At 71.6% G+C, this 53873-nt stretch carries 41 protein-coding genes; 18 read left to right on the forward strand and 23 right to left on the reverse strand.

Annotation, left to right across the window (positions count from 1 at the left end; translation table 11 throughout):
* Window positions 1-184 precede the first annotated feature (184 nt).
* Window positions 185-652, reverse strand: a complete 468-nt coding sequence (locus tag ACIBEA_RS32745; protein ID WP_399266831.1) for an RDD family protein — start codon at window positions 650-652, stop codon at window positions 185-187.
* A 185-nt stretch (window positions 653-837) separates the two neighbouring features.
* Here ACIBEA_RS32745 and glnA point away from each other — a divergent pair, with 185 nt between their 5' ends.
* Window positions 838-2247, forward strand: coding sequence for a type I glutamate--ammonia ligase (gene glnA, locus ACIBEA_RS32750; protein ID WP_399266832.1), 1410 nt, complete (start codon window positions 838-840; stop codon window positions 2245-2247).
* A gap of 106 nt (window positions 2248-2353) precedes the next feature.
* On the opposite strand, the gene ACIBEA_RS32755 is transcribed toward glnA, so the two are convergent.
* The 5 genes from ACIBEA_RS32755 to ACIBEA_RS32775 form a co-directional block, all read right to left on the reverse strand.
* Complete coding sequence (locus ACIBEA_RS32755; protein WP_399266833.1) at window positions 2354-3637, reverse strand: DNA sulfur modification protein DndB; 1284 nt, start codon at window positions 3635-3637, stop codon at window positions 2354-2356.
* 105 nt (window positions 3638-3742) lie between these two features.
* Window positions 3743-6481, reverse strand: a complete 2739-nt coding sequence (locus ACIBEA_RS32760; protein WP_399266834.1) for a pPIWI_RE module domain-containing protein — start codon at window positions 6479-6481, stop codon at window positions 3743-3745.
* A gap of 33 nt (window positions 6482-6514) precedes the next feature.
* The gene (locus ACIBEA_RS32765) at window positions 6515-9985 is read right to left on the reverse strand and encodes a hypothetical protein (RefSeq protein ID WP_399266835.1); all 3471 of its coding nucleotides are present in this window, start codon (window positions 9983-9985) and stop codon (window positions 6515-6517) included.
* Window positions 9978-11081, reverse strand: coding sequence for a hypothetical protein (locus ACIBEA_RS32770; protein WP_399266836.1), 1104 nt, complete (start codon window positions 11079-11081; stop codon window positions 9978-9980). The genes ACIBEA_RS32765 and ACIBEA_RS32770 overlap by 8 nt, the downstream gene beginning before the upstream one ends.
* Complete coding sequence (locus ACIBEA_RS32775) at window positions 11078-12679, reverse strand: PD-(D/E)XK nuclease family protein (protein ID WP_399266837.1); 1602 nt, start codon at window positions 12677-12679, stop codon at window positions 11078-11080. The genes ACIBEA_RS32770 and ACIBEA_RS32775 overlap by 4 nt, the downstream gene beginning before the upstream one ends.
* Between ACIBEA_RS32775 and ACIBEA_RS32780 the strand changes: the two genes are divergently transcribed.
* Window positions 12678-13613, forward strand: coding sequence for a serine/threonine protein kinase (locus tag ACIBEA_RS32780; RefSeq protein ID WP_399266838.1), 936 nt, complete (start codon window positions 12678-12680; stop codon window positions 13611-13613). The genes ACIBEA_RS32775 and ACIBEA_RS32780 overlap by 2 nt on opposite strands.
* Before the next feature lie 11 nt (window positions 13614-13624).
* Here the strand turns inward: ACIBEA_RS32780 and ACIBEA_RS32785 are convergent, their stop codons facing one another.
* Complete coding sequence (locus ACIBEA_RS32785) at window positions 13625-16369, reverse strand: tetratricopeptide repeat protein (protein ID WP_399266839.1); 2745 nt, start codon at window positions 16367-16369, stop codon at window positions 13625-13627.
* A gap of 213 nt (window positions 16370-16582) precedes the next feature.
* Here ACIBEA_RS32785 and ACIBEA_RS32790 point away from each other — a divergent pair, with 213 nt between their 5' ends.
* From ACIBEA_RS32790 to ACIBEA_RS32800, 3 genes are all read left to right on the forward strand, one after another.
* Window positions 16583-16744: a hypothetical protein gene (locus ACIBEA_RS32790; RefSeq protein WP_399266840.1), complete on the forward strand. Its 162-nt coding sequence runs from the start codon at window positions 16583-16585 to the stop codon at window positions 16742-16744.
* A 194-nt stretch (window positions 16745-16938) separates the two neighbouring features.
* Window positions 16939-17703, forward strand: coding sequence for a hypothetical protein (locus ACIBEA_RS32795; RefSeq protein WP_399266841.1), 765 nt, complete (start codon window positions 16939-16941; stop codon window positions 17701-17703).
* Complete coding sequence (locus ACIBEA_RS32800; protein ID WP_399266842.1) at window positions 17700-17948, forward strand: helix-turn-helix domain-containing protein; 249 nt, start codon at window positions 17700-17702, stop codon at window positions 17946-17948. Before ACIBEA_RS32795 ends, ACIBEA_RS32800 begins: the two co-directional genes overlap by 4 nt.
* An 11-nt stretch (window positions 17949-17959) precedes the next feature.
* On the opposite strand, the gene ACIBEA_RS32805 is transcribed toward ACIBEA_RS32800, so the two are convergent.
* Window positions 17960-18613, reverse strand: a complete 654-nt coding sequence (locus tag ACIBEA_RS32805; protein WP_399266843.1) for a TetR/AcrR family transcriptional regulator — start codon at window positions 18611-18613, stop codon at window positions 17960-17962.
* 86 nt (window positions 18614-18699) lie between these two features.
* Between ACIBEA_RS32805 and ACIBEA_RS32810 the strand changes: the two genes are divergently transcribed.
* Window positions 18700-19470 (forward strand): SDR family NAD(P)-dependent oxidoreductase, encoded by a 771-nt coding sequence (locus ACIBEA_RS32810; protein ID WP_399266844.1) that lies wholly within the window; start codon window positions 18700-18702, stop codon window positions 19468-19470.
* An 11-nt stretch (window positions 19471-19481) separates the two neighbouring features.
* On the opposite strand, the gene ACIBEA_RS32815 is transcribed toward ACIBEA_RS32810, so the two are convergent.
* The 6 genes from ACIBEA_RS32815 to ACIBEA_RS32840 form a co-directional block, all read right to left on the reverse strand.
* Window positions 19482-20000 (reverse strand): DUF4240 domain-containing protein, encoded by a 519-nt coding sequence (locus ACIBEA_RS32815; protein WP_399266845.1) that lies wholly within the window; start codon window positions 19998-20000, stop codon window positions 19482-19484.
* A gap of 123 nt (window positions 20001-20123) precedes the next feature.
* Complete coding sequence (aceE, locus tag ACIBEA_RS32820; protein WP_399266846.1) at window positions 20124-22808, reverse strand: pyruvate dehydrogenase (acetyl-transferring), homodimeric type; 2685 nt, start codon at window positions 22806-22808, stop codon at window positions 20124-20126.
* Between the two features lie 213 nt (window positions 22809-23021).
* The gene (locus ACIBEA_RS32825) at window positions 23022-23645 is read right to left on the reverse strand and encodes a GntR family transcriptional regulator (RefSeq protein WP_399266927.1); all 624 of its coding nucleotides are present in this window, start codon (window positions 23643-23645) and stop codon (window positions 23022-23024) included.
* Between the two features lie 164 nt (window positions 23646-23809).
* Complete coding sequence (gene sucB / locus ACIBEA_RS32830) at window positions 23810-25585, reverse strand: 2-oxoglutarate dehydrogenase, E2 component, dihydrolipoamide succinyltransferase (RefSeq protein ID WP_399266847.1); 1776 nt, start codon at window positions 25583-25585, stop codon at window positions 23810-23812.
* A 57-nt stretch (window positions 25586-25642) separates the two neighbouring features.
* Entirely contained in the window at window positions 25643-27031 is a 1389-nt protein-coding gene (gene lpdA / locus ACIBEA_RS32835; protein WP_330330062.1) for a dihydrolipoyl dehydrogenase, read from the reverse strand.
* A 338-nt stretch (window positions 27032-27369) separates the two neighbouring features.
* Window positions 27370-28899 (reverse strand): leucyl aminopeptidase, encoded by a 1530-nt coding sequence (locus ACIBEA_RS32840; RefSeq protein WP_399266848.1) that lies wholly within the window; start codon window positions 28897-28899, stop codon window positions 27370-27372.
* Between the two features lie 396 nt (window positions 28900-29295).
* Between ACIBEA_RS32840 and ACIBEA_RS32845 the strand changes: the two genes are divergently transcribed.
* From ACIBEA_RS32845 to ACIBEA_RS32865, 5 genes are all read left to right on the forward strand, one after another.
* Window positions 29296-31284, forward strand: coding sequence for a hypothetical protein (locus ACIBEA_RS32845; RefSeq protein WP_399266849.1), 1989 nt, complete (start codon window positions 29296-29298; stop codon window positions 31282-31284).
* Window positions 31285-31522: 238 nt separating this feature from the next.
* Window positions 31523-33049: a GT4 family glycosyltransferase PelF gene (gene pelF, locus ACIBEA_RS32850; protein ID WP_399266850.1), complete on the forward strand. Its 1527-nt coding sequence runs from the start codon at window positions 31523-31525 to the stop codon at window positions 33047-33049.
* The gene (locus ACIBEA_RS32855; protein WP_399266851.1) at window positions 33046-34578 is read left to right on the forward strand and encodes a hypothetical protein; all 1533 of its coding nucleotides are present in this window, start codon (window positions 33046-33048) and stop codon (window positions 34576-34578) included. Before pelF ends, ACIBEA_RS32855 begins: the two co-directional genes overlap by 4 nt.
* A 27-nt stretch (window positions 34579-34605) precedes the next feature.
* Window positions 34606-35256: a spherulation-specific family 4 protein gene (locus ACIBEA_RS32860; protein ID WP_399266852.1), complete on the forward strand. Its 651-nt coding sequence runs from the start codon at window positions 34606-34608 to the stop codon at window positions 35254-35256.
* Complete coding sequence (locus ACIBEA_RS32865; RefSeq protein ID WP_399266853.1) at window positions 35253-36107, forward strand: endo alpha-1,4 polygalactosaminidase; 855 nt, start codon at window positions 35253-35255, stop codon at window positions 36105-36107. Before ACIBEA_RS32860 ends, ACIBEA_RS32865 begins: the two co-directional genes overlap by 4 nt.
* A gap of 18 nt (window positions 36108-36125) precedes the next feature.
* Here ACIBEA_RS32865 and ACIBEA_RS32870 read toward each other — a convergent pair whose 3' ends face one another.
* From ACIBEA_RS32870 to cobU, 5 genes are all read right to left on the reverse strand, one after another.
* A complete protein-coding gene (locus ACIBEA_RS32870; protein WP_399266928.1) occupies window positions 36126-37307 on the reverse strand; it encodes a sensor histidine kinase in 1182 nt (393 codons plus the stop codon).
* Between the two features lie 51 nt (window positions 37308-37358).
* The gene (locus ACIBEA_RS32875) at window positions 37359-38096 is read right to left on the reverse strand and encodes a hypothetical protein (RefSeq protein ID WP_399266929.1); all 738 of its coding nucleotides are present in this window, start codon (window positions 38094-38096) and stop codon (window positions 37359-37361) included.
* A gap of 2 nt (window positions 38097-38098) precedes the next feature.
* Window positions 38099-39967, reverse strand: a complete 1869-nt coding sequence (locus ACIBEA_RS32880; protein ID WP_399266854.1) for a phosphatidylglycerol lysyltransferase domain-containing protein — start codon at window positions 39965-39967, stop codon at window positions 38099-38101.
* 83 nt (window positions 39968-40050) lie between these two features.
* The gene (gene cobT, locus ACIBEA_RS32885) at window positions 40051-41142 is read right to left on the reverse strand and encodes a nicotinate-nucleotide--dimethylbenzimidazole phosphoribosyltransferase (RefSeq protein WP_399266855.1); all 1092 of its coding nucleotides are present in this window, start codon (window positions 41140-41142) and stop codon (window positions 40051-40053) included.
* Between the two features lie 164 nt (window positions 41143-41306).
* Window positions 41307-42518: a bifunctional adenosylcobinamide kinase/adenosylcobinamide-phosphate guanylyltransferase gene (gene cobU, locus ACIBEA_RS32890; RefSeq protein ID WP_399266856.1), complete on the reverse strand. Its 1212-nt coding sequence runs from the start codon at window positions 42516-42518 to the stop codon at window positions 41307-41309.
* A gap of 117 nt (window positions 42519-42635) precedes the next feature.
* On the opposite strand from cobU, the gene ACIBEA_RS32895 reads away from it, so the two are divergent.
* The gene (locus ACIBEA_RS32895; protein ID WP_399266857.1) at window positions 42636-42848 is read left to right on the forward strand and encodes a hypothetical protein; all 213 of its coding nucleotides are present in this window, start codon (window positions 42636-42638) and stop codon (window positions 42846-42848) included.
* 72 nt (window positions 42849-42920) lie between these two features.
* Here the strand turns inward: ACIBEA_RS32895 and ACIBEA_RS32900 are convergent, their stop codons facing one another.
* Window positions 42921-43628, reverse strand: a complete 708-nt coding sequence (locus tag ACIBEA_RS32900) for a class I SAM-dependent methyltransferase (RefSeq protein WP_399266858.1) — start codon at window positions 43626-43628, stop codon at window positions 42921-42923.
* Between the two features lie 101 nt (window positions 43629-43729).
* Window positions 43730-44329 carry a DUF3043 domain-containing protein gene (locus ACIBEA_RS32905; RefSeq protein ID WP_354383710.1) on the reverse strand — a complete coding sequence of 200 codons (600 nt, stop codon included), beginning with the start codon at window positions 44327-44329 and terminating at the stop codon, window positions 43730-43732.
* Between the two features lie 272 nt (window positions 44330-44601).
* Here ACIBEA_RS32905 and ACIBEA_RS32910 point away from each other — a divergent pair, with 272 nt between their 5' ends.
* Window positions 44602-45396 carry a PspA/IM30 family protein gene (locus ACIBEA_RS32910; protein ID WP_354383709.1) on the forward strand — a complete coding sequence of 265 codons (795 nt, stop codon included), beginning with the start codon at window positions 44602-44604 and terminating at the stop codon, window positions 45394-45396.
* Window positions 45397-45409: 13 nt separating this feature from the next.
* A complete protein-coding gene (locus ACIBEA_RS32915) occupies window positions 45410-45688 on the forward strand; it encodes a hypothetical protein (RefSeq protein ID WP_399266859.1) in 279 nt (92 codons plus the stop codon).
* A gap of 167 nt (window positions 45689-45855) precedes the next feature.
* Here the strand turns inward: ACIBEA_RS32915 and ACIBEA_RS32920 are convergent, their stop codons facing one another.
* Complete coding sequence (locus ACIBEA_RS32920) at window positions 45856-46674, reverse strand: hypothetical protein (protein ID WP_399266860.1); 819 nt, start codon at window positions 46672-46674, stop codon at window positions 45856-45858.
* 69 nt (window positions 46675-46743) lie between these two features.
* Here ACIBEA_RS32920 and ACIBEA_RS32925 point away from each other — a divergent pair, with 69 nt between their 5' ends.
* From ACIBEA_RS32925 to ACIBEA_RS32935, 3 genes are all read left to right on the forward strand, one after another.
* The gene (locus ACIBEA_RS32925) at window positions 46744-47601 is read left to right on the forward strand and encodes an adenosylcobinamide-GDP ribazoletransferase (protein ID WP_399266861.1); all 858 of its coding nucleotides are present in this window, start codon (window positions 46744-46746) and stop codon (window positions 47599-47601) included.
* A 187-nt stretch (window positions 47602-47788) separates the two neighbouring features.
* Window positions 47789-48475, forward strand: coding sequence for a response regulator (locus tag ACIBEA_RS32930; protein WP_399266930.1), 687 nt, complete (start codon window positions 47789-47791; stop codon window positions 48473-48475).
* 152 nt (window positions 48476-48627) lie between these two features.
* Window positions 48628-51804: an efflux RND transporter permease subunit gene (locus tag ACIBEA_RS32935; RefSeq protein WP_399266862.1), complete on the forward strand. Its 3177-nt coding sequence runs from the start codon at window positions 48628-48630 to the stop codon at window positions 51802-51804.
* Window positions 51805-51881: 77 nt separating this feature from the next.
* On the opposite strand, the gene nadA is transcribed toward ACIBEA_RS32935, so the two are convergent.
* Window positions 51882-53069 (reverse strand): quinolinate synthase NadA, encoded by a 1188-nt coding sequence (gene nadA, locus ACIBEA_RS32940; RefSeq protein WP_399266863.1) that lies wholly within the window; start codon window positions 53067-53069, stop codon window positions 51882-51884.
* Between the two features lie 291 nt (window positions 53070-53360).
* Here nadA and erpA point away from each other — a divergent pair, with 291 nt between their 5' ends.
* Window positions 53361-53717 carry an iron-sulfur cluster insertion protein ErpA gene (erpA, locus tag ACIBEA_RS32945; RefSeq protein WP_214949940.1) on the forward strand — a complete coding sequence of 119 codons (357 nt, stop codon included), beginning with the start codon at window positions 53361-53363 and terminating at the stop codon, window positions 53715-53717.
* Window positions 53718-53873: the final 156 nt, after the last annotated feature.

Below are 53873 nucleotides of genomic sequence, written 5' to 3' on the forward strand. Positions count from 1 at the left end.
CCCGGGGCCCCCCGGGGGCCCGGGGCGGCGGGGGGGGCCCGGCGCCCCCCGGGGGGGCCCCCCTTCGCCCAAAAAAACCAACCCGGGGGGCCCCCCCCGCCCCGCGCGGGGGGCCCCCCCACTTCGCGTGCCGGGTGCTCGGGTGCTTCTTCGCGTGCCGGGCCCTTCGGGCTCCCGCTCCGCCTCAGATGCGGACCTGGACGGCGCGCGCGAGGCGGTCGTGCAGGCCGCGGGCGTCGCGGTCCCAGATGACCGCCGGGATGACCAGGGCCAGCAGCAGGGTGCGCAGCACCACACGGCCGAAGCCGAGGCGCCCGCCGTTCTCCGAGATCACCCGGAGGCCAAGGATCCGCTTGCCGGGGGTGAAGCCCACGGTGCCCACGGTCAGGACCGCCAGGGCCACGAAGAGCCCCAGGGTCCAGTTGCCCGTCGCGGTCGACTCGCCGTGCGTGATCAGCCCGTACGTGATGACCAGGCAGCCGGTCCAGTCGATGGCCACGGCGGCCAGCCGACGGCCGAAGCGGGCCACGGAGCCCGGGCCCTCCTTGGGAAGGCCCAGCTGCTGGCCCGGGTAGCCGAAGTCGGCGCCCATGTCCTCGGCGGCCGCGCGGGGGCCGGAGAGCCACGATCCGATTGCTTGCCTGTTGTCCACCCGACCACGGTACCCGTGGTGCTCCCACGGCCTCCGCCGGGACCCTGGTTAACTTGTGCGAAACAAATGGGTCATGCTTGAGAAATCCCGTCTGCTTATGGTCGGGTCAGCGTGCGGCACCGCACTGACGCACCACGAGCTATACAACCCGTCCCTCCCCCGGGGCCGGGAGTAGGAGGAGTTGGATGTTCCAGAACGCCGACGAAGTGAAGAAGTACATCGCAGACAACGACGTCAAGATGGTCGACGTCCGTTTCTGTGACCTGCCCGGCGTGATGCAGCACTTCACGATCCCCGCAGGCGTCTTCAACCCGGACGATGAACTGGCCTTCGACGGCTCCTCGATCCGCGGCTTCCAGGCGATCCACGAGTCCGACATGGCGCTGCGCGCGGACCTGTCGACGGCTCGACTGGACCCGTTCCGTCGTGACAAGACGCTGAACATCAACTTCTTCATCCACGACCCGATCACGGGCGAGGCCTACAGCCGCGACCCGCGCAACATCGCGAAGAAGGCCGAGGCGTACCTCGCCTCCACCGGCATCGCCGACACCGCGTACTTCGGCCCCGAGGCCGAGTTCTACGTGTTCGACAACGTGCGCTTCGCGACCTCCGCGAACGAGAGCTTCTACCACATCGACTCCGAGGCCGGCGCCTGGAACACGGGCTCGACCGAGAACAACCGCGGCTACAAGGTCCGCTACAAGGGCGGTTACTTCCCCGTCGCCCCGGTCGACCACTTCGCCGACCTGCGCGCCGAGATCTCCCTCGAACTGGACGCCCAGGGCCTCCAGGTCGAGCGCCAGCACCACGAGGTCGGCACCGGTGGCCAGGCCGAGATCAACTACAAGTTCAACACGCTGCTCGCCGCGGCCGACGACCTGATGCTCTTCAAGTACATCGTGAAGAACGTCGCCTGGCGCAACGGCAAGACCGCGACCTTCATGCCGAAGCCGATCTTCGGCGACAACGGCTCGGGCATGCACGTGCACCAGTCGCTGTGGGCGAACGGCGACCCGCTGTTCTACGACGAGGCCGGCTACGCGGGCCTGTCGGACACCGCCCGCTACTACATCGGCGGCATCCTCAAGCACGCGCCGTCGCTGCTGGCGTTCACCAACCCGACGGTGAACTCCTACCACCGCCTGGTGCCCGGCTTCGAGGCCCCGGTCAACATGGTCTACTCGCAGCGCAACCGCTCCGCCGCGATGCGCATCCCGATCACGGGCTCGAACCCGAAGGCCAAGCGCGTCGAGTTCCGCGCCCCGGACCCGTCGTCCAACCCGTACCTCGCCTTCTCGGCGCTGCTCCTCGCGGGCCTCGACGGCGTGAAGAACAAGATCGAGCCGATGGAGCCGATCGACAAGGACCTCTACGAGCTCTCGCCCGACGAGCACGCGAGCGTCCCGCAGGTCCCGACCTCCCTCGACGCCGTGCTGCGCGCGCTGGAGGAGGACAACGAGTACCTCCAGGCCGGTGGCGTCTTCACGTCCGACCTGATCGAGACCTGGATCGACTACAAGCGCACCCACGAGATCGCCCCGATCGCCCTGCGCCCGCACCCGCACGAGTTCGAGCTGTACTTCGACCTCTAAGCCGCGCCGCACCACCAGCAAGGGCCGCCGCCCCGGACACCGGGTCGGCGGCCCTTCGCCGTGCTGGAGGGCGGCCCTCGGGCGGGCGACCCGGACGCGCGTCGGGTCAGAGGGCGTCGGGCGCCCTCTTGTACCACTCGGTGATCACCTTGGTCAGGTGGACGATGTTCTGCTGGCGCATGATCGGGGCGGAAGCGCTCCGCTCGAAGTCGTCGGTGGCCGCAGTGGTGCGCCAGATGCTCTGGTCGGTGATCGGCGCGGTCATGTGCCGGTCGAGGCGCTTGAAGAACTCCAGCACGTCCCCGTCCTCGACGCCGTCCTCCCGCAGGTTGCGGTACACGCCGCCCAGGACCCGGAGCATGCCCACGGAGCCGAGGAGCGAGGAGCCGCGCAGCTGCATGGCCTTCGTGGGGGCAGCAGGAGGTTCGTTGCTGCGCTTCTCGGCGAGCGAGGGATGGTAGTTGTCCACGTCCTCCTCGGTGATCTCGGCCAGTGAGATGAAGGCCGTGGAGATCACGTCGAGGAAGCTGCGGACGCTCTCGATGACCTCGCTGTCGGTCATCGACTCCATCTTCTTGCCCGAGCGGCCGCCCGGGCCGGCGATGACGGCGCGCGTCATGTCCGCGACGTGCTTGGCGCCCATCAGGTTCCGGTTGGTCAGCGTCATGCGGTCGCGCTCGATGTCGATCTTCCCCGCGAAGAGCGGGTGGGCGACGATGTCGGTGAGCGTGCGATTGGCGATGCGCGACGTGTCGAAACGGGCCCGGACGGCGCCGGAGATGCCCTTTGCGTTGTCGGCCACGTCCACGAACATCTGCTGGCCGCGGATGCCGTCCGACTCCACGTAGATGTCGACGCCCACGAACTCCCGCTTGAGGCGGTCCAACCGGACGAGCAACGCCTGGCGTTCGTCGTCCAGTTTCAGCTTCTTCGCTTCCCCGGCGCGGACCATCTCGCGGTCGACGCGTGCGACCTCGTCCGTGATCTGCTTCTTCTCCAGGTACACGCCCAGAACGCGGTGCTGGCCGTCGATCGTTATCAGGCGGCCGATGCCGCCGATGGCCCACGGGACCGTGAGGTAGCCGATCGTGCCGTCCGGGCTGATCTGCTCGAAGCGGCATCCGCCGGTGTCCCGGATCAGCAGGGCGGGTGCCACCCAGCCGGGGTTCGCGGCGAGGTACTCGCCGAACTTCTTCGCGTGGAGGGGATCCACCTTCCGGTTGTCCGGGTCGGGCTTGCTCGGATCGGGGATCGGCAGGATCACCGGCAGCTCGGACAGCGGTATGCGGGTCGTGTAGACGGTACGACCTCCCTGGGTGGTGCATATGGCCAGGTAGGTGGATTCCTCGCGCGTCAGCGACAGGCGCGAGGGGTCGACGGTAATGCTCACCGGCAACGGCCTTTCTGGAAAGCGTTGTTGTGACCCATGTGTGACAAGAGGTGACTCTATGGAGCTGTCTGACGGAGCGTCAAGGTGATCTCTGTATTTCGTGGATCAGCTCGTGGGGACCTCCGTACGGCCGGCAGGATCATGTTCGGGGGCGAGCGGCAGGACGTACTCGGCGGCCAGTTTGGCGAGGTGCAGGGGGAGCGGCCGGGCCAGCGGGACGTAGTCGTCGTGGAAGCGGAGCTGGTGGACGAGGGTCGCCCACTCGGCGGGCCGGTCGGGCGCGACGTCCTCGCGTCCCGCGTCCTTCAATGCCTGCTCGGACAGGCAGCCGAGGACGGTCAGCTCCAGGTACAGCGGGTTCCAGGCCGTCTTGCCCGGAGCGGTACGGCCCTGCGCCGTGGGGGCCAGCTTCATCAGTCCCTTCGGGAGCGTGGCCGTGTGGGGCACGTCCGCGGTGCTGGCGAAGACGCGCTGGTCGGGATCCAGTAGCCCCCACACGCCCTTGGCGAAGCCCACCTTGTCCTTGCCGTCGTGGGCGTACCACTCGGGGACCTCCTCCCGTCCGTTCTTGTCCCGGGTGAGGACGACCCGCAGGTCGGGGCCGTGCACGGCGAGCCGCTGGCCGGGACCGGAGCCGAAGCCCAGGCCGTCCCGCACCAGGGCCCCGTTGTACAGGCCCGGCCAGCACTGGCGGAGGTTGCCCGAGTTCACCACGAGGAGTGTCGGCCGGTCCCGGAGCTGGTAGAGCAACGTCCTGATCTGCCGTTCCGCTTCGGCCTGCCACTGTTGCTCCGAACCGCGGATGGTGCCCACGGTGGCCGCCGTGTCCGGTACCGCCGCCAGGGAGAGCATCAGTTCCGGATACGGGACCCACGCGGCCCGGGCCGGATCCCAGCCGTCGATGGCGCCCCGAGCTCCGTCCGGACGGACCCGGACCGCGACCAGCCGCCGCACGGCGCAGCGGGTAGGGCCCTTGCGGGTGTACCGGACGAGCCACAGGCCGACGTACTGGAGGTCCCCGGGGATACCCGCTCCCACCCGGTGCGCGGGGGGCGCCGTCGCGCCGAGCTGGCGGAAGGCGTCGAGCCACGTCCACCGGGCCCGGTGGTTCAAGAGCTCGTCCGCGTCCTCGCGCAGGTTGATGAACTGGCTGAGCCGGCCCGTGCGGGCGCAGGCGATGCGCAGCGCGTGCTTGGGATCGGTGTCCGTCGGATGGAACCGTTCCTTGTCGGCCAGCTCGATGATTGCCAGCCCGCGTGCACCGTCCAACGGCGGGACGCGGTCCGCGACCATGGCGCAGCGCAGGCCCGCGGATTCGGCGAAGCGGACCGACCGAGGACCCTTGCCCGGGATGTCGAGCCCCTCGGCCACGGAACCCGCCGGTTGGGCACGGACCGTGACGTCGATGCCCGGGGCCTGCCACCGCCAGCTCTCCGCGGTGGTCTCCTTCCCCTTGATGCCCGGTGGCAGCCCGATCAGCTCCGGCAGCGCGGTCAGCAGCGCGTTCACGGTGCGCGGGGACTGCCAGAAGACGTCGATCTCCAGCGGACCGCCCCCCAGGGTGGCCGCCAGCGCCTCCCGGCGGCCGAGCGCGAGCTGGGCCTCCCGGGTCTCCCGCGCGTCGGGCGTCGTGGGCCGGGGCAACAGGGACGGCGTGTTGCTGCGGGTGACCCGGGTCAGGTCGGGGATGCGGCGCATCATCGGCCGGAGCCCCTCCTCGACCCAGGCATCCAGTTGCGAACGCTCCTTGGGCATGAGCCCGGAGCCGACTTCGTGGGTGCCGAGCACCGGGCTGTAGACGATCCCGGCAGCGATGTCCCCGCTGCCCCTGAGCCACTTCCCGGGATCCTGGAACAGCTCGTCGGGCTCCGGGTAGCGGCGGACGATGTCCAACTCGGGAAGGAGCAGGGAGGGGCTGCGGCGGCGCCAGGCGAGCTGCCGGCGGCCGCGGTCGAAGTACAGCCCGTTGCCGATCAGCCGGTGGCCCTTGTCGGGACCGTCCGGCCACGGCAGCGGAGCGTCCAACAGCACCGTGGCACCGCGGAATTCGCGGGGCCGGATCGACAGGGAGGTGGCCCAGCGCCGGATGCTGGTGGAGACGTGCACGCGGAAGCGCTCGGTGAACGGGACCGTGTGCACGGTGATGCCGACCAAGGCGGAGTAGTACCAGCTCCGCTTCCGGTGCTCGTACTGCTGTGGCGGCCAGGACACCAGGTCGACGCCCGTGTCGGTGCTCACGACCCGGAAGTTCAGTTCGCTGCCCTGGGCGCGGTAGGGGCGTTCTGCGAGACGGAAGGCGATCCACTCCGGCAGCAGGCCGTACAGCTGCCGAGCGGGTTCGGCCGTGCCGCCGGGCGACAGGGACGACTCGGTCAGGTCGAGCGGCTCGGTCCGCCACGGCTGGAGCCCGTCCGTGACCGACTCCAGCACCTGGAACAGTTCCTCCTCCGCCCCCGCATCGTCCGCCGCGTCCGCGTCCGCATCCTCGGTGTCTGCGGAGCCGCGGGTGAAACCGGCGGCCCACGAGCCGACCAGCGCGGCGATGACTTCACGGGGCACCGGCTCGCGGGCGTAGAGCCAGGGGACCCGGCCGTCTGCTCCGACGCCCTTGGCCGTGGCGATCACGCCCGGCGCCAGAGCGGAGAGCAGGGTGTTGAGCCGACGCACGGGGAGCTGGAGGGGGTGGTCGCGGGAGGTGTGTGCGCGGGAGGTGTGTCCGCGGGCGTACAGGCCGGTGAGCCGGGTGTGGAGTTCCGGCCCGAAGGCCAGCACGCTGGGCTGCACGAGCCAGGGCCCGTGGGCGGGATCGGCTTCATAGGCGGTCGTCCGAATGGTTTGGTACATGCGGGTGCTCCCGACGTCGTGGGATAGCGGGGACTACGCGGACTCGGCCGGGTGCAGGCACCGGCCGAGCATCTGCCACAGCGGCGCGTAGAGGGCGTGGACGATGAACCGGTCGTCCGGCGGGACGTCCGTGCCGTCCGTGAAGTACGGCCGCAGTACGGCCAGGACGCTGTGCAGGAGACTGGACTCGTGGTCATCGGCGGACGGCGGGTCGGCGGCCCGACGGGGAGCGAACGCGGCGTCCACGAAGACCACCCTGGCCGGTACGCCACCGCGCACCAGTCGGCCGATGACCTGCCACATCAACACCAGCAGGTCCCAGGTGACCGGTACGCGCTCGTCGCCGAGGCGGCTCCAGGCCATGCTGCGCTGGAGGACCTGGTACCAGCGGGCCCGGGCCTGGCGCCGGACCTCGTCGGCACCCTCGTCGACGGTGCTGCCACTGCGGACCCAGCGCTCGAAGTCGCCGCCGTCCACCGCCCGTACGATCCAGTCGTTGATCGCGTAGACGGCGAGCATCAGGTCGTGGGGGTGCGGGTTGGGGCGGGCGAGGAAGTACACCGTGCCGATGGCGGCCACGTCGTCCTCGTTGAGGATGTTGTGACCGCGTTCCACGGCCAGCAGCGGGGCGACCAGAACGTCCGCGCAGCTGTCCCGGAGCCGTTCGACGTCGCCCCGCCGCAGCGTCCTGGCGTACTGGCCGCCCTCGTGGGGTTCGTCCTCGAACTCCTCGTCGTCCGAGACCAGGCGCAGGACGCGGTCCTTCCACCGGGAGTTGAGGTTGTGCAAGGTGTCGGCCACCACCCGCGCCTCCTCGTAACTGCCCACGAGGAGCAGGATCTGGTCCCGCCTGCTCGACACTTCCCGGAGTTCCCGCTCCAGCGGTCCTCCGTGCTCCTTGCCCTGTTCGATGCCGGCTCCCAGCCACCGGGCGATGCGGCGCAGCTTCTCCGGTCGGTCCTCGGGGTCCGTGCCGGAAACCCGTAGGTACTCGCCGTCCTCCTCGATGAACTCGAACCGCATCGTGCTCTCCCGGGCGAGCCGCTCGGTCATGGCGGCCGGAGGCTGGATGACCACGCCCACCTCGACCGGGACGTGGTAGCGACTGGACCGGCCGGCCCAGCTGCTGGCGGACATCAGCAGGACGTGCGCGCCCGGCCGCCCGTCGGCCGCTGCCATTTTCGGCATGGCGCGGAGCAGTTCCCGGCCGACGCCGCTGCACCGGAAGAACTTCAGCTCCCCGCTGCGGATCCCGCCCTCGTCCTGACCCTCGACCTGGAACTGGAAACCCAGCACGTTGCCCATCGGTGCTTCGGGCACCACGGGCGCGTAGTCGACGGGGCGGCGGTACATCGAGTTGAAGCCCAGGTTGAGGGCGGCCTCGACGCGCGGCCACATGGCGTTGATGAGGGCGAGCTTCGGTTCGAGGGCGGCCAGGAGGAGGGTGAATTCGAAGCGCTTGCCCATTTCCGCGTGCCACTCGTCGGGGGACTGCGGCAGCGGGAGGTCCTTCTTGTAGCGGCGGCTTCCCGCGCGTCGCTCGGCCGACTTCCTCTCCCGTGCGGCGAGCTGCTCCGCGTACCGGGCCCGTTTGGCCGCGAGGAAGTTCTTGTCGATCGCGAAGACGCGGTCCATAACCTTCATGAGCTGCCGGCGGGTGTGCTCCGGAGTGTTGGTGTGCATGATCGCGTTGAGCAGTTCCGTCAGGTCCGCGAACCGTTCCGTGGTGGACCGTCGCCGGTCGCCGAACGGGTTGTCCCGGAAGGCGTCCAGCTTCTTGCCGAGTGCCTCTCTCGCGGACGTCTGAGCCTCCGTGCTCGCGTTCGACGCGTCCGCCGGCGGGTAGCGTTCGTCGAGCAGTCCCAGCTGGAGCGTCCACGCGCTGAAGTAGCCGGTCCGCACCCAGGACCGCAGCCCGTGGTCCGCGACGAGCATGGCGAAGAGCCGGTCCGTGGCCTGGGTCGCGGTGTTCAACGAGGCGATGAAGTTCTCCACGTCGCGGTCCGAGAGCTGGATCCGCCCGCCCACGGACAGTTCTCGGATCTTGTGGCCGCTCAGCTTGTCGATGAAGCCCTCTTCGTCCGTTCCCGCGAGCAGTACCGCGGGCGCGAACATCTGGTCGAGCTGCATCTGGACCCGGTCGGCCTCGTCGACGATGACCAGATCGCTCCGGCGGCAGGCCAGTTCCAGATAGCGGATCCGTTCGCCGTTCTGCGGGCGGGGCGGCTCCGCATCGACCAGACCGGCGGGCGTGGTCACCCAGATGTCGGCGGACACCAGCTCCCGGGCGGCGTGGTGCCGTGGGCACGACGACCAGAGCGGACAGCTGACCGACTCCTTCTGCCAATCCGGGTCCCGCCGGTCCCGCCGTCCCGGCGCCGCCCGGCGGGACGGCGCGTGCAGGTTGTTGCAGGGGGCCTCGCCGAAGCCGAGCACGTCGCCGCCGGTGTCGCCCCGGCGCAGCGCGTTCAGGGTGCAGGCGCTGCTCAGGTACGCGAAGGAGGAATCGGTGTGGGCGAGCAGCCGGTGTTCGCCCTGTCCCGCCAGTCGGCGGTGCAGTCGCTGGGCATGGCGCTCCCGCCCTGCCGCACCGAGGATCGGGGCGGCGCCGTTGCCGGTGTAGACGTTGTAGAGCTTGGTCAATTTGAGGACGTCGGCCACGTCGCTGACGACCACGGTGGTCCGCTTCGCACACCGGGTGGCCAGATGTACGGCGATGACGTCCCTCAGGGTGCTCTTGCCCGACCCGACGATGCCGAGCAGGTGCTGGACGCCGTCCACCGTGAAGGAATCCGACGGTTCGAACCCGGCCGCGGTGCGGACCGAGAGGACGAGCGGGGCGAGCCGGGCGGCCCACTGCCTGTCCTCGACGGTGTCCATCCAGGCCGCGGTACGGATCAGCTCGCCGAGGGTGAAGGTCAGCGGCTCGCCACCACCAGGAGGCGGTCGGTCCACGTCGTGGGCGATCAGCGGCGCCTGTGGAAGCTGCGGCAGGTCCACCACGGCCATGCTGCGGCTGAGGGGGAAGGCGTACGTGCCTTCCCCGGCCTGCGCCGGACGGACACCCGCGAGGGGCGGGGCCACCCGCAGCACCTCGTCGTAGTCCTGCCAGCGGCGTCCCGCCACCGAGACCTCGCGGCGCACCGCCGGCCGGTCGGGGTCCGTCACGTCGAAGCCGCGCAGGGCGGGAGCGAGCTTCTGGTAGCGCTCCAGCGCGTCGCGCCACGCCCTGCGGCGCCCCAGGGTCCACAGCGAGTGGCGGGCGACGCGCTGCTGCTGTTCGACGGCCTGCGGGTGTCCCACGCCCCACGCCGAGGCGAACGGGTAGCCGCTGAAGAGCACCCAGGCGTGGGTGGCGGGGCTGCCCGGCATCAGCCGCTGCTGGAAGTGCAGGCCGATCTCGACCTGGCACATGTCCCTCAGTTCGGGGCCGCTCGCAGAGAGGCCGGAGAACCGGGCGAGGCCCGACAGGGATTCGTACAGGGGGCCGTTGACGTCACGCATCCGGCGACTCCGTTCCGTTCGGCTTCTTGGGCGAGTCGGTCAGCCGACCCGGCAGGTCCTCGGGAGTGCTCAGCACCACGTCCTGCGCGACGTCGTCACCGATCGCCGCGGCGAAGGCGGTGCGGTACCCGGGCGCGTCCCAGGCCCACCGGGGTACGACGGCCAGCAGCGGCCCGCCGTGGGCAGCACGGTCTTCCCGTACCCGGGCGGCGAGCAGGGCGGGCTGGCGGCGGTCGTAGGCGCGCACGAGCCAGGTCCTGCCGACCCGGCCCCGCACGACATGGCCGCCCAGCCCGGCCCCCGCGAACTCGTACGGCACTTCGGCGCGGGTCAGCTCGCTCAGCGCGGCCTGCTCGGTGTGCCACGGGAGCGAGAGGAAGGCGCGCAGGCTCGGCCGGAGGATCTTGGCCAGCCCCGCTTGGCGGACCGTTTCGGGCGGCACGTCCGCCGGGCAGGCCTCGCCTTCGCACCACACGCCGGTGCTGCCGTCCCGGCGCCCCTCCGAGCGGTACGGGAGACCGCAGGTGCCACACAGCTCCAGGTCACCGTCGGTGAGGAGAGAAGCCGGCACCCGCTCGTAGAGGTCGCTGATGCTCGTCCAGACGGCCGTGTTCCACGAGGGCTGTATGCGGTGGCGCCGCGTGATCACGGGGTGCTGCGCGAGGAAGAGACGGCGGCGGCGATGGCGTTCGACCGGTCCGCGCCGTACCGCGGGCTCCGCGAGCAGCTGCACCGCTTCCTGCTCGACCTCTCCCTGCGGACCGTGGGAAGCGAGTTCCAGACATGATCGACTGGGCATCGCGCCGACGGCATCGACGAGCGTCGTCCCCGGGTCCACGAGGGTGTCCGGGACCTGGAACAACGGATCGCCCGCAGGGACGTCCCGGCACCACTCGATCAGCTCCGGCACGCCCTTCGGCGGTGGCAGACCGCGGCGGATGCAGTACAAGCCGGTGCGGTCCAGCACCAGCTGGACGCGGCGGGGGTAGGGCAGCGAGAAGGAACGCAGGCGGTCCTGGTCCGCCAGTTCGACCACGATCCTCGCGAGTGCGGTGTAGAGCGCTGTGCCGGAGGGGTCCGGTTCGGGGGGCGTCAAGCGAGGACCTCCTGAGCGGCGCGCTGCGTCGGCGCGCCCGCTCCGGCGGCGTTCGCCGGGCACCAGCGCGCGACCTCGCACCGGGAGCACTCGGTGCCCGGGGCGGCCCGGAAGGCGTCGTCGCGGTACCAGTCGGTCACCAGGGAGGCCACGATCTGCTCCGCCGAGCTCCGCACCGCCGGCACGAACGGGTCGATGATCTCCAGATCCGCTCCGTCGGGGCGCAGCACCTCCAGTTCGACGCGGGCGCGCGCGCGTGTTCCGCCGAGATCGCCGCGAGCGAGCAGCAGGACTCCCAGGGCCAGTTGGGGATGGCGGACGAGCAGGTCGTCGGCGGCGCGGTAGTTGCTCGCGGAGGTCTTGGTCTCGCGCCACACCCAGGAGCCGCCGTCCCGGTAGAGGAGGTCCGGTGCCGCGATCACCACCACGTCGGCCGCGGTGTCGTGGCGCACGACACGGGCCTCGGCGCGCACGTCGGTCCGGTCCCCGGCGAAACGCATGGGGCACACGACCGCGTGCCGCTGGAGCAGGAGCCGTCCGAGCGTGCGCTCTTGGGGGCCGAGCGCGTAGGTGTCGGGCACCCAGTCCTCGGGCACGTCGTCGGTGCAGGTCCGCAGCGGACCGCTGCCATGCTGCTGGGCGAGGTACGCGTGCACCGCCCGGCCCCGTTCGGCCGCCGAGCTGCGTTCCACGGCGTCGGCGGTGGGCAGCCGCAGCCGACGGAAGTGGTCACGGGCCGGACAGGCCCGGTAGTTGCGGCCGTTGGTCACCGACCAGCTCCGCCGGGGGCGGCCCGTACCGCTGATGCCGAGGAGGCCGGGGGCCTTGCGCAGGGCGGGGCAGACGGACTGGAAGGGGCATTCCGCGCAGCCCGATCCGGGCCGGTAGTCCTGCGTGTCGAGCAGGGCCGAGAGGGCCTTGGCCCCGTGCGTGCGGTAGAGGGCGAGGGCCTGTGGGCGAGTGCCCTCGAACAGGACGCGCACGCTCCCGTCGAACAGGGCGAACTCGACGATGCGCAGACGGTCCGGCAACGGCCCCGGGCCGCCTTCCGCGAGCACCAGGGCCGCTGCGGCCACGTGGCCCGGATCGGGATCGGTGCTGCTCAGTCGGTTGACGGGGAGCCGGAGTTCGCGTTGGGTACCGTCCTCGGACCGGAGGCAGCGGCCCCATACGGAGATGCGGTACTCGCGCGCGCCGCGGTGGTCGGGCGAGGCCGGCTGGTGGCGGTACACCCAGGGGGAGGGCTGCTCGACCAGCGGCCGGTCCGGGTCCGGCGCAAATGCGTCCCGGTACATCGCGACGGCGTGTACGGTCCACTGCCGCAGGCCGTCGTGCACCGCGGTCGGACGCCGTCGCGGACCCTCGCCTTCGGCCCGGTCGGGCACCTCGTGGTCCAGGGCGGCCATGAAGGGCCCGAGGGCGAAGTGCTCCAGTTCCTCCTTCGTGCCGTAGGCGGGGCGCCGCACCCGGTAGCCCCGGGCCTTGAGGGCATCCGCGGCGGGGCAGCGGAAGTCGCTCCGCTTGAACGTGCCCAGGGGGACGGTGATGACGTTGGACCGCTGGTGCAGACCGTCGGGGGGTGCCCCGAAACCCGTCATGAAGAATTCCTTTCTGCTGGAAGAGCGGACGGTGGCGATGATCGAAAAGGGGACGCTGCTCAATGGGCGTTACAAGGTGGGTGAAGAAATCAGTGTCGGCGGTCAGGCCCACCTCTATGCGGCGCATGATCTCGAAACGGGCGAAGTGGTGGCGGTGAAGGCGCAACTGCCCCTCGTTCTGCAGAGCGTCAGCCAGTACAGGGAGGAGTCGAGGGAAATGCAGCGGGAAGCATGTCGGAGCGGTCGCCTTTCTGCTCTGACGCGCATCCCCAAGGTTGTGGACCGGGGTTGGTACAAGGGTGATCGCTACTACGTCGTGATGAGCTTCATCGATGGCGTCATGCTCTACGATTCCGTGATCTCCGCAAGGCCTTTCAAGGATCTGGCCACGACGGCATCGGTGATCGGCCAGTTCTGCGAGATCCTCCATGTGGTGCACGAGAACGGATTCGTCCACCGGGACGTGAAGCCGGAGAATGCGATCCTCGACTGGGATGGAACCCTCTGGGTGCTGGATCTCGGTTTTGCGGTGAAGGAGGGAAGGGCCACTCTCGGGGGGTACGCGACGCGTGGATACGCTGCGCCTGAACAATTCGAGGACCGGGAGGAGGGGGTCACGCCGCGTGCGGACGTATTCGCTCTCGGCTGCATTCTGCTGGAACTGACCACCATGTACCTTCCCTATCGCGGTATGTACGGTCGACCCTCGCTCGACGTTCCTGCCATTCCGCCCGAGGTGGACCGGCTGGTGCCACCGGAATTCCATTCCCTGATCCTCCGCATGGTGGCGATGGATCCGGGTGATCGGCCGGACCTGCTCGAAGTGTTCGAATCCTTGCGGCTTTTGATCCCCGTACGGGGGGCGGCGCCCCCCGTGAGCCGGATCAAGCCCGATCCCACCGAGCACTTCCGCCGCCACGGTCATGCGCTGTGACCGGGCGACCGCTACCGCAGGCTCGCCAGCTCGGCCAGTACCTCATCCACCCCCTCGCCGCCCAGTGCTTCCAGCAGCTGGGCGGCCCGCTCCAGCGCCGCCACCGCACGGGTGGTGTGCCCGCCGCTCAGCAGCGCCGCGGCGTAGGGGCGCAGGAACTTGGCCTCGTTGGGGCGGTAGTCCAGCTCGCGGTATATCTCCAGGGCCTGTTCGTAGAGGCTCAGGGCCAGGGGCCCCTCCGCACGGGAGAGATGGATCTTGGCCAGGGTGGTCAGCGCGTTCGCGGTGGCGTTGCGGTCCGCGCCGTGCCGGAAGATCCGGAGTGCCGCGTTGCACAGGCCCAGCGCCAGGTCGTGCTCGCCGCGGTCGTGGGCCAGGGTGCCGAGGCCGTTGAGTACGGCGGCCTCACCTTCGGCCTGCTGCGCCGCGCGGAAGATGGCCAAGGCGCGCTCGGAGTGCTCCCTGGCGCCGGCGGGATCTCCTTGCCGGCGGCAGAGCGTCGCCAGCGCGTGCAGGGACCAGGCGAGGCTCATGCTCCCGGTCCCGTCGTCGTGCTGGACGCTCAGCTCGACGGCCTTGCGCAGGTGGGCGGCGGCCCGTTCGTAGCCGGACGGGCCCGGCAGGCTGCTGGCCAGCATCCGGTGCACCATGGCGAGATCGGCGGGCGAAGCGATGTCCGAGGCCGCGGAACAGGCGTGTTCGAGATTGCGGTGGGCCTCGAAGTGGAAACCGCGGCGCCATTGGTACGTGATCAGGGCCATGGGCAGGAGCCACATGTGGCGCTTGGACCCGGCGCTCACCGCCAGGTCCACCATCGACAGCAGCGTTTGGTACTCGGTGTCCAGCAAGCGCATGGCCGCGTCCTCCCCGGACGGGAGCATGACCGTCGTGTCCCCCGGCCCGCCGACCGGCAGCCACCGGGTCGGGTCGAGGATCCGGTCGCAGGTGCTGACCTGCTGGAGCGCATATTCGAGAGAGCGCTGAAGGGTGCGCTCCGCGAGGTCCTGGCTGGTCCCCGGGATGTGCTGCGCCGCGTAGTGGCGCCCGTAGACGCGGACCAGGTCGTGCATCCGGTAGTGCTCCGAGGCATCGCACACCCGTTCCAGCAGGTGGAGGTCGACGAGTTCGTCGATGGCGCGGGCCGCGTCGGCCAGGGGCCCCGCCTGAGCCAGGTCCATCAGCGCGCACCAGCTGATCACCGGTCCGGGATGGATGGCCGTCTGCCACAGCAGCAGGGCGGCCTCGGGAGAGAGCCCGGCGACCGACGACTGCAGAGCCGCTCGGACCGACCGGGCGGGGTCGTGGGGTTCCATGGCCTCCAACCGGGTCCGTTCAGTGGTGAGTTGAGCGATGAGGAATGCGATGGCGTGGGGCGGCCGTTTGCCCAGGAGCGCCGCCACGAGGGTCAGGGCGAGCGGAAGGTGGTCGCAGAGATCGGCGATCTCGGGCAGCTGGTGCGCGATCCGTTCGTGGGCGGCCGGGGAGAGGCCGCGCCGGAGGAGTTCCTGAGAGGCTGCCGGGGCCAACGGGCCCAAGCTCAGCCGGTGCGCGCCCGGAGCGGCGGAGGTGCAGATGCCGGCACGACGGGTCGTGACGATCACCGCGCAGGTTCCGTCACCGGGTAACAGCGGCGCCACCTGATGGGCCGTGGCCGCGTTGTCCAGGACGAGGAGGACGGAGCGACCGGACAATGCCGTCCGGAACGCGGCGGTCTTCTCCTCCGGTGTGGTGGCGCGGGTCCGGATCTTCAGCTGGGCCAGGAAGCGGTCGAGCAGCTGCTCCGGCGGCAGCGGGTCCGTGTCCTCGGCGAAGCCGAGGAGGTCGGCGTGCAGCGCACCGTCCGGATACGCGCCCGCGATGCGTGCGGCGAGATGGAGGGCGACGGCGCTCTTGCCCGCCCCGGCCATTCCGCTGATCTCGACCACGGACAGGCACCGGCGCCGTCGGTCCTCCAGGACGGCCGCCGCGATCGGGCCGAGCACGCTGTCCCGGCCGTAGAGGGGGCCGCCCGCCGCGGGCAGTTGCTGCAGGACGGGCCGCGCTCCGCGGACGGCCGGTCCGGCCGGACGGCGCTTCTTGAGCTCGGCGAGCATCTCGCGCTCGTGCGGGGCGGTCGGCTGGCCGTGCCGGGCCGTCCAGTGAGCGATGCGGTCGAGGCGTTCGGACAGTTTGGGCTGCGCGGTGTCCAGCTGGATGAGGAAGACCTCGTGCCATCCCGGATAGCGCCGCAACAGGTCGTCGCAGTCGCGCTGGACCTCTGCGAGCTCGCCCATGTCCCGGGCGGCCTTCAGGCGTGCCAGGCTGGTCTGCTTCTGGAGGCCCCGCAGTTCGCTCTTTCGTACTTCGAACGCGGTTCCGCCCAGCCCGTGGAGAGGTCCGTCCGGGTGGAACTCGGCCAGGGCCAGGGCCAGCAACTTGAGGCGGTCGGCTCCCGCCTCGCTCATCCCCTGCGCGTGGTAGTCCTGGAAGCGGAGCAAGTCCAGCTCGCCGGTGTCCAGGAGAATCGAATACGCGTGCTTGCGGGGGCTGATCACGCGGCCGTCGAGCTTGAGGCGGAGCGCTCGGACCGCCTGACGGATGGTGGAGTCCTGTGCCGCCCGCCCGGGCCAGACCGCATGGCGGATCTCGCCGTAATCGGCCGTGAGGCCGGGTGACGTGGCCAGCAGTGCGAACAGCGCGGCCATCTGCGAGGTACCGGAAATGATGCGCTGACCAGCCTTCATCACGCTGATCGGGCCCAGTACGAACGCCTCCAAGAACTCCTCCTCGAATGATCGGGTGCCACTGACGGCTCTGCTGCATCAGTGCGCACTCCCCACGCTTCCTACACCCGGGCCGATCTCCCCACGTCCCGTTCCGGCATCACGGAGACCTCACACCCACCTCACAGCTGTCTTCTCGGAGCCCGCCGGCAGCCGGGCACCATGACATCACTCGCTCAGAAGAGATCCAGCAGGAAGGTGCGGAGCATGAACCGAAGCGGTGGAGGTCGGGACCTCTCCCGTCTCAGGAGGTCCTCGTCGAACCGGGGCAACTACCGGGCGTCGAAGGCGTCCAAGGCGAAGGCGCAGGGGCCCGAGGTCCCGCCGACGGCCACCCCCGCGGACCCGGAGCCCGAGCAGACCCCCTGACCGACCGTTGCCCGGTGAGGTCGTGGGCGCCGCTGTTCCGGGCGCCCACCCCTCATGGCCTCCGGTTCCAACGGGCCGTCAGCGATCGACCGTTCTCGCACAAGCGCATAAAAGTGAGGCACATGAGGCTGGAGTCCGACTTGTCCAGAATCATGCGCCCGCTCGGACAACTCGCCGTGTCAAGGAGCCGTTTCATGACGTTGCTACATCCCAGTGGAGTGTTCGCCGCCGTCAGGAAGTCCATAGCCGATCCGCGCACCGCCGATGAGGTGCGTCTGCCGGTCCGCGTGGACGGGGAGGTGACCCTGCTGTCCCCGGACGGCGCGTTCGCCGCCCTGTACGGGCCGAGTGCCGATGAGGCAGTCGGCGTCGAGGTCTGGCGGTCGGCCATCCGTGCCGCACAAACGGAGGGCGGGCCGTACGGTCCGTGGCGGCTGCTGTTGATCTGGTTGGCACTGCCCAGGTTGAGCGGCGCGGTCTACCGGGTCTGCACCCGGATGCGGGCGGTCCGCGCCGATGTCGAGGCCGAGGTGGTGACCGCGTTCCTGGAGGTGCTGCCGTCCTTGGACCCGGACCTTCCGGAGGCGGCGACCGTCCTCCTGCGGACCGCGCGGAGCAGGGCGTGGCGGTACGCCCGGTCGTTGAAGGGTCTGGTGCCCGTCGGATACATCGAGGACCTGGTGCACGACGGCCGGCATCCGGGGGCGGACGCGGAGGAGGGGGCCGACGGGGCCGACGGGGCGCAGGGACGGACGGTCGAGGTGGTCCGCCCCGACGGCCTCGCCGGGCTCCGGGCGCCGCTCCGCTTCACCGTCTCGGCGGAGCGGCTCGAAGGTGCCCGGTCGGGGGCCTCGGTCGCCCGTCCGGAGCTGGGTGCCCCGCTCCGCAGGTCCAAGCGGCCCGGGCGCGGGCGCTGGACCGGCGCGGTGCCGCCGCGCCTCGACGGGCGGCGACCGTGACCGTGCAGCCGCGTGCGCCGCTGACCTTCGGCGAGGCCTTCGAGTTGCCGGTCGCGGTCGATCTGCGAACGGCGGCCCGGGCGTTGGGGATCGGTCGGGCAACGGCGTACAAACTGGTGCGGCAGGGAGTCTTCCCCTGCCCGGTGCTTCGCGTGGGCGGCCGCTACCGGATCCCGACCACGCCCTTGATGCGGCTGCTCGGGATCGAGGAACAGCCCGTCTACACCATTGATCTGGAGGGGTGACGGGCCCCGCCTCAGCGCAGCGCCGGCATGCCGTTCGTCAGGGCGTGGAGGGCGTGGACCGCGAGGGCGGCGGGGGAGCCCGGGCCCGTGGTGGGGCCGTCGCCCGTGGACCAGACCTCCAGGGCGACGCGGATGGCGTCGGTGGCCGCCGCCGCGAGGAGGCGTACCGCCAGGGCGTCCGCGTCCGGGCCGGCCAGCCGCGCTATCAGGGGGACCAGCTGTTCCTCGGACTCCTGGTTGACCCGGTACCAGACGGCCCGCAGGGCGGGGTCGCCGGCCGCCGCGCGCAGCAGGCCGCGGGTCACCTCCAGGCCCTCGCCGATGACGAGCGGGTCCGTGAGGGAGCGGGTGACGGCGCGCTCCAGGGCTTCGGCCAGGGGGGTGCCGGGGTGCTCCTCGGCGAGCAGGGCTCGCCACTCGTCGCCGCCGCCCGCGAGCAGCGGTGCCACGGCTTCCTGTTTGTTGCGGAAGTAGCGGTAGAACGTGCGCAGTGCGACGCCCGCGCGGTGCGCGATGTCCTCGGCGGTGGTGCCGTCGGGGCCGTGTTCGGCGAAGAGTTCGCAGGCGGCGCGGGCGATGTCCAGCTGGGTGGCGGCCTTGCGCCGTTCGGTCAGGGACTGCGCTGCGGGGCCGGGCTGGGGAGCGTACGGACGGGGAGATCTCACCCCCGAAGCCTACCTCTGCCCATCGCATTGGACGGCATTCATTGTCATGCTGGCAAAACGTGCCATCGAGTCGTACGCTCGGTCCCATGAACCGTTACGAAGGACGTCGCGTCCTCATCACCGGCGGTGGCTCCGGCATCGGGCAGGCCACCGTCCACCGCATCCTGTCCGAGGGCGGCCGGGTCCACACCGTGGACGTCAGCGAAGCCGGCCTGAAGGCCACCGCCGAGCGGGCAGCGGCCGACGGGCACGCCGCAGCGCTCACCACCGCGGTCCTCGACATATCCGACGAGGCCGCCGTACGGGCGGGAGTGGCCGAGGCCGTCGCGGGCCTCGGGGGCCTCGACGTACTCGTCAACGCCGCCGGGATCCTGCGCTCCGCGCACACCCACCAGACGACGCTCGACTTCTGGAACAAGGTCATCACGGTCAACCTGACCGGCACCTTCCTGATGATCCGCGAGGCGATCCCGGCGCTGATCGAGGGCGACCAGCCGGTCGTCGTCAACTTCAGCTCCACCTCGGCGTCCTTCGCGCACCCCTACATGGCCGCCTACGCGGCGAGCAAGGGCGGCATCCAGTCGATGACCCACGCCCTCGCCGCCGAGTACAGCAAGCAGGGCGTGCGCTTCGTCGCCGTCGCCCCGGGCTCCATCGAGAGCGGGATGACCACGGGCAACGGCCCCGGCCTGCCCGAGGACACCGACTGGAGCCTGTTCACCAAGCTGGCCCCGGCCCTCGGCCAGGGCTTCGCCGGCCCGCAGACCGTCGCGGGCGTCGTGGCGATGCTCGGCTCGGAGGACGGCGCCTTCATCACCGGTACGGAGATCCGCATCGACGGCGGCACGCACTACTGACGAGCGGGCCCTCAGCCGCCGAAGCGGTCCCAGAGCCGGGGGAAGTGCTCCGCCAGCCCGGCCTCGTCCTCGAGGTCGAGCACGGCGCCCTCCGGCTCTGCGGCCTGCTCGGGGATGCCCAGGTCCGGCGGCTGTGCGCCGGTCAGCTGCTCGTACGCCTCGTCGGCGGCGTACCCCAGCTCCTCGCCGTCCCCGTCGATCTCCTCGTCGAAGTCGTCCAGCAGCTCCGCGAGGTGCTCCGGGTCGTGCACCGCGCCCTCGAAGACCTCCCGGCCCTGGCCGATCAGCCAGCAGCGGAAGAAGTCGAAGGCGTCGTCGCTCGCCCCGTTCAGCAGGACGGCGGCCGCCCCCCACAGCTCCCAGGTGTACGCGCGGTTGTACCGGGACTCGAAGTGTCGGGCGAAGTCCAGGACGGAGTCCGGGTCGAGCCGTACCAACCGTTCCACGAGCAGGTCGGCATGGTCCTCGGGGTCGCCTCCGGCGGCCGCGCGGGTGCTGTCGACGATCTCCCAGAACTCCGTCTCGTCCATCACCGCTCCAGCATCACGGTTGCGACCCCCACCCGCCACCGCGCGTACGGCGAAAGGCCGGTGTCCGCCCCCGGAAGGGGTGGACACCGGCCTTTCGGCTCAGTGCGCGCGGCGCGCCGCGGCTCAGATGCCGTAGCGCTCGCGGGCTTCCTTCACGGACGAGGCCGGGACCTCGCCGCGGCGGGCCAGCTGGGCCAGCGCGGCGACCACGATCGACTGGGCGTCGACGCCGAAGTGGCGGCGCGCACCCTCACGGGTGTCGGAGAGGCCGAAGCCGTCCGTGCCCAGCGAGGTGTAGTCCTGCTCGACCCACTGGCTGATCTGGTCCGGGACCTGACGCATCCAGTCGGAGACGGCCAGGACCGGGCCCTGGGTGCCTTCCAGCGCGCGGGTGACGTACGGCGTGCGCACCTCGCCGCGCAGCAGGGCCTCGTCGCACTCCAGCGCTTCGCGGCGCAGCTCGCCCCACGAGGTGGCGGACCAGACGTCGGCGGAGACGTTCCACTCGGCGGCGAGGAGCTTCTGCGCCTCCAGGATCCAGTGGATCGCCGTGCCGGAGGCCATGAGCTGGATCTTCGGGGCGTCGGCGGCCGGGGCCGCCTCCGCCAGGTCGGCCGCGGTGTTGAAGCGGTACAGACCCTTGATGATGCCTTCCTCGACGCCCTCGGGCATCGCGGGCTGCACCTTCGGCTCGTTGTAGACCGTCAGGTAGTAGAAGACGTCTTCCGGCTTCTCGCCGTACATCCGGCGCAGACCGTCCTTGACGATCACCGCGATCTCGAACGCGAAGGCCGGGTCGTAGTTGAGCGACGCCGGGTTCGTGGACGCGATCAGGTGCGAGTGGCCGTCCGCGTGCTGGAGGCCCTCGCCGGTCAGCGTGGTGCGACCGGCGGTGGCGCCGACGATGAAGCCCTTGCCGAGTTGGTCGGCGAGCTGCCACATCTGGTCGGCGGTGCGCTGCCAGCCGAACATCGAGTAGAAGATGTAGAAGGGGATCATCGGCTCGCCGTGCGTCGCGTACGACGTGCAGGCGGCGATGAAGTCGGCCATGGCGCCGGCCTCGGTGATCCCCTCGTTGAGGATCTGGCCGTCCTTGGCTTCCTTGTAGTACATGAGCTGGTCGCGGTCGACCGGCTCGTACGTCTGGCCGAGCGGCGAGTAGATGCCGGCCGAGGGGAAGAGGGACTCCATGCCGAAGGTGCGGGCCTCGTCGGGGACGATCGGCACCCAGCGCTTGCCGGTCTCCTTGTCCCGCATCAGGTCCTTGACGAGCCGGACGAAGGCCATGGTGGTGGCCATCTCCTGCTTGCCGGAGCCCTTGAGCAGCGGGGCGAAGGAACGGTCCGCCGGCGCGGGCAGGGCCACGTGCTTGACCTTGCGGGCCGGGGCCGGGCCGCCGAGCGCCGCGCGGCGCTCGTTCAGGTACTGCACCTCGGGGCTGTTGGCGCCCGGGTGGCCGTAGGGCACCTGGCCGTCGACGAAGGCGCTGTCCGGGATCGGCAGACCGAGGAGGTCGCGCATGTCCTTGAACTCGTCGACCGTCAGCTTCTTCATCTGGTGGTTCGCGTTCTTCGACTCGAACCCGGCGCCCAGCGTGTAGCCCTTGACGGTCTGCGCGAGGATGACCGTCGGAGCACCCTTGTGCTCCAGCGCGGCCTTGTACGCGGCGTAGACCTTGCGGGGCTCGTGGCCGCCGCGGGAGGTGTGGAAGCACTCGGCGATCTTCGCGTCGGACAGTACGCCGGCCAGCTGCACGAGGTCGGCGTTGGCGCCGAAGAAGTGCTGGCGGATGTAGGCCACGTCGCGGGTCGCGTACGTCTGGAACTGCGCGTCCGGTACCTCGCGCAGGCGGCGTACCAGGGCGCCCGTGGTGTCGAGCTGGAAGAGCTCGTCCCAGGCGGAGCCCCACAGGGACTTGATGACGTTCCAGCCGGCGCCGCGGAACTGGGCTTCCAGCTCCTGCACCACGCGGAAGTTCGCGCGGACCGGACCGTCGAGGCGCTGCAGGTTGCAGTTGATGACGAAGGTCAGGTTGTCGAGCTGCTCGCGCGAGGCCAGGGCCAGGGCGGCGGTCGACTCCGGCTCGTCCATCTCGCCGTCGCCGAGGAAGGCCCAGACGTGCGAGTTGGCGGTGTCCTTGATGCTCCGGTTGTGCAGGTAGCGGTTGAACCGCGCCTGGTAGATCGCGGAGAGCGGGCCGAGGCCCATGGAGACCGTCGGGAACTCCCACAGCCAGGGCAGCCGCCGCGGGTGCGGGTAGGACGGGAGGCCGTTGCCGCCCGACTCCTGCCGGAAGAGGTCGAGCTGCTGCTCGGAGATCCGGCCGTCGAGGAAGGCGCGGGCGTAGATGCCGGGGGAGGCGTGGCCCTGGATGTAGAGCTGGTCGCCCGATCCGTCGGACTCCTTGCCCCGGAAGAAGTGCTGGAAGCCGGTCTCGTAGAGCCAGGCCGCCGAGGCGAAGGTGGCGATGTGGCCGCCGACGCCGTACTTGGAGCCGCGGGTCACCATGGCGGCCGCGTTCCAGCGGTTCCAGGCGGTGATCCGGGCTTCCATCGCCTCGTCACCGGGGAACTCCGGCTCCGCGGCGGTGGGGATGGTGTTGACGTAGTCCGTCTCCAACAGCTTCGGCAGCGCGAGGCCGGCGGCCTCGGCGTGCTGGAGCGTGCGGCGGAGCAGGTATTCGGCGCGGCGCGTACCGGCGGCCTGTGCGACGGCGTCGAGGGAGGCCGCCCATTCGGCGGTCTCCTCGGTGTCGCGGTCCGGGAGCTGGTCGAGCTCGCTCGGAAGCTTTCCTACGGGGTCGGACATCGGTGTGCGCCGCCTTCCGGACAAAGGAGAGGTGGTGGAGAAAATCCCTGACGGGCAGGACAGGGTCGTTGGACCCGGGTGGGGTCCGCGGACGACTGTAAATCGCTGATCGATGATCGATCAAATGAAAGTGGCGAAAAAATGGCCATGTGACAAAAGTCGGCACCCGGTGCCATGAATCAAGGCACCCGGTGCCGGGCAAATCAGGTCAACTCAGGCGCGCGGAGCGCACCCGAGGACGTGCCGCTTCACCAGCAGACCGATCTCGGGGTCGCGGTTGCGGAAGGCTTCGACGAGCGAGGCGTGCTCCTCGGCGTACGACTTCTGCACGGTTCCCAGCCAACGGATCGACAGGGCCGTGAACACCTCGATGCCCAGGCTCTCCCAGGTGTGCAGCAGCACGCTGTTCCCGGCGGCCCGCACCAGCTCCCGGTGGAAGCCCACGGTGTGCCGCACCTGCGCCGTGCCGTCCTCGCTGCGGTCGGCCTCCCACAAGGCCGCCACATGCGGCTCCAGGGCCGCACAGTCGGCCGCCAGGCGGGGCGCCGCCAGCTCGGCGGCGATCTGCTCCAGGCCGGCGCGGACCGGGTAGATCTCCTCCAGGTCGGCCGCGGAGAGGTTGCGCACCCGCACGCCCTTGTTCGGCGCCGACTCGATCAGCCGCAGGGTCTCCAGCTCGCGCAGGGCCTCGCGCACCGGCGTCTGGCTGACCTCCAGTTCGACGGCGATCCGACGCTCCACGATCCGCTCGCCGGGCTTCCAGCGCCCGCTGACGATCCCCTCCACGATGTGCTCGCGGATCTGCTCGCGCAGCGAGTGCACCACGGGTGGCGTGATCATCGGGTCTTCATCTCCTGATCGGTGTACAGGGCCGTGCGGACCGGACTCGGGCCGCCCGAGGGGGGAGCCGCCCGATGTCCTAGAGAATACGGCGGCGCCCCCGCCCGGAAGTATTCCGGACGGGGGCGCCGACGGTGAGGCTCGTTACAACAGCGGTGCTGCTAGAGGCCGAGCTCGACCTCGAACTCGCCGGCCTCGAGGATCGCCTTCACGGCCGAGAGGTACCGGGCCGCGTCCGCGCCGTCCACCAGGCGGTGGTCGTAGGACAGGGTCAGGTACGTCATGTCGCGGATGCCGATGTTCGTGCCCTCGGCGGTCTCGATGACCACCGGGCGCTTGACCGTGGCACCGATGCCCAGGATGGCGACCTGGTTCGGCGGCACGATGACGGTGTCGAACAGCGCACCGCGCGAGCCGGTGTTGCTGATGGTGAAGGTCGCGCCCGACAGCTCGTCCGGCGTGATCTTGTTGCCGCGGACCTTGGCGGCCAGCGAGGCGGTCGCCTTGGAGATGCCCGCCAGGTTGAGGTCACCGGCACCCTTGATGACCGGGGTCATCAGGCCCTTCTCGGAGTCCACGGCGATGCCGATGTTCTCCGAGTCGAAGTAGGTGATCGTGCCCTCGTCCTCGTTGATCCGGGCGTTGACGACCGCGTGGGCCTTCAGCGCCTGGGCCGCGGCCTTGACGAAGAACGGCATCGGCGAGAGCTTGACGCCCTCACGGGCCAGGAACGAGTCCTTGGCCTGGCCGCGCAGCTTCATGATCTTGGTGATGTCCACCTCGACCACGGAGCTGAGCTGCGCCTGCGAGTGCAGCGCCTTCATCATGTTGTCGCCGATGACCTTGCGCATGCGGGTCATCTTGACGGTCTGCCCGCGCAGCTCCGAGACGGCGGCCGGGGCGGCGGCCTTCGGAGCGGCGGCAGCGGCGGCCGGAGCCGGTGCGGCGGCGGCCTTGGCGGCCTCGGCGGCGGCCAGGACGTCCTGCTTGCGGATGCGGCCACCGACACCGGTGCCCGTCACCGCGGAGAGGTCGACGCCGGACTCCGAGGCGAGCTTGCGCACCAGCGGGGTCACGTACGCGCCCTCGTCACCGGCGGAGACATGGCCCCCGGCAGTCACAGCGGGGGCCGGAGCGGCGACCGGGGCGGGAGCCGCGACCGGAGCCGGAGCGGCGACCGGAGCGGCCACGGGGGCCGGCGCGGCCGGAGCCGGGGCGACCGGGGCCGGAGCGGCGACCGGGGCCGGAGCGGCGACCGGAGCCGGGGCCGCGACCGGAGCCGGGGCGGCGGCGGCCGGAGCGGCCGCGGGAGCCGCGCCCGCCACGCCGATGACGGCCAGGCGAGCGCCGACCTCGGCGTTCTCGTCCTCGGCGACCAGGATCTCCAGCAGGGTGCCCGAGACGGGCGCCGGGATCTCGGTGTCGACCTTGTCGGTGGAGACCTCCAGCAGCGGCTCGTCGGCCTCGACCGACTCGCCGACCTGCTTCAGCCAACGGGTGACGGTGCCCTCGGTGACGGACTCGCCCAGGGCGGGGAGCACGACGTCCGTGCCGGACGCGGGGGCCGCGGCGGCGGGGGCGGGGGTCTCGGCCACGGGGGCCGGAGCCGCCGGGGCCTCGGCGACCGGAGCCGGGGCAGCGGGGGCCTCGGCGACGGCCGGCTCGGCGGCGGGGGCCGCGGCCGGAGCCGGGGCGCCGCTGCCGTCGTCGATGACGGCCAGCTCGGCGCCGACCTCGACGGTCTCGTCCTCGGCCACCTTGATGGAGGCCAGGATGCCGGAGACGGGGGAGGGGATCTCGGTGTCGACCTTGTCGGTCGAGACCTCGAGCAACGGCTCGTCGGCCTCGACGCGCTCGCCCTCGGCCTTCAGCCAGCGGGTGACGGTGCCCTCGGTGACGCTCTCACCGAGCGCCGGAAGGGTTACGGAAACCGACATGGTTTCAGTTGCTCCTAACGAAAGTGCGGATGTGGTCGTCGCGCCCGTGACTGTGGATTAGTCGTGGGAGTGAAGCGGCTTGCCGGCCAGGGCCAGGTGGGCCTCGCCGAGCGCTTCATTCTGGGTCGGGTGCGCGTGGATGAGCTGCGCGACCTCGGCCGGCAGAGCCTCCCAGTTGTAAATCAGCTGGGCCTCGCCGACCTGCTCGCCCATCCGGTCGCCGACCATGTGGACGCCGACCACGGCACCGTCCTTGACCTGGACGAGCTTGATCTCGCCCGCGGTCTTCAGGATCTTGCTCTTGCCGTTGCCCGCCAGGTTGTACTTGAGGGCGACGACCTTGTCCGCGCCGTAGATCTCCTTGGCCTTGGCCTCGGTGATGCCGACGGAAGCGACCTCGGGGTGGCAGTACGTGACGCGCGGGACGCCGTCGTAGTCGATCGGGACGGTCTTGAGACCGGCCAGACGCTCCGCCACCAGGATGCCCTCGGCGAAGCCGACGTGCGCGAGCTGGAGGGTCGGGACGAGGTCACCGACGGCCGAGATGGTCGGCACGTTGGTCTGCATGTACTCGTCGACCAGGACGTAGCCGCGGTCCATCGCGACGCCCTGCTCCTCGTAGCCCAGACCCTGCGAGACCGGGCCGCGGCCGATGGCGACCAGCAGCACCTCGGCGTCGAAGGTCTTGCCGTCGGCCAGCGTGACGCGCACGCCGGTCTCGGTGTACTCGGCCTTCTGGAAGAAGGTGCCGAGGTTGAACTTGATGCCGCGCTTGCGGAACGCGCGCTCCAGGATCTTCGAGCTGTTCTCGTCCTCGACCGGGACGAGGTGCTTGAGGCCCTCGACGACGGTGACGTCGGTGCCGAAGGACTTCCACGCCGAGGCGAACTCGACGCCGATGACGCCGCCGCCCAGGATGATCGCGGACTCGGGCACGCGGTCCAGGACCAGCGCGTGGTCCGAGGAGATGATGCGGTTGCCGTCGATCTCCAGGCCCGGCAGCGACTTCGGCACGGAGCCGGTCGCCAGCAGGACGTGGCGGCCCTGGACGCGCTGGCCGTTCACGTCGACGGAAGTCGGGGAGGAGAGGCGGCCCTCTCCCTCGATGTAGGTCACCTTGCGCGAGGCGACCAGGCCCTGCAGACCCTTGTACAGGCCCGAGATGACCTCGTCCTTGTACTTGTGGACACCGGCGATGTCGATGCCCTCGAAGGTGGCCTTGACACCGAACTGGCCCGCTTCGCGAGCCTGGTCAGCGACCTCGCCCGCGTGCAGCAGAGCCTTCGTGGGGATACATCCGTTGTGCAGGCAGGTGCCACCGAGCTTGTTCTTCTCGATCAGGGCAACGTCGAGACCCAGCTGGGAGGCCCGCAGCGCCGCGGCGTAACCGCCACTGCCACCGCCGAGGATCACTAGGTCGAAAACGGTGCTGGCGTCGTTCGCCACGTCACGTCCTCCATGCATGTGCGCCGGGCGCCGGTCCTCTGGGACCGGGCGGCGGCTGGTAATCGGCCGCTTTTCTTCGGCCCTGTGGTGGGGGCCCTGTCCTGCCGAGAACCCATCTTCGCATTTGTCGGGGGCACACGGGACGCCGGGCCCGGGGTGGGACGGGGCGTTCTGCCCGAACCGACGGTTACCGAGGCGTAGAAACCTACGGAGCGCAGCGGATTTTCGTCGAGAGTGAACAGGGCGGAAGTGAACGCCGGGCGAAGAGCGCCCCCGGGACCTCGATCAGGTCCCGGGGGCGCGTCCTCACCATCCGTTCACCAGGGGTGAGCGGTGCGTCAGCCCAGGTCGCCCGTGGCCGTGCGCTCGGCCAGCCGCACCAGGGTGCGCACGGCGGAGCCGGTGCCGCCCTTGGGGGTGTAGCCGTACGGGGCGCCCTCGTGGAAGGCGGGACCCGCGATGTCCAGGTGCGCCCAGGTGATGCCCTCGCCCACGAACTCCTGGAGGAAGAGGCCGGCCACCAGGCCGCCGCCCATGCGCTCGCCCATGTTGGCGATGTCGGCGGTGGGGGAGTCCATGCCCTTGCGCAGGTCGGCGGGGAGCGGCATCGGCCAGGAGGCCTCGCCGACCTCCTCGGCGATCTCGTGGATCGAGGTGCGGAAGGCGTCGTCGTTGGCCATGATGCCGAAGGTCCGGTTGCCCAGGGCCAGCACCATCGCGCCGGTCAGGGTCGCGACGTCGACGATCGCGTCCGGGTTGTCCTCGGAGGCCTTGGTCAGCGCGTCACCCAGGACCAGGCGGCCCTCGGCGTCCGTGTTGAGGACCTCGACGGTCTTGCCGCTGTACATGCGCAGCACGTCACCGGGGCGGGTGGCGGTGCCGGAGGGCATGTTCTCGGCGAGCGCGAGCCAACCGGTGACGTTGACCTGGAGGCCCAGCTTGGCGGCCGCGACGACGGCGGCGAACACGGCGGCGGCGCCGGACATGTCGCACTTCATCGTCTCGTTGTGGCCGGCCGGCTTCAGCGAGATGCCGCCCGAGTCGTAGGTGATGCCCTTGCCGACGAAGGCGAGGGTCTTCTCCGCCTTGGCGTGGGTGTAGGAGAGCTTCACCAGGCGCGGCGGGTTCGCGGAGCCCTGACCGACGCCCATGATGCCGCCGTAGCCGCCCTTGAGGAGCGCCTTCTCGTCCAGCACCTGGACCTTGATGCCGTTCTCCTTCGCGGCCGCGGAGGCGACCGCGGCGAAGGCCTCGGGGGTCAGGTCGTTCGGCGGGGTGTTGATCAGGTCACGGGCGACGTTGACCTCGGCGGCCACGACCGCGGCGCGCTCGGCCGCGGCCTTGTGCTCCTTGTCGCGGGGCTTGGCGCCGAGCAGCGCGATCTCGGCGAGGGGCTGCTTCGGACCGGAGTTCTTCGCGCCCTTCTTGTCGCCGCCCTGGTACGCGGTGAAGGCGTACGCGCCCAGCAGCGCGCCCTCGGCGACCGCGGTCACGGCGGAGGCGTCGTCCAGGGGCAGCGCGAAGGCGGCCTTCTTGGTGCCGTGCAGCGCGCGTGCGGCGGCGCCGGAAGCGCGGCGCAGCGCCTCCTCGTCGTAGGACTCGTCCGTGTCCGGGACCGAGCCGAGCCCGACCGCCAGCACGACCGGGACCTTCAGGCCGGCCGGGGCGGGCAGCTTGGTGATCTCGCCTTCGGCGCCGGAGGCACCGAGGGCTTCGAGCACGGTGCCCAGCTTTCCGTCGAACGCCTTGTCCACGGCCTCGGCGCCGGCGGCGACTACGGGGCCCTTGGGGCCCTTCGCCACGCCGACCACGAGGGCGTCGGCGCGCAGCGTCGCAGCGCCGGCAGTGCTGAGAGTCAGAGCAGTCACGGTGGTGAAGTCTCGCTTCCGTCTATGTGGTGTGGGGCTGCGGTCGGGTCGGGGTCGCCGGCCGTTCCGACAGCGATCGTATTCCGGCTCGGCGGCCGCCAGAAATGAGCCTACGCGCACGCACTCGTCCGTACGTCACTCGAAGGTTTGGCAAGTTGTTCGATCAAGGCGCTGGACGGTTCACCCATCTGTGGCCTGTGTTACAGGTTTGCCGATTAGACCTGACGAGGTCCGAGAGACTCGAGCCACTCTCGCAAGGGGACGCGGGGTCCCTTTGCATGATTTCCACAGAGCCTCCTCGATTCGGCCGTCCGCCATGGCCGAGGTCGTGGGGAGCCTGCGGGGGGAAAGGCCGAAATGGTCAACAAGAACCGGATGAACAGGGTTGCCGCCGCCATGGCTGCGACCGCCCTGATGTCCGTCGCAGTACCCGCCGCGACCGCCCAGGCGGCCACGGCGCCACGGGTCGACCTGAAGGTGCTGGTCGTCGACGACGGCGGCAGTTCCGTCCAGGCGATCACCGCGGAACTCACCAGCACCGGGGTTCCGTTCACCCGCGTCGACCTGGGCAGCAGCAGCCGCCCGGTGATCAATGCGGCGTACCTGGCCGATACGGTCGACGGCCGCCCGCGCGCCAAGTTCCAGGGGGTGGTGCTGCCGAACGAGAACCCGTTCGGAGCGGGCTCGGCCGAAATGACCGCGCTCAGCGCCTACGAGACGACGTACGGCATCCGGCAGGTGGACGCCTACACCTGGGCGCACCCGGAGGTCGGTCTGGAGTACACGGACAACGGTGGTTACAGCGGGACGCTCGACGGCACCCAGGCGGCCGTCACGACGGCGGGCAAGGCCGGTCCCTTCGGGTACCTGGGGGGCCAGGTCGCCTTCGAGGACAACTCGCCGCTGATCCCCGAGAGCTACGGCTTCATGGCCAAGCCGCGGGCCGGCTACACCAGCTACCTCGATGCCCCGGTCGGCTCCGGGCGGGCCTCGCTCGTCGGTGAGTACGCCCACGACGGGCGCAAGGAACTGGTGGTCACCTTCGGGTACAACCAGTACCAGCAGCAGTTCCGGCTGCTGGCCCGGGGCATCGTCGAGTGGCTCACGCAGGGCGTGCACCTCGGCCAGAGCCGGAGCTACTTCGCGGTCCACGTCGACGACGTGCTGGCGCCGGACGCGCGCTGGAGCAAGGACCTCAACTGCACGCCGGGCGACTACGCCTGTGCGGGCGGCGCGGGCCAGGAGAGCGACATCCGGATGACCGCCGCCGACGCGCAGTACCTCGCGCAGTGGCAGACGAGCAAGAACTTCAAGCTCGACATGGTCTTCAACGCCGGCGCGGGCGAGGAGTGGAAGAGCGAGCACGCGGGCGCCGACCCGCTCGTCACCCAGCTGATCGCGGACAAGGCGAAGTACCGCTGGGTGAACCACACCTACACGCACCTCTTCCTCGGGTGCCTGCAGAACGTCGACACCAACCCCTGGACCTGCAAGACCAACGCCCAGGGCGCCGTCCAGTGGACCACCCGGGCCGACATCTCCAAGCAGATCAGCGACAACAACAACTGGGCCGCGTCCAAGGGCATCACCACCGACCGCTCCGAGCTGGTCACCGGCGAGCACTCGGGCCTCAAGGTGGCGCCCCAGCAGCCCGTGGACAACCCCAACCTGGCCGGGGCGCTCGCCGACAACGGCGTGAAGTGGACCGCGAGCGACAACTCCCGCGAGCCGGAGATGCGGGCCGTCGGCGCCGCCCAGACCGTCCCCCGGTACCCGATGAACGTGTACTACAACACGGGCACCAACGCGGAGATGGCCGACGAGTACAACTGGATCTACACCAGCCGTGCCGACGGCGGCAGCGGCCTGTGCGAGGACAACCCGGCGACCTCGACCTGCCTGCCGGCCCCCCTCGACGCCACCACCGGCTTCCTGAACTACATCGTCCCCCAGGAGACCCGGACCGCCCTGCGGCACGTGCTCTCCAACGACCCCCGGCCGCACTACGTCCACCAGGCCAACCTCGCCGAGGACCGCACCCTCTACCCGGTGCTCAACCAGGTCCTGGACACCTACCGGACCCTGTACGCGCCCAGCACGCCGATCGTGAACCAGAGCCAGAAGGACTCCGGCGTAGAGCTGAGCCGCCGGACCGCCTGGGCCAAGGCGATCGCCGCGGGCCAGGTCACCGCCTACCGCATCGGCACCGACGTGACGGTCAAGGCCCCCAGCGGGGTCGTCGCGCCGGTCACGGTCCCCGAAGGCACGAAGAAGCAGCTGCTGCTCGGCACCTCCGTCTTCGGCACCGCCTACGCGGGCAACCGGTCCGACTGGACCGCGCCTGAGGTCCTCCAGTCCGCGGTGACGCTCAAGCTGCCGAGCTGAACCGTTCCGGCCGACCGGACCGTTCCGGCCGACTGAACCGTTCCGGCCGCTCGAACCGGCCCACCCAGCCGAACCGGCCCGCCCGGCCGACCCGCCAGGGCTGAACGGCGCCCGCACGACACGCGGCACGCGACAAGCACGCCGCACGCAGCACACGACAAGCACGCCGCACCACAGCGCCGGCGCTCCGCGAACCCACGGGCGCCGGCCCCTTTTCCGTCCTGGGGGGACACACCGCATGAGTCATGGGCGTCACGTCACCATGCTCACCGAAGGCACCTATCCGCACGTCCACGGGGGCGTCAGCACCTGGTGCGACCAGCTCGTCCGGGGGATGCCGGAGGTGGACTTCAACGTCATAGCCCTGACCGGCTCCGGTCGCGAGCCGGTCACCTGGGAACTGCCGCGCAACGTCTACCGGCACACCGCCGTACCGCTCTGGGGCCAGGCCCCCGTCCGCGGCCGCCGCTGGGCCCCGCGGGGCAAGGCCCACCGCCGTTTCACCGAGACCTACGAACAGTTCCTGCTCTCCCTGCTCGATCCCGGACCCGGCCCCGGCAACGCCGCCTTCTCCGCCGCCCTGCGCGAACTCGCCGTGCACGCCCGGGCCGGCCGGCTCACCACGGCCCTGCGCTCCGAATCCGTCCTGCGCACGCTCATGGCCGTGTGGACCCGCCCGGAGCTGCCCACCGCGGGCGCCGCCCCCACCATCCACGACGCGCTCACCGCGACCGACCTGCTGGAACACGCGCTGCGCCCGCTCGCCGTCCGGATCCCGCCCGACAGCGTCGCGCACGCCGTCAGCAGCGGCCTCGCCACCCTCCCGGCGCTCGCCGCCAAACGCCTGGACGGGGTCCCGTTCCTGCTCACCGAGCACGGCATCTACCTGCGCGAGCGCTACCTCGGCTACCGCACCGCCGCCCAGAGCTGGCCCGTCAAGGCCCTGCTGCTCGCCTTCTACCGCGAGCTGAACGGCGAGGGGTACCGCCAGGCCGACCTGATCACCCCCTGCAACCAGTACAACCGGCGCTGGGAGGAGCGCGGCGGTGCGCCCTCCGAGAAGATCCGCACGGTCTACAACGGCGTCGACCCGCACGCCTTCCCCGACGCCGGACCCGAACCCGCGGTCCCCACCCTCAGCTGGTGCGGGCGCATCGACCCGATCAAGGACCTCGACACCCTCATCCGTGCCTACACGTTCATGCGCGAGGAGCTCCCCGCCCTGCGGCTGCGGCTCTTCGGGCCCGTCCCCGCGGGCTGCGAGGACTACCGGCTGAGCCTGGAGAAGCTCGCGGTCGAACTCGGGGTCACCGACGGGATCTCCTACGAGGGCCGCATCGACGACGTCGCCCGGGCGTACGCGGCGGGCAGCATCGTGATGCTCTCCAGCATCAGCGAGGGCTTCCCCTTCAGCATCATCGAGGCCATGTCCTGCGGGCGCACCACCGTCTCCACCGATGTCGGCGGGGTCCGCGAGGCCGTCGGCGACACCGGCCTCGTCGTACCGCCCCGCGAACCGGAGCTGATGGCCAAGGCCACCCTCGCGCTGCTGCGCGACGACGCCCGCCGCGCGGAGTTGGGCCGCAGGTCGCGCAAGCGGGTCGTGGAGAAGTTCACCCTCCACCGGTCCGTGGACGGCTTCCGGCACATCTACCGTGAGCTCGCCGGCCAGCCCGTGCTGCCCGTCCGCGCCGGCGACGACTGGACCCAGCGGCTCGCCGACCCCTGGTACCGCGAACTGGCGGCCGACGGGAGCCTGTGGTGAGCGGCTCCCTCTGGCTCAAGACCCCCGGCGGCGACACCCTGCCCGCGATCCCCCGGCCCCGGCGCGCCGGGGCGGGGGCGCCCGCCGGCGACCCGATGGAGGAACTCGCCGAGCGGCTCGCCCCCTTCATCGCGGCCGCCGTGCACCCCGACGAGATCGCCGCCGTCCTCGAATCCGACGGCATGACCGACGAGCACATCCGGCTCGCCTACGGCCGCCACGACTCCTTCGGCCTCGCCGAGGAGCTGTACGCCCGGGTGCCCCGGTCCTTCCCCGAACCCGCCGAGACCCCCGACCCCTGGAAGGTCTCCCTCACCGCCTGCCTGCTGCGCGGGCTGATCTTCGCCCTGCCCGGGCTCGCCTACGTCCTGGGCGCGCCCCTGCTGGAGGGTCCGCCCGACCGGTTCGGGCTGCCCGCCGGGACGCTGACCCTGCTCGCCGGGGCCCTGATCGGCTGGGTCTGGGACCAGACCCTGTCCCACCGCGCCTACTCCTGGCTGGGCCTGGGCGACCGGGCCGCCGCCGGCCGGACCCTGCTCGTCGGCGCCCCGGCGGGCGCCCTGCTGGGCGGTGCGGCGGCCCTGGCGGTGCCCGGCGGCCCCGCCTTCTCCTACGCCTTCGCCGCCGGGCAGGCGCTCTACGTCGGGGCCGCGACGGTCCTGCTCGTGCTCGGCCGGGAACGGCTGCTGCTGTGCGCGCTGGCGCCGATGGCGGCGGGCGCGGTGGTGTCGCTGGTCGTGGGGCTGGCGACGCCGCTGCGGGTGGCCCTGCTCCTGCTGTCGCTGCTCGGGGCCTGCACCCTGGCGCTGCGGGAGCTCCCGCTGGTCGAGGGGGTGCGGACGGCGGCCCGCCGGGTCCGCGACCGGCTCCGGCGGGGGCCCGGCGAGGGGACGGTCCGCTGGCGGATGCTGCGGGGCGCCGAGGAGGAGTTCGCGCCGCGCGGACCCCGGCTCGGGGATTCGGTGCCCTTCGGGGTCTTCGGTCTGGGTACCGGCCTCCTCGTGCTCTACGCCGCCCTCGGAGAGGTGCTCGCGGGCGGCCCCGCCGAGGCGGTCGCGGCCCCCTCGGCGGTGGCCCTCACGCTCAGCATGGGACCCGCCGAATGGCTGCTCCACCGCTTCCGCAGCGGCTCCCTCGCGGGGCTGCGGGCCGCTCGCTCGCCCCGGGCGTTCTGGGGGCGGATGGTGGCGACCCTGGCCGAGTGCCTGGCCTCGTACCTGACGGTGCTCCTCGCCCTGGGCATCGCCGGAACCCTGCTGTGGACCGGGGCGCCCGGGCTCAGCGGGGTCCGGGTGGCGACCTTGCTGTTGCTCGGCACCGTGATGTGGACCGGGCTGCTGCTCCAGTCCTTCGGCGCGGTCCGGGCCGCCGCCGGGGTGTGCGCGAGCGCGGCCGGGGCACAGAGCCTGGCCCTGCTGACCGGCTTCGGCCAGCCCCGGCTGGTCCAGCTGGTGGTGGCGGGGGCGGCGGCAGCGGCCCTGGCCGGGCTGGTCTGCGTACTCCTCGGCCGTGCCACGGCGCACCGCTGACCCGACCAGAGGGAAGTGAAGGAAGACATGTTGCTGGTGCCCCTGTACGAGCACCCCGCCGACCGGCCCGAGGCCTGGGAGGCCCTGATCCGCTCCGCGGGCCGGCTGCACTCGGTGGTGCTCAACCCCGACAGCGGTCCGGGCACCGCCCCCGACGAGCGGTTCGCCGCGGTCGCGGAGCGGCTGCGCGCGGCGGGCGTGCCCGTCCTGGGCTACGCCGACACCGACTACGGACGGCGCCCGCACGCGGCCGTCGTCCAGGACCTGTTGCGCCACCGCGAGTGGTACGGCACGGACGGGGCCTTCCTCGACCAGGCGTCCGCCGAGGGGGACCAGCTGGCCCACTACCGGCGGCTCGCCGTCGCCTCCCGGGCCGCCGGCGCCCGTACGCTCGTACTCAACCACGGCGTGCACCCGCACCCCGGGTACGCCGAACTCGCCGACCTGCTGGTCACCTTCGAGGGTCCGTGGGACGCCTACCGGGACGCGGCGGCGGTCCCGCCGTGGACCGCCGACCATCCCGCCCAGCGGTTCTGCCACCTGGTGTACGCGGTCCCGCCGGGCGCCCCCGCGGCCGAACTGGCCGCGCAGCGCGGGGCGGCGGTGCACTGCGCGGTCCCGGGCACCGGGGCGCACCCGTGGGGGACCTTGCCGTACGCGCTGGAGGCCGCAGGATGAGGAGACCGCTCGCCGCGGGAGCGGGTGGCCGGCGGCTGCTCTGGCTGCTGCCGCTGCTGCTCCTCGCGGCCTGCACGGCGGGCCCGGACGACGACGGCGGGGACGGTGGGGACGGTCCCGGCCCGGGTCCGGCGCCCAGCCGGGCGCCGGGGGAGCGTTGGCAGCCGAAGCCCGGCCTCGGCTGGCAGTGGCAGCTCACCGGGAAGCTGGACACCTCGGTGGACGCGCCGGTCTACGACGTGGACGGGTTCACCACCACAAGGGAGCAGGTCGCGGGACTGAAGAAGGACGGCCGGGAGGTCATCTGCTACCTGTCGACCGGCGCGTGGGAGGACTTCCGGCCGGACGAGGGGGACTTCCCCAAGGACATGCTCGGCAAGGGCAACGGCTGGGAAGGGGAGCGCTGGCTCGACGTCCGGCGGCTGACCGAGCTGGAACCGCTGATCGCCAAGCGCTTCGACATGTGCCGGGACAAGGGCTTCGACGCGGTGGAACCGGACAACATGGACGGCTACCGCAACGCGTCCGGCTTCCCGCTGACCGCCGAGGACCAGCTGCGCTACAACCGGCTGATCGCGAAGCTGGCGCACGACCGGGGGCTCGCGGTCGGCCTCAAGAACGACCTGGACCAGATCCCGCAGCTGGTGGGCGACTTCGACTTCGCGGTCAACGAGCAGTGCGCGCAGTACGGGGAGTGCGAGCGGCTGAGCCCCTTCGTGGCGGCGGGCAAGGCGGTCTTCCACGTGGAGTACGAGCTGCCGCTCGGCCGTTTCTGCGCGCGCTCCAAGGAGCTGGGGATCAGCTCGCTGCAGAAGAAGTACGACCTGGACGCCTGGCGCAAGACCTGCTGAGCCGGCCGTGGTCCCCGCTCACACCGGCAGGATGACGTGCACCCGGTAGCCGCCCCCGTAGCGGGGGCCGGCGAAGCAGGAGCCGCCCAGCGCGCCCGCCCGCTCGCGCATGCCGAGCAGCCCGTGGCCGCCGCCCGGGTCCACGGGCTGCGGCGAGGGATCCGCGCCGCTGCCGCCGTCGTCGAGCACGGTGACCTCGGCCGAGGCCCCGACCCGGACCACGCTCACCTCGGCGCGGGCGCCCGGACCGGCGTGCTTGCGCACGTTCGTCAGCGCCTCCTGGATCACCCGGTACGCCACCAGGTCCACGGCGGCGGGCAGCGCGGGCTCGGGGTCGGGGCCGAGCTGGACGATCACGTCCACCGGCAGCCCGGCGTGCCGGAAGGTGTCCACCAGCGCGTCCAGCACGGCGAGTCCCGGCGCGGGCTCGGTCGGGGCCTCCGGGTCGCCGGACTGGCGCAGCAGCCCGACGGTGGCCCGCAGCTCGTTCAGTGCGGAGCGGCTGGCCTCGCGGACGTGCGCGAGGGCCTCCTTGGCCTGGTCCGGCCGCTTGTCCATGACGTGCGCGGCCACCCCCGCCTGCACGTTGACCAGCGCGATGTGGTGCGCCACCACGTCGTGCAGGTCACGCGCGATCCGCAGCCGCTCCTCGGCCACCCGGCGCCGGGCCTCCTCCTCGCGGGTGCGCTCCGCGCGCTCGGCCCGCTCGCGGATCGCGTCGATGAAGGCGCGCCGGCTGCGGACGGCGTCCCCGGCCGCCGCGGCCATCCCGGTCCAGGCGAACACCCCGAGGTTCTCCTGCGCGTACCAGGGCAGCGGCCCGGCGAGCATCGCCACGCCCGTCAGCGCGGCCATCGTGAGCAGGCCGACGCGCCAGGTCGTGGGCCGGTCGGTGCGGGAGGCCAGCGTGTACAGGGCGACCACCGCGCCCATCGCGACGGGCGCCCGCGGCTCCCCGGTGACCAGCTCGGTCAGGGTGAGCGCACTGGTCGCGGCCAGTACGGCGCGCGGGTGGCGGCGGCGCAGCACCAGGGCCGCCGCCGCCAGGACCATCAGGACCAGGGACAGCAGGTGGGGGACGCGGGTGCCGAAGGTGGGCTGCCCGTGCGGTCCGTGCGGGTCGGCGAAGGACCCGAGGAGCATCGTCGCGAACGCCCCGAGGGCGACCAGGGCATCGGTGACGAGCGGGTGCGCGCGCATCCACTGCCGGGTGCCGGCCACGGACGGCCCGAAGGGTGTGGTCACGGGAAGCTACGGTACGGCCTGCGGCCCGCCCGAAGCGGAACGGGCGGGCGGGGCCGGGGGCCTACGGCCCGGAGGGACGTTTCGCCGGTCCGGGCCCCACTTCGCGCGCACCACGCACACCACCATCACGGCGGCGATGGCCGCCAGGTGTTCCTTGCCCGCCAGGTTGTTCTTCACGATCACCTCGATGATCATGACGGCGATCACCAGCCCCCCGGTGACGTACGCCCGGTAGCGCCAGCACACGAACACCGCGAGCCCGACCACCGCCGCCGACGGCCCGGTGTCGTTCACCACCCGGTCCGTCAGCGGCAGCCCGAAGGGGTGCTCGGGGCTCAGCGACAGCCCGATCCGCGCGTACGTCGTACCGGCCAGCGTGGCCACGTACCCGATCAGCAGCGTCCGCCACCAGCCGATGCAGATCTCCGCGATCCCGAACACCAGCAGCATCTGGAGCAGCGCGCCCCACACCGGCAGGTCGAGGGCGGGCACGAACAGCGACAGCGGGGTTCGGATCAGGGCCAGCCACATGGGGTCGGCGGCCTTCACCGACCCGAGGTTCTGCACCGGCTGGAAGCCCCACGACTGGTTCTGCACGATCTGGAAGATCGAGGTCAGAGCGACCGCGCCGAGCGACATCGGGACCGCCCGCCACCTCTTGGCGACGAGCGTGTCCCGAACGGTCCAGTACAGGGGCCCCCACTCGCGGCGGGCGAACCGCCTCAGGGAGGCTGTGGTCGGCAGGGTCAACGGCGCGTCTCCAGGTGTCTGCGGTGCAGCCACTTCGGCAGGCCGGGAGCCTCCAGGAAGCCCTCGGCGCGGCCCGCGGCGATACCGATCCGCAGCAGGTCCGAACTCTTCTCGAAGAGCATGAACCGCGGTTCCCAGATCGGCCGGTATTTGGCGTTGGCCCGGTAGAGGGACTCGATCTGCCACCACCGCGAGAAGAAGCTGAGCAGCGAGCGCCACATCCGCAGCACCGGCCCCGCGCCGAGCTTGGATCCGCGCTCGAAGACGGAACGGAACATCGCGAAGTTCAGCGAGACCTGGGTGACCCCGATCTCCTTGGAACGCTCCAGGAGTTCGATGACCATGAACTCCATCAGGCCGTTCTCGGAATCCCGGTCACGGCGCATCAGGTCGAGCGAGAGGCCCTTGGGCCCCCACGGCACGAACGACAGCACGGCCCGCAGGTCGCCGTTGCCGTCGGTGCACTCCAGCATCACGCACTGGCCGTCCGCCGGATCACCCAGCCGGCCCAGCGCCATCGAGAAGCCGCGCTCGGTCGCACCGTCGCGCCAGTCGTCGGCCCGCCGGAGCAGGAAGTCCATCTCGTCGGCCGGAATGTCCGCGTGCCGCCGGATCCGGACGTCGTACCCGGCCCGCTTGACCCGGTTGTAGGCCTGCCGGACGGTCCGCATCGCGCGACCCTCCAGCGTGAAGTCGGCGGTCTCCACGATCGCCTCGTCGCCCAGCTCCAGGGCGTCCAGACCGTGCCGGGCGTAGATCGTGCCCGCTTCCTCGCTCGCACCCGTCACCGCGGGCACCCAGCCGTGCTCCCGGGCCTCGGCCAGCCACGGCTCGATCGCCCCGGGCCACGCCTCGGGGTCGCCGATCGGGTCGCCGGAGGCCAGCGAGACCCCGCCGATCACCCGGTAGGTGACCGCGGCCTTGCCGGTGGGGGACCAGATGACGCTCTTCTCCCGGCGCAGCGCGAAGTAGCCCAGCGAATCGCGGTCGCCCTGCTTGGCGAGCAGCGCGCGCAGCTGTTCCTCGTCGGCCTCGGTGATCGGATCCACCGCCCGGCGGGAACGGAAGGCGGCGAAGAGCACCGCCAGGAGCAGCACCGTCGACATCACGTTGATGAAGACGTCCACCCAGCCGGGCGTGGCGATCCCGCTCAGCGCCTGGTCATCGGGGGCCAGGGTGACCAGCCGCATCGCGCCGTAGCGCCAGCGGGTCAAGAACGTCACCCCGGACTGGTCCGGAGCGTGGTTGGTCGCACCCACCAGCAGCGCCGCGATCAGCGAGGTCAGCAGCAGGCCCACGGCGCCGACCACGGTCGCCAGCTTCGGGTTCGAGCGGTCACCGCGCGCGTAGAACTCCTTGCGCCCCAGCAACAGCGCTCCGACGAAGGCGGCGGTCAGCGCCAGCGACACCCAGTTCTGGGTGTGTTGACGGAACTCGGGGTAGTACGAGGTGAAGGTCACCAGGGCGAAGGCGAGCAACAGCAGCCCGCTGAGCACCAGGTTGAGGATCCACGCGGCCCGCTTGCGGCGGCCCATCGTCACCGCGAGCAGCAGCGAGAACAGGCCGGACGCGAAACCGGCCGTGAGCAGGTACGGCGTGTAGAAGTCGGCGGTGTTGTGGTCGCGCAGGTCCTGCCCGAGCGAAAGCCACACCGCACTGAGGAAGTTGACGAAGGTGACGGCGCGCAGGTACCACACCGCGAACGCGGCACTGCGCCTTGATCGGGCGCTCCCTCTGCCGGTCTCCCGGCCGCCCCCCGATTTTCCGGCGTCCGCGCCGGAGTCTTTCCTGCCGCTCGGATCGCCGCCGGGTCCTCGGTCGGTGCTCCGGACGGAATCTGCGCTGGTCAAACGGACCTCTCCCATGGAAAGCGATGATATGGGGCCCGCCTTCCCTTGGAGCGTCGGAAGACCCCGGCCTGGTCAGGGCGCTGAGGTTTCCCGACCCCTTACTCCGGCAACGGCACGGCCTCTTCGGCCGGCCCGTCGGACCCGGTCGTCCGCTCCGGGAGGTCCGCCGCGAGCGCGGCGGCCGCCTGGACCAGGGGGAGGGCGAGCAACGCCCCGGTTCCTTCTCCCACGGAGACGCCGTGGTCGAGCACCGGGTTGAGTGCCATCCGGTCCAGCGCCTTCGCCTGTCCCGGCTCGCCGCTCGCCTGTCCCGCCAACCACCAGTCCGGGGCCCGGAAGGCGGCCCGCTGGGCCACGAGCCCGCAGGCCGCCGAGACGATCCCGTCGAGGATCACCGGCGTGCGCCGCACCGCGCACTGCAGCAGGAATCCGGTCATCGCGGCGACGTCCGCCCCGCCGACCGCCGCGAGCAGCGCCACCTGGTCCCCCAGGACCGGGCGGGCCCGGCGCAGCGCGTCACGGATCGCCGCGCACTTGCGCATCCAGGTCAGGTCGTCGATGGGCGCGCCACCGCGCCCGGTGACCACGGAGGCGTCCGTGCCGCACAGCGCGGCGACGAGGGTGGCGGCGACCGTGGTCCCGCCGACGCTGAGGTCACCGAGGACCACGAGGTCCGTACCGGAGTCGGCCTCCTCGTCGGCGATGGAGATGCCGAGGCGGATGGCGTCCCGGGCCTCCTCGACCGTCAGCGCGTCCTCGGTGTCGATGCGCCCGCTGCCCCGCCGGACCCGGTGCTTGACCACGTCCTCGGGCAGCAGCCCCGGATCGCAGTCCAGGCCCGCGTCCACGACCCGCAGCCCCGCGCCGAAGCGGGCCGCCAGGATCGACACCGGGCTGTTCCCGTCGAGCACGGACCGCACCAGCAGGTGGGCGGAGGAGGCGGGGCGCGCCGAGACGCCCTGGGCCGCGATCCCGTGGTCGGCGGCGAACAGCACGACGCGCGGCCGCGCGATCGGAGCGACCGGTACGCGGCCCTGCGCGGCCGCCAGCCACTCGGCGAGCTCGTCGAGCCGCCCGAGCGCCCCGGCGGGCACGGCCAGCCGTTCGCGGCGATCCTCGGCGTCACGCCGGACGCCCCCGTCGGGGCGCTCGATCAGATCGGAGAAGTCGTCGAGATTCAGCGTGGTCATCTGCCGAAGGGTACCCGTGCCCGCGCGCCGGTTCGTGCCCCGCCCGCCCGCGGGTCCGCGCCCCGCCCGGCGGCTCCGGCGGGCGGCCCCCGGGGGCCCTGGCCGAGACCTGACGGGGCCTTGGCCGAGACCTGACGGGGTCCTGCCCGAGAGCTGGCGGAGCGTCAGTCCTTGAGCGCCAGCGGCTGGCCCGACACCACCAGCAGGACGTGCTCGCACTCCGCCGCGACCGCCGCGTTCAACCGCCCCAGCTCGTCGCGGAACCGCCGCCCCGAGGAGGTCGCCGGGACGACCCCGGCGCCGACCTCGTTGCTGACCAGGACCACCCGGCGCCGGGTCGCGCGGACGGCCGCCACCAGCGCGGCCGTGCGCCGGCGCAGCTCCTTCTGCCCGCCGCCCGCCCACGTCTCGTCGTCCCAGGCGCCGGCCCGGTCCATCGCGTCCGTCAGCCACAGCGCCAGACAGTCGATCAGCAGCGCCGGGCCCTGCGCGTCGTCGGCGTCGAGCAGCTCCACCAGCTCGCAGGTCTCCACGGTCTGCCAGCTGCCGGGCCGCCGCTCCCGGTGCAGCCCGACCCGGGCCGCCCACTCCGGGTCGCCCTCGCGGGTGCCGCTCGTGGCGACGTAGAGCACCTCGGGGAAGGCGGCCAGCCGCCGCTCCGCCTCCAGCGACTTCCCCGACCGGGCCCCGCCCAGCACCAGCGTGCGCCGGGGCAGGTCCGGCACCGCGTGGTAGGCGCCGACGGTCAGCGTGGTCCCGTCCGGCACCGCCCGCGCACCGGTCGCCGCGCACCGGCGGGCCAGCTCGCGGCCGGGCGGCACGTCGTGGTCGAGGTGGACGGCGATCACGTCGGTGGCCGGGCCGACCGCGCCGCTCGCCCGCAGCCGGGCCAGCGCCTCGGGCCGCCCCAGCACGTCCAGCAGGACCATGTCGTACGGCTGCTCCGCCGTCCCGTTGGTCCCGGCCGGCGCCCCGCCGGGGGGCAGGTACAGCATCCGGTCCCCGTGGGGCCCGATCACCTCGTACCCGGTGCCCGGCGCGTCCATCGCCACCGCCCGCACCCGGTGCCCGCTGATCACCGCCAGCCGCTGGCCGTCCGGCACCCGGCCGGCGGCGGGCAGCCCCGGCGGCAGCTCGACCGCGGGCCCGTCGTGCGGGTGGCTCAGCAGCACCTGACGGACGCCGCCCAGGGAATGTCCGGCCCGGGCGGCGGCCAGCACGGCCCCGGGGGTGAGATCGAGCAGGAGCGCACCGTCCACCAGTACGGCGGTCGCGGCCCGCACCCGGGTGCCCACGGAGACGGCGCAGGCCGCACAGGGACAGCCGGGGCGGGGCAGTCCTTCGGGTGTGCCGGTGCCCAGCAGAGTCAGTTCCACACAGATGATCCTCCCGTGTCGGCGGGAGTGGTGCGCGCCCGGTTACTCTGCGGGCAGACTCACGGGGAGCACCCGGACGCGTACCGGACGGGTGCCGGACGAGCAACGGAGGCGGACATGGCGTGGACGTGGCGGTTCGAGACGGCCGAGGGCAGCGAGTCGACCCCGGCGGTGGCGCCGGAGGAGTTCACCACGCAGGGCGACGCGGAGTCCTGGATCGGTGAGTACTGGAAGGAACTGCTCGAAGGCGGCACGGAGAAGGTGAAGCTGTCCGACGACGGCGGCACCGAGCTCTACACGATGAGCCTGCGCGAGGCCCTGAACGCCTGAGGCCGGCCGTCCGGTCCGGGGGAGGTCCCCCGGACACGGACGCTGAACCGGATCGGGCTCCGGCCCGGGGGGTCAGCCCCGGACCCCGCACAGGTGCAGCAGCGCCGCGACCCCGCGGTAGGGGTCGGTGCGCCCGGCCCGGTCCTCGGCGGCGAGCAACAGCTCCAGCTCGCCCTCGGGGGGCAGTACCTCGCCGGCCTCGCTGCCGTCGGTGAAGACCCGTACGCCGTACCAGGACTGCAGCGGCGCGCCGATCCCGGACAGGGTCCCGGTCAGCGCGGACAGCCGGTCGGCGCGCACGTCCAGGCCCAGCCGGTTCGTGTAGTCGACGGTGTCGAAGGCGGCCAGCGCGGCCTTCCAGTCACCGGTGAGCGCCGGGCGCATCGCGAGGGCGTCGCCGTTGCGCACCAGCAGGGACAGCAGTCCGCCGTGCGCCAGCATCCGGGCCAGCCCGGCGAGCATGCCGTCCGACTCCGGTACGTACATCAGCACGCCGTGGCAGAGCACCACGTCGAAGCTGCCCGGCAGGAAGTGCGCGCCGGTCTCCCGGCCGTCGCCCTCCATCAGCCGGACCCGGTCACGGATCCCGGCCGGCTCGGCGTCCAGCGCCTCGCGGGCCACGGCCAGCATGCCGGGGTCCTGCTCCAGGCCGGTCACCATGTGCCCGGCCCGGGCGAGGCGCAGGGCCTGGGTGCCCTGGCCCATGCCGACGTCCAGGACGCGCAGGCGCTGCCCCACCGGGAAGCGCTGGGCGATCTGCTCGTCGACCTGACGGCCCACGAGTTCCTGACGGACCGCGTTGCGCAGGCCCCCCAGTCCCTCCAGCCACAGCCGGGCACCGCCCGCGAAGCTGTCGCCCGCGGCTGCGGGCGACGCTCCGGTCAGGGCCGTTCCCCGCGCTTGACCTGCGGCTTCGGCAGGCGCAGCCGGCGCATCTGGAGCGTGCGCATCAGGCCGTAGGCGACGGCGCCGCGCTTGGGCTCGTCCGGGAAGCGGGTGTTCAGCGCCTTGCGCAGGCGGATGAACAGGCCGATCGAGTCGACGATGATCAGCGCGATCACGCCGAGCCAAAGGAGCAGGGCGATGTTCTGGATCGACGGGACCCGGACCATGCTCAGCACCAGGATGATCACCGCGAGGGGCAGGAACATCTCGGCGACGGAGAAGCGGGAGTCGACGAAGTCGCGGGCGAACTTGCGCACCGGACCCTTGTCGCGGGCGGGCAGGTAACGCTGGTCGCCGTTGGCGAGGGCCTCGCGCTGCTTGGTCATCGCCTCCCGCCGACGTTCACGGTTGCGCTTGGCATCCTCCTTGCGGTTGCCGGTCGAGGCCACCACGGCCTTGCGCTGCGACTGGGCCACAGCACGCTTCGGCGTCGGGCGGCCCTTCGGGGCCTGCGGGTCACGGGTCTGCGAGAGGTCGGCGCTCACCTTGTCGGTGGCGGCGGCCTTCTCTTCCTTGGAGGAGCGGCTACCAAACACGAAACCAAGCCTACGTGGTTGCGGGCATGGCCCCCACCCCGGCGGGGAACGATCCCGCAACGGCGGGCGTCTTAACCGGTGGCGGGTCCGCCCGCCGCGCCCGCCTCCAGGGGGGTCACCTACTCCTTCAGCCTGACAGGGCGGAGCGGAGGTCGTCCTGGAGGAGGAGCGCAACCGCACTCGAACAGTGCGGTAATGGAGACAGGGCCCGTAGTGTGGGTTCTGTAGGTCACCACGAGCCGAAGTCCTTCAGAAGGGGGCGCGCGAAGCCCATGAGCGGTGTCATGAAGCGTATGGGGATGATCTTCCGCGCGAAGGCGAACAAGGCCCTTGACAAGGCCGAGGACCCGCGCGAGACCCTCGACTACTCGTACCAGAAGCAGCTGGAACTGCTCCAGAAGGTGCGCCGCGGAGTCGCCGACGTCGCGACCTCCCGCAAGCGCCTGGAGCTCCAGCTCAACCAGCTCCAGGGACAGTCCGCCAAGCTGGAGGACCAGGGCCGCAAGGCCCTCGCGCTCGGCCGCGAGGACCTCGCCCGCGAGGCCCTCTCCCGCCGCGCCTCGCTCCAGCAGCAGGTCAGCGACCTCGAAGTGCAGCACCAGACCCTCCAGGGCGAGGAGGAGAAGCTGACCCTCGCGGCGCAGCGCCTCCAGGCCAAGGTGGACGCCTTCCGCACCAAGAAGGAGACCATCAAGGCCACCTACACCGCGGCCCAGGCGCAGACCCGGATCGCGGAGTCCTTCTCCGGCATCTCGGAGGAGATGAGCGACGTCGGCCTCGCCATCCAGCGCGCCGAGGACAAGACCGCGCAGCTCCAGGCGCGCGCGGGCGCGATCGACGAGCTGCTCGCCTCCGGCGCCCTGGACGACCAGAGCGGCCTCGGCTCCAAGGACGACATCCAGCTCGAACTGGACCGCCTCTCCGGCGGTACGGACGTGGAGCTGGAGCTCGCCCGGATGAAGCAGGAACTGGCGGGCGGCCCCTCCGCCCAGCAGCAGGCCATCGAGGGCGGCGGCGCGGGCAACGCGCAGCAGCCGCACCCCCAGCACCGCTTCGACAAGCAGTAGAACGGGGTCCGTCATGATCGTCCGCATCATGGGGGAAGGTCAGGTCCGGCTCGGCGACGAGCACCTCGTGGAGCTCAACGCGCTGGACGACGAGCTGCTGTCGGAGATGGAAGCGGGGGACGAGGAGGGCTTCCGGCGGACGCTGGGCGGCCTCCTCGACGCCGTGCGCCGGCTCGGCAGCCCGCTGCCGGACGCGGAGCTGGCGCCCTCCGAGCTGATCCTGCCCGCGCCGGACGCGAGTCTGGACGAGGTGCGGGAGATGCTCAACTCCGACGGGCTCATCCCGGGCTGAGGGCGTCCCCGCGTCGGGGTGGTGGGGTCGTGACGGGGTGGGGTGTCCCCGCAGGACGAGCGGTCACCACCGGACGCAGTCTCCGACCGGCCCGCAGCCGCGAGCCGAGGAGACACCCCACCCCACCCCGTCACGGCACCGCCGCCGCGACCCACCCCGACCCGGCCTCAGGACTTCGTGTCCTTCGTTCCCTTGATCCGGGCCCGCACGGCCCGGGTGACCTTGCCGGGGCCATGGCCGGGGCCGTGGTCGGGGTCCGGGGTGCCGCCGATGAAGTTCTCGAAGCGACGGCGGGGCGCCGCCCAGCGGCGGTCGTGGTGGAACGCCCGCAGCCCGGCCTTGGCCCGGGCCCGCGGGCGGTTCGTGTAGAAGCGGCGCGCGTACGGCGAATCCGGCCGGGCCAGGCGGACCGCGCCGACCAGCGCCACGAACGGGATCACCGTCCCCAGCAGTGCGGTGCGCGGTTTGCCCTTCCACAGGGCGACCAGGGCCAGGAAGAAGTTCGTGGCCGTGTTCATCACGACCAGCCCGCGGTTGTGCCGCTCGTCGACGGTCAGGTCGTTGACCCCGAAGGGCAGGAACCCGCCGAGCACCAGCGCCACCAGCGCCGCCGTCAGCACCACGATCTCCACGCTCTTGCGGCCCTGCTCGCTCCAGTACACGTCGTCCAGGTGCAGGACCAGCGCGAACTCGTCCAGCACCAGACCGGCGCCCAGCCCGAACAGCACCGCCGAGATCAGCGCCCCCACGCCGTGCCGGCCGCTGCCCACGGCGCCGAAACCGCCGATGATCGTCAGCACCACGCCGGGCACCACGTGGTGGACGTGCACGCCGCCCGGGGTGATGTTCTTGAAGGGGCCCCGGCCGGCCCGGATCAGGCGGGTGATCGTGCGGGTGACCAGGAAGGACAGTACGAAGGAGAGCAGGGCGAGGAACAGCGGGAGCTTCCCCGGTTCCACGATGTTGCGGTACCACCAGTGACCCATGACACCAGCTCCCCATTTGGCATGTATTGGGTAATTTACCTTCCGTGCTGAGCGGGTACCGTTCCGGCGGTGAACGATCCGCTCCCCGATCCGCCTCCGGAACCGTCCCCGGAACCCCTGCCGGGCCCGCCGCTGAGCCCGCCCGACGAACGCGCCTCGCTCCGCGACGGCCTGCGCTTCGCCTTCGGGACGCTCACCGTGCTGCCCGCCCGCATCACCCGCTGGGACCGCCCGGCCGCCCGCACCGGCATGGCCTGCGCCCCGCTGGTCGGGCTGGTCGTCGGGCTCTGCGCGGCCGTGCCGGGGTGCCTGCTCCTCCTCCTCGGGGCGTCGCCGCTGCTGGCCGCGGTCGTCACCGTGGCCGTGCCCGCCGCCCTCACCCGCGGGCTGCACCTCGACGGCTTGGCCGACACCGCCGACGGCCTGGGCAGCGCCAAGCCCGCCGACACCGCGCTGCGCATCATGAAGCAGTCCGACATCGGGCCGTTCGGCGTCATCTGCCTGGTCCTGGCCCTCCTGGTGCAGAGCGCCGCGCTCGCCCAGGCCTACGCCGACGGCTGGTTCCGCGGCGCCCTCGCCACCGTGGTCGCCGCCGTCGCCGCCCGGACCGCCCTGACCCTGGCCTCGCGCGACGGGGTGCCCCCGGCCCGCCACGAAGGCCTCGGCGCGGCCGTCGCGGGCGTGGTGCCGATCCGGTCGGCGGCCACGGTCGCCGCGCTCGCCGTCGCCGCCGCGGCGGCCGCCGCCCTGCCGTCGGGGCTGCCCGCCGCCACGCAGCACGCCGTGGCCGTGCTGGCCGGGCTGGGCGCCGCCGAACTCCTGCTGCGCCGGTGCGTGCAGCGCTTCGACGGGGTCACCGGTGACGTCTTCGGGGCGCTGGCCGAGGTCGCGGCGACCACGGCGCTGGTGGTCCTCGCCCTGGGCTGACTCGGTCGGGCCCGACCCTTCCAGCCTCGCCGGCGTTCGAGGCGCGGGTCCGGGCGGAGCCCCGGGACCCTTCCAGTCGGGCCCGGCCAAAGTCAGTCCCGCCGGGCTGGAGTGGCCGCCGGGTCGGCCCGGCGACGTACGCTCTCTTCCCGTGGAACACACGCCGAGCGACCCGCAGCCCCCCGCCGTGCCCATCCGGGTGCTCCTCGCCGACGACCAGGCCCTGCTGCGCAGCGCCTTCAAGGTGCTGGTCGACTCCGAGCCCGACATGGAGGTCGTCGGGGAGGCCGCCGACGGCGCGCAGGCCTACGCGCTGGCCCGCGAGCGGCGCGCCGACGTGGTCCTCATGGACATCCGGATGCCCGGCACCGACGGGCTCGCCGCCACCCGGATGATCAGCGCCGACCCGGAACTCTCCGGCGTGCGCGTGGTGATGCTGACGACCTTCGAGGTCGACGAGTACGTCGCCGCGGCCCTACGGGCGGGCGCCTCCGGCTTCCTCGGCAAGGGCGCCGAGCCCGACGAGCTGCTCAACGCCATCCGGATCGCGGTCGCCGGCGAGGCGCTGCTCTCCCCGGCCGCCACCAAGGGCCTCATCGCCACCTTCCTCGCCCAGGGCGGCGGCGCCCCGCCGGCCGCCGCCGCGGGCGCCCACGCCGAACGGCTCGCCGCCCTGACCGGCCGTGAGCGCGAGGTGCTCGGCCTGGTCGCGGGCGGCCTGTCCAACGACGAGATCGGCGGCCGGCTGGAGGTCAGCCCGCTCACCGTGAAGACCCACGTGAACCGCGCGATGGCCAAGCTCGGCGCCCGGGACCGGGCTCAATTGGTGGTCATTGCGTACGAATCGGGCTTGGTGCGGCCCCGAGCCGAGTAGTTCCGAGTCGTCCTGAGCAGTCCTGAGTAGTCGGGCGTACTGCGGACGCGGTACACGCGGGACAAGGACGGGACCTGCGGGCGACGTCCGGGCACCGTGGCGGGGGAGAAGGTGGGACGACCCTCGCTCAACTCGGCAGAGAGATCTCACCCATGTCCTGGCTGTCCCGCTTCAGCCTTGCCCAACGGGCACTGGTCGGCCTCGTGTCGATCGTCGCGCTCCTGTTCGGCGCCATAGCCATCCCCCAGCTCAAGCAGCAACTGCTGCCCTCCATCGAGCTGCCGATGGTGTCCATCCTCGCGCCGTACCAGGGCGCCTCGCCCGACGTGGTCGAGAAGCAGGTCATCGAACCGATCGAGGCCACCCTCAAGGGCGTCGACGGCATCACCGGCATCACCTCCACCGCCAGCGAGGGCAACGCCCTCATCATGGCCAAGTTCGACTTCGGCGACAGCGGCACCAAGCAGCTCGTCGCCGACGTCCAGCAGGCCGTCAACCGGGCCCGCGTCCGGCTGCCCGCCGACGTCGACCCGCAGGTCGTGGCCGGCTCCACCGACGACATGCCCACCGTCGTCCTCGCCGCCACCTCCGACAAGGACCAGCAGGCCCTCGCCGACCAGCTCCAGCGCAGCGTCGTCCCCGTCCTGGAGGACATCCCGGGCGTCGGCCAGGTCAGCGTCAACGGCGTCCAGGACCTCCAGGTCACCGTGACCCCGGACCGGGCCAAGCTGGCGGCCGCCGGCCTCGACACGGCCGCGCTCGCCAAGGGCCTGGAAGCGGGCGGCGCCACCATGCCCGCCGGCGCCTTCGACGAGGAGGGCAAGAACCGCACCGTCCGCGTCGGCGGCGGCTACACCTCGCTCGCCCAACTGGAGGACCTGCGCCTGAGCGTGGGCGCGGGAGCGGGCGCGGGAGCGGGCGGCGCGGCGCCGAGCGGCAAGCCGGCGGTCCGCCTCGGCGACGTCGCCACCGTCAAGCAGGAGCCCGCCAAGGCCGTCTCCATCACCCGCACCAACGGCAAGCCCAGCCTGGCCGTCGTCCTCACGATGGACAAGGACGGCAGCTCCGTCGCCATCTCCGACGCCGTCAAGGACAAGCTGCCCGAGCTGCGCACCGCCCTCGGCGCCGGCGCCGGCCTCACGATGGTCAGCGACAACGGCCCGGCCGTCGCCACCGCCATCTCCAGCCTCACCACGGAGGGCCTGCTCGGCCTGGTCTTCGCGGTGATCGTGATCCTGGTCTTCCTCGCCTCGATCCGCTCGACCCTGGTCACCGCGGTCTCCATCCCGCTGTCCATCGTGCTCGCGCTGATCGTGCTGTGGACCCGCGACCTGTCGCTGAACATGCTGACGCTGGGCGCGCTCACCATCGCCATCGGCCGCGTGGTCGACGACTCCATCGTGGTCCTGGAGAACATCAAGAGGCACCTGTCCTACGGCGAGGAGCGCGAGGCCGCGATCATCACCGCGGTCAAGGAAGTGGCCGGCGCGGTCACCTCCTCGACGCTCACCACCGTCGCCGTCTTCCTGCCGATCGGTCTGGTCGGTGGCATGATCGGCGAGCTGTTCAGCTCCTTCTCGCTCACCGTGACCGCGGCCCTGCTGGCCTCGCTGCTGGTGTCCCTGACGGTCGTACCGGTCCTGTCGTACTGGTTCCTCAGCGCCCCCAAGGGCATGGACGGGGCCGACCCGGCCACCGTGGAGGCCGTCCGGCGGGCCGCCGAGGAGAAGGAGTCGCACAGCCGGCTCCAGACCTTCTACGTGCGGGTGCTGCGCTTCGTGGCGCGCCGCCGCCTGGCCACCGTGGCCGTCGCGTGCGCGCTCCTCGTCGCCACCTTCGCCATGGCCCCGCTGCTGAAGACCAACTTCTTCGACAAGGGCGAGCAGGACGTCCTGACCATCAAGCAGGCGCTGGCCCCCGGCACCTCCTTGTCCGCCTCCGACGAGGCGAGCCGCAAGGTGGAGAAGGTCCTCGCGGGCACCGCCGGCGTCAAGGACTACCAGGTCACCGTCGGCTCCTCCGGCTTCATGGCGGCCTTCGGCGGCGGTACGGGCACCAACCAGGCGTCCTACCAGGTGACCCTGAAGGACGCCAAGGACGGCGAGGCCGTCCAGAAGAGCATCGAGACCGACCTGGCCAAGCTCGACGGCATCGGCCGCACCACGGTCTCGGCGGGCGCCGCCTTCGGCAACACGGACCTCAGCGTGGTCGTCAAGGCGGGCGACGCCGGCGTCCTCGCCAAGGCCGCCGAGCAGGTCCGCGCCGAGGTCGCCAAGCTCAAGGACGTCAGCGACGTCCAGAGCGACCTCTCCCAGTCGGTGCCCCGCATCTCGGTCACCGCCAACTCCAAGGCCGCCGACGCGGGCCTGAACCAGGCCGCCCTCGGCGGACTCGTCGCCCAGGCCGTCCAGGGCACCCCCGCGGGCAAGGCTTTCCTCGGCAACACCGAGCGCAACGTGGTCATCGCCTCCGGGCAGCCCGCCAAGACCCTCGCCGAACTCCAGGCGCTGCCGGTCGGCCCGGTCAAGCTCGGTGACATCGCCGACGTCAAGGTGGTCCCGGGCCCGGTCGCGATGACCCGGATCGACGGCGCCCGCGCCGCCACCATCACGGCCAAGCCGAACGGCGACAACACCGGCGCGGTCAGCACCGAGCTCAGCGCCAAGCTCAAGGCCCTGCACCTGCCCGACGGGGCCACCGCCACCATCGGCGGCGTCTCCTCCGACCAGGACGACGCCTTCGGCTCGCTGGGCCTGGCCATGCTCGCGGCCATCGCGATCGTGTTCATGCTGCTGGTGGCGACCTTCCGCTCGCTCGTCCAGCCGCTGATCCTGCTGGTCTCCGTGCCCTTCGCGGCGACCGGCGCGCTCGGCCTGCTCCTGATCACCGGCACTCCGATGGGCGTGCCCGCGATGATCGGCATGCTGATGCTCATCGGCATCGTGGTGACCAACGCGATCGTCCTGATCGACCTGGTCAACCAGTACCGGGCCCAGGGCCTCGGGGTCGTCGAAGCCGTCGTCGAGGGCGGTCGCCACCGCCTGCGCCCGATCCTGATGACGGCCCTGGCGACCATCTTCGCCCTGCTCCCGATGGCGCTCGGCGTCACGGGCGGCGGCGGCTTCATCTCGCAGCCGCTCGCCGTGGTGGTCATCGGCGGCCTGGTCAGCTCCACCCTGCTGACCCTCCTCCTGGTCCCGGCCATCTACACGATGGTGGAACTGCGCAAGGAGCGCCGCGCGGCAAAGCGCGCGGCGAAGCGCGCACCCCGCCCGACGCCCACCGCTGCCCCCGCCACGGAGGACGAGGAAAGCCCCGTCAGGGTCTGATCTCACGAACGCACGCCCATGCCGAAGGGCCGCCCCCCACGTGGGGGGCGGCCCTTCGGCATGGGCGGGGGGCTCGGTTACGGGAGGGTGAGCATGCGCTCCAGGGCGAGCTTGGCGAAGCTCTCGGTCTCCTTGTCCACCTGGATCTGGTTGACGAGGTTGCCCTCGGCCAGGGACTCCAGGGTCCACACCAGGTGGGGGAGGTCGATGCGGTTCATGGTCGAGCAGAAGCAGACCGTCTTGTCGAGGAAGACGACTTCCTTGTCCTCGGCGGCGAATCGATTCGCCAGGCGGCGGACCAGGTTCAGCTCGGTGCCGATGGCCCACTTGGAGCCGGCCGGGGCCGCCTCCAGCGCCTTGATGATGTACTCCGTCGAGCCGACGTAGTCCGCGGCGGCCACGACCTCGTGCTTGCACTCGGGGTGGACCAGTACGTTCACACCGGGGATGCGGGCGCGGACGTCCTCGACCGACTCCACGGAGAAGCGGCCGTGCACCGAGCAGTGCCCGCGCCACAGGATCATCTTGGCGTTCCGCAGCTGCTCGACGGTCAGGCCGCCGTTCGGCTTGTGCGGGTTGTACAGGACGCAGTCGTCGAGGGACATGCCCATGTCGCGGACGGCGGTGTTGCGGCCGAGGTGCTGGTCGGGCAGGAAGAGGACCTTCTCGCCCTGCTCGAACGCCCAGTCCAGTGCCCGCTTCGCGTTGGAGGACGTACAGATCGTGCCGCCGTGCTTGCCGGTGAAGGCCTTGATGTCGGCGGAGGAGTTCATGTACGAGACGGGCACCGTGACGTCGGCGATGCCGGCCTCGGTCAGCACGTCCCAGCACTCCGCGACCTGCTCGGCGGTGGCCATGTCGGCCATCGAGCAGCCGGCGGCCAGGTCCGGCAGGACGACCTTCTGGTCGTCCGTGGTCAGGATGTCCGCGGACTCGGCCATGAAGTGGACGCCGCAGAAGACGATGTACTCGGCCTCCGGCTTGGCGGCCGCGTCCTTGGCCAGCTTGAAGGAGTCGCCGGTGACGTCGGCGAACTCGATCACCTCGTCGCGCTGGTAGTGGTGGCCGAGGATGAAGACCTTGTCCCCGAGCTTCTCCTTGGCCGCGCGGGCACGGGCCACCAGGTTGGGGTCCGAGGGTGAGGGCAGGTCGCCGGGGCACTCCACCCCGCGCTCGCTCTTGGGGTCGGCCTCACGGCCGAGCAGCAGCAGGGCAAGGGGCGTCGGCTGGACGTCCAAGGGCTGGGCGGTGGTCACGACACGCACCCTTTCTGTTCTGCGACTAGGGACTGCACTGAGGGGTACTGCACTGCGGGGTACTGCGACTTCTCGTCTATTTGACGTTATCTATCATAACCGCTTCACGTCACTTTGACGATGCCGATAGTGTCGATGTGACGCATTCGCCCGGCCGACAGGTGTGCGAGCATGAATGTCTGGAACAAGCGCCGGACCCGGAATGAATCGGCGGCCGCGCTCGTTGCCACCGACGGCAAGAGTCCGACCGACGTTTCCCTGCCCCCGCCGGGAAGCCGCCCACTTCGGGAGTGAATGCAGATGTCCGTTCAGGACGAAAAGACCACTGTGAGCGACGGCATCCTCCTGTCCGACGCCGCCGCCGAGAAGGTCAGGACGCTGCTGGAGCAGGAAGGCCGCGAGGACCTGGCGCTTCGCGTCGCCGTCCAGCCCGGCGGTTGCTCCGGCCTGCGCTACCAGCTCTTCTTCGACGAGCGCTCCCTCGACGGTGACGTGGTCAAGGACTTCGACGGCGTCAAGGTCGTCACGGACCGGATGAGCTCCCCGTACCTGCACGGTGCGTCGATCGACTTCGTCGACACGATCGAGAAGCAGGGCTTCACGATCGACAACCCGAACGCCACGGGCTCCTGCGCCTGCGGCGACTCGTTCAGCTAACCCCTGAGCCGTCTCGGCACCCATGCACGGAGGGGCCCGCCCCCCCGGGTGGGGGGGGGGCCCCCCCCGCCGGCGGGGGCCGGGGCCCCGCGGCAGGCGGGGGCGCGGCGGTGCCCGGGGGCCCGGGCCCAACCTCCCGGCGCCCCCCGGCGGCTG

Origin of the sequence: Streptomyces sp. NPDC051555 (assembly GCF_044454405.1) — a bacterium.
Lineage (GTDB): Bacteria > Actinomycetota > Actinomycetes > Streptomycetales > Streptomycetaceae > Streptomyces.

Excerpts from the sequence above, each read along its gene's own strand:
- ACIBEA_RS32760 (WP_399266834.1), bottom strand. The coding sequence starts at position 6,481 with ATGTACCAAACCATTCGGACGACCGCCTATGAAGCCGATCCCGCCCAC.
- aceE (WP_399266846.1), bottom strand. The coding sequence starts at position 22,808 with ATGTCCGACCCCGTAGGAAAGCTTCCGAGCGAGCTCGACCAGCTCCCG.
- ACIBEA_RS32790 (WP_399266840.1), top strand. The coding sequence starts at position 16,583 with ATGAACCGAAGCGGTGGAGGTCGGGACCTCTCCCGTCTCAGGAGGTCC.
- ACIBEA_RS32810 (WP_399266844.1), top strand. The coding sequence starts at position 18,700 with ATGAACCGTTACGAAGGACGTCGCGTCCTCATCACCGGCGGTGGCTCC.
- ACIBEA_RS32910 (WP_354383709.1), top strand. The coding sequence starts at position 44,602 with ATGAGCGGTGTCATGAAGCGTATGGGGATGATCTTCCGCGCGAAGGCG.
- ACIBEA_RS32815 (WP_399266845.1), bottom strand. The coding sequence starts at position 20,000 with ATGGACGAGACGGAGTTCTGGGAGATCGTCGACAGCACCCGCGCGGCC.
- ACIBEA_RS32895 (WP_399266857.1), top strand. The coding sequence starts at position 42,636 with ATGGCGTGGACGTGGCGGTTCGAGACGGCCGAGGGCAGCGAGTCGACC.
- ACIBEA_RS32780 (WP_399266838.1), top strand. The coding sequence starts at position 12,678 with ATGAAGAATTCCTTTCTGCTGGAAGAGCGGACGGTGGCGATGATCGAA.
- sucB (WP_399266847.1), bottom strand. The coding sequence starts at position 25,585 with ATGTCGGTTTCCGTAACCCTTCCGGCGCTCGGTGAGAGCGTCACCGAG.
- ACIBEA_RS32915 (WP_399266859.1), top strand. The coding sequence starts at position 45,410 with ATGATCGTCCGCATCATGGGGGAAGGTCAGGTCCGGCTCGGCGACGAG.
- ACIBEA_RS32845 (WP_399266849.1), top strand. The coding sequence starts at position 29,296 with ATGGCTGCGACCGCCCTGATGTCCGTCGCAGTACCCGCCGCGACCGCC.
- glnA (WP_399266832.1), top strand. The coding sequence starts at position 838 with ATGTTCCAGAACGCCGACGAAGTGAAGAAGTACATCGCAGACAACGAC.
- ACIBEA_RS32860 (WP_399266852.1), top strand. The coding sequence starts at position 34,606 with ATGTTGCTGGTGCCCCTGTACGAGCACCCCGCCGACCGGCCCGAGGCC.
- ACIBEA_RS32765 (WP_399266835.1), bottom strand. The coding sequence starts at position 9,985 with ATGCGTGACGTCAACGGCCCCCTGTACGAATCCCTGTCGGGCCTCGCC.
- ACIBEA_RS32935 (WP_399266862.1), top strand. The coding sequence starts at position 48,628 with ATGTCCTGGCTGTCCCGCTTCAGCCTTGCCCAACGGGCACTGGTCGGC.
- erpA (WP_214949940.1), top strand. The coding sequence starts at position 53,361 with ATGTCCGTTCAGGACGAAAAGACCACTGTGAGCGACGGCATCCTCCTG.
- ACIBEA_RS32775 (WP_399266837.1), bottom strand. The coding sequence starts at position 12,679 with ATGACGGGTTTCGGGGCACCCCCCGACGGTCTGCACCAGCGGTCCAAC.
- ACIBEA_RS32920 (WP_399266860.1), bottom strand. The coding sequence starts at position 46,674 with ATGGGTCACTGGTGGTACCGCAACATCGTGGAACCGGGGAAGCTCCCG.
- ACIBEA_RS32865 (WP_399266853.1), top strand. The coding sequence starts at position 35,253 with ATGAGGAGACCGCTCGCCGCGGGAGCGGGTGGCCGGCGGCTGCTCTGG.
- cobT (WP_399266855.1), bottom strand. The coding sequence starts at position 41,142 with ATGACCACGCTGAATCTCGACGACTTCTCCGATCTGATCGAGCGCCCC.
- ACIBEA_RS32880 (WP_399266854.1), bottom strand. The coding sequence starts at position 39,967 with ATGGGAGAGGTCCGTTTGACCAGCGCAGATTCCGTCCGGAGCACCGAC.
- pelF (WP_399266850.1), top strand. The coding sequence starts at position 31,523 with ATGAGTCATGGGCGTCACGTCACCATGCTCACCGAAGGCACCTATCCG.
- ACIBEA_RS32795 (WP_399266841.1), top strand. The coding sequence starts at position 16,939 with ATGACGTTGCTACATCCCAGTGGAGTGTTCGCCGCCGTCAGGAAGTCC.
- ACIBEA_RS32870 (WP_399266928.1), bottom strand. The coding sequence starts at position 37,307 with ATGCGCGCGCACCCGCTCGTCACCGATGCCCTGGTCGCCCTCGGGGCG.